Here is a 55664-nt window from a genome sequence, read left to right as displayed (position 1 = left end):
GGGCGGGAAAGTCATTTCCGCCTGCATCCGGCACCGCTTGTCGATGCCCGCGCCTATCTCGCCGCCGTTTCAACCCAGTGGGATGATGCCTTGCAGCGCCTGCGCCACTTCGTGGAAGATTGAGCTATGGCTTCCGTCTATACTGCGCGGCGAAACACCTCACCGTCCCGTCTCTCATCGGAGCGAGCTAGCTCAACATGACAATCCAGTTTGAACAAACATGCCCCATCTTCAGGATTTTCGACATCGATAAAGCCAGGGAGTTCTATATCGGTTTTCTGGGCTTCACCGTGGACTGGGAGCACCGATTTGCGGAGGATATGCCGCTTTATATGCAGGTGTCGCGCGAAGGCTTGATCCTGCATTTGAGCGAGCATCACGGCGATGGCAGCCCCGGCGCTAACATTTTTGTGCGCATGCAAGGCATCGATGCCTTGCATAAGGAAATCACTTCGCGCGGCTATCGCTTCATGCGTCCCGGAATTGAAACCCAATCCTGGGGGCGCGTGATGAGCGTGATTGATCCTTTCGGCAACCGCATCCAGTTTTGCGAAGGACCACACGCAGAGTAAGCGGCGGCTTGGTCGAAACGACCCGACCAATAAAAACACCCGCCAGCGTGACTGGCGGGTGTTTTCAATTCAAGGCACTCAACCGGATCAGTGCAAGATCTGGCTGAGGAACAGCTTGGTGCGTTCGTGCTGCGGATTGTCGAAGAACTCGTTTGGCGAATTCTGTTCAACGATCTGGCCCTGATCCATGAAGATCACACGATTAGCGACCTGACGGGCAAAGCCCATTTCGTGCGTCACGCAGATCATGGTCATGCCTTCCGCAGCAAGGCTCACCATCGTATCGAGCACTTCCTTGACCATTTCTGGATCCAGCGCCGAGGTCGGTTCGTCGAACAGCATGACCTTCGGGTTCATGCACAGTGCACGGGCAATCGCCACGCGCTGCTGCTGACCGCCGGAAAGCTGGCCCGGATATTTATTGGCCTGTTCCGGAATTTTCACGCGGGCCAGATAATGCATGGCGATTTCTTCCGCCTGCTTCTTTGGCATCTTGCGCACCCAGATCGGTGCCAGCGTGCAGTTTTCCAGAATGGTCAGATGCGGGAAGAGGTTGAAGTGCTGGAACACCATGCCGACTTCGCGGCGCACTTCATCGATCTTCTTCAGATCGTTGGTCAGCTCGATGCCGTCAACGACGATCTTGCCCTTCTGATGTTCCTCCAGACGGTTGATGCAGCGGATCATCGTCGATTTGCCCGAGCCCGACGGACCGGCAACGACGATGCGCTCACCGCGCATCACCTTCAGATTGAGGTCGCGCAGAACATGAAACTCACCATACCACTTGTGCATGTTGGTGATTTCGATGGCGACATCGGTTTTGGATACCTGCATCTTCGAGCCGTCGACCTCGACACCGAGCTCTGATTGCGGGAGGGCGCTTTGTGCACTCATTCCATTATTCCCTTTTGTTCTTTTTATCGTTTGTGACCCGTGTCGAGCCGTCGTTCCATGAATATAGAGTATCGCGACATAGCGAAACAGAAAATCCAGAAAACGAAGCCCGCAAAGATGAGGCCGGTCGCAGGCGTCTGTGGAGAAGCCCAATTGGCATCGGAGAAACTCTGGCGCACGATGCCCAGAAGATCAAACATGCCGATGATGTAGACGAGGCTCGTATCCTTGAAGAGCCCGATGAAGGTATTCACGATACCCGGAATCACCAGTTTGAGCGCTTGCGGGAGGATGATGAGACCTGTCTTCTGCCAGTAGCTGAGGCCGAGCGCATCCGCGCCTTCATATTGCCCGCGTGAGATCGCCTGAAGTCCGCCGCGCACCACTTCCGCCATATAGGCCGATGCGAACAGCGCCACGCCGATCAGGGCGCGCAGCAATTTGTCGAAGGTTACGCCCGGCGGCAGGAACAGCGGCAGCATGACGCTCGCCATGAACAGCACCGTTACCAGCGGAACACCGCGCACCATTTCGATGAAAATGATGCTGAATGTCTTGATGACGGGCAGATGCGAACGACGCCCAAGCGCCAGCAGAATGCCAAGCGGCAAAGAGACTGCAATACCCACGAAGGACAGAACCAGCGTTACCAGAAGGCCGCCCCAGAGTGGCGTTTCCACGAAGGGCAGACCGAACCAGCCGCCAACCAGCAGGAAGAATGCCACAAATGGGAAGACGAAGAAGAACAGAATGGCGTTGAGCGCCTTCTGCGGCACCTTCGGTATCATAAGCGGCACAAGAAGGACGACGAAGAGCAGAGCCGTCAGATTGACCCGCCAGCGCTGATCGATCGGATAGCGTCCATAGATGAACTGCTCATACTTGGCCTGAACGAAAGCCCAGCAAGCGCCGGACCAGCCATCCGGCTGTGCGCCACCCTGTGCGACGGTCAGACAGGCCGTGCGGTCGGTTCCACTCCAAACCGCATTGATGAAGAGCCACTGAATGGCTGACGGCAGAAACCAGACCAGCACAAACAGGGCGAAGATTGTCAGAGCCGCATCGGTTGGAGACGCGAAGAGATTGACGCGCAGCCAGTGCGAAAAGCCCTGTACGGAACGCGGCGGCTTTTCGCCATCGACCATTTCCGTGCGGATATATTGGAGATCGGCTTTTTCCATGGTCATCTCTCCACCAGCGCCATTTTGGCATTGAACCAGTTCATGATGGCGGACGTGACCAGGCTGATGCCCAGATAGATCACCATCCAGATTGCCACGACTTCAACCGACTGTCCGGTCTGATTGAGAACCGTGCCGCCAACGGCGACGAGATCCGGATAGCCGATGGCGATTGCCAGCGAGGAGTTCTTGATGAGGTTCAGATACTGGCTCGACAGAGGCGGGATGATAATGCGTAGCGCCTGCGGCACGATGATCAGGCGCATGGTCGGACCAGGCCGCATGCCAACCGCATAGGCCGCTTCCGTCTGCCCCTTGTTGACGCCGAGAATGCCCGCGCGAACCGTTTCAGCGATGAACGAGGCTGTATAGAAGGACAAGGCCAGGAAAAGCGCCAGAAATTCGGGCTTGATCTGGGCACCGCCCGTCAGATTGAAGGTACCGAGTTTCGGAACATCGAAGGAAACCGGAAAGCCGGTCACGATGAAGGCAAGCAGCGGCAGACCGATGATCAATGCTATCGCCGCACGGAGCGTATGGAAGGGCTGGCCGGTCGCCATCTGCCGGCGTCTGGCCCAGCGCGCCACCACGAAAGACGCAACGATGCCGAGCACCAGCGCCACCGAAATGAGCCACGCCTTCTCACCCCACACGGGTGCGGGCATGAAGAAACCGCGTGTATTAATATAGGTGTGCAACGGTCCGCTGATGCTTTCGCGCACATTCGGCAAAGTGGACAAAATGCCGAAATACCAGAAGAAAATGACCAGCAGCGGCGGAATGTTGCGAAACACTTCAACATAGACTGTGCAGAGCTTGCGGATCAGCCAGTTACGGGACAGACGACCGATACCGACAAGAAAGCCGATGATCGAGGCTGTGATAACGCCCAGACCTGCAACATAGAGCGTGTTGACGAGCCCCACCAGAAAGGCTCTGGCATAAGTCGAATCGCTGTTATACGAAATCAGTGTCTGACTGACATCGAAGCCTGCGCGGCCTTTCAAAAAGCCGAAGCCCGAAGCGATATTTGCGCGCTGCAGGTTGGTGACCGTATTTCCGACGATCCAGTAGATCGCGCCCACGACCGCGACGAACACTAAAATCTGGTAGAAGATGCCGCGAACGCGCGGATCGTACAGAAGTGAGGTTCCACCGCCATCATGGCGTTCGGTTGCAGAATAGGAAGCCATATGTTTCCTGTACCTTTGGTCAGGCGCAAAATTTTCGGAACGGAAACGACGCCCCAAAAACCGGAGCGTAATTCTCGAAACGACAATGCAGCCGAACCATTATTTTTGCGACGGGCCGGTTCAAATGTCTGGCCAGCGAAATGCTATGAGCTCTTGTGGGCAATCGCCCCAATTTCAAATGCTTGTGCTGCTGTCAGATCCCGATGATCTTTGCGGGAAACTGCTTCAACGAAATAGAGAGCCGATAAATCCGGCATGAGGCGGATGCCAGTGCCCCCACCTCATGTCAGATGCAAAAGCTGTCGCCTTTAGCGGATCGGCATGCCGTATTGCAAGCCACCCTTCGACCACTGGGCATTGAGACCGCGTGCGATCTTGAGCGGGCTACCGCTACCCAGGTTACGGTCGAACAATTCGCCGTAATTACCGACACCCTTGATGATCTTGACCACCCAGTCGTTATCGAGGCCCAGATCGGTACCAATCTTGGTATCGGTCTCCGTGCCAAGCAAACGCTTGATTTCCGGATTGTCGGAGTTCTTCATCTCGTCGACATTCGCCTTGGTAATACCGAATTCCTCAGCATTCAACAGCGCGAAATGCGTCCAGCGGATGACGTCAGCCCACTTCGAATCGCCCTGACGGACAGCGGGACCCAGCGGTTCCTTGGAAATGATTTCCGGCAGGATGACGTGATCATCCGGATTGGCGAGCGTCAGGCGAATTGCATAGAGGCCGGACTGGTCGGTGGTGTAAGCATCGCAACGGCCGGAATCATAGGCAGCGTTGGCTTCGTCGACCTTTTCGAAGACGACCGGATTATATTCCATTTTATTGGAACGGAAATAATCGGCCATGTTCAGCTCGGTCGTCGTGCCGGCCTGAACGCAGATGGAAGCGCCCGAAAGCTGAAGCGCCGAGTTGATGCCGGAGAGCTTCTTCGAGTTGATCATGAAGCCCTGACCGTCAAAATAGTTGACGCCCGGAAAATCCAGGCCGAGCGAAGTATCACGGCTAATGGTCCAGGTCGTGTTGCGGATCAGAACGTCCACTTCACCCGATTGCAGCGCCGTGAAGCGCTCCTTCGCATTCAGCGGCGTAAACTTCACCTTGGTCGGATCGCCGAAGATCGCCGATGCAACGGCGCGGCAATAATCGACGTCAAAGCCTGACCATTCGCCTTTATCGTTCGGCGAAGCGAAACCGAGAAGACCGGTGTTCACGCCACATTTCACGGAGCCATTTGCCTTAACATCGGAAAGTGTGTCGGCGGATGCCCCCGAAGCCGCGCCAAAAAGCGCTGCTGCACCCAGTACCCCCATCAAAATTGTATTTTTCATCTGGCCTGCAACCTTTTTGTTCCCTGGAAACGATGGGCGTAAACACACCACGCGTTTCTCTCGTTGTTTGTTGCACAGGTTTTCCGGAAAAGCCGTACGCTCCTCCCCAACCCATACTGCATTAGCAGACCGCCCCTCGCCCCCGACCGGTTATCCGGCCTTCTATTTATGTCTGAGCATAGCGGCGCCTGTCGCCTTCACCGCCTTATCGAAGGCGATAATTGGGCAATGGTCAAGTTAATATCAGCAGCAAAATCAGCGTTTCGTGGAAAAGTTCGAACGCGAGCCTAAATTTTTTACACGGTTTCCCAATTTCTGGGTAGTGCGCTCACCAAAGCACGCCATTTGGCACCCGCCAGAATTCCTTCAAGGAAAACATAGCAATAACAAATGTTTAAATTGATTACATTTTCTCGCCACTGTCCAGAGACCGGGTAAAACCGGGCAAAATCAGACCGTTGGGAGCGCTCTATTAGCGTCCAATGAAAAAATAATATTTCGCGTCGCCATGTAGCGCGCCACCCATAGGGTTGCGAGAGAGCCAATGGTACAACCTGCCACAATGTCGGTCGGAAAATGCGCTCCGGCTGCAAGTCTGCTGATGCAGAACAACAGACTAACGACAATGATCGGCAGGCGCCAGCGCGGCAGAAAAATGCTCAGCGATACCATCATGATACCAGCCATCATCGAATGGCCGGATGGAAAGCTTTCATAAAGAAACTCGCCCTTGAACGGCGAGAAATAGGCAGCGCCATATTGATCAAGCAAATACGGGCGCGCGCGACCGATCGCCAGCTTGCCAATTTCAGACGGAATGCTGCCCACCACGATGGATGCCAGAACCAGCGTTGCCCAGCCATGCCACCGCGTGAGCGCGTGACGCATCTGGCCCCGATAGGTCGGCGACAGAATAAAGGCCGTGACCACCCAGACAACCAGCGCGACAGCCAGCCAGACAACGGTGCGAATGGCATCAGTGACCGTTCGCAGAACTTCCATGATGATATTGCTGCTTCCAGCCGCCGCACGAACGATATCGGCATCCCACAGATGCAGAATCAGGATGATAAACGGCAGCAGCACGACGATTGCAGTCATCTGCATCGTCCAGGAAGACGGCGCGCCCTTGTAGGCCGGTCTCAGACAAGCGCGAATAAGTTCAATGGCCGCATATACCGGATTGAGAAGCGTATTTTTCAAATCCGGTGATGACATTCCATTATTCCCTTTTCGCATCGCGTCTTGCGCTTCAAGCACTGAACGCGGGGTTGCATCCAGCCCTGACGCGGCTTATCGAATGAACTTCTAAATATTCCGCAACAGACGGAATCGATGATCTTTCTGCCAACCGCATCTGGCCGCATCCGGTAGTCGGTACGACCATGCAGCACTCTCCAAAAGAGAACCGGCGGAACGCATGCAACATGGTCTGGAGGCAATTTCGTGGCTAAGCAGCAAGATAAGACGGCGAAACTGGGGATAAACACACGATTGGCGCATGATGGCTATCAGCCACGCGACTATCACGGCTTCGTCAACCCGCCCGTCGTCCGCGCCTCGACCGTGCTTTTCCCGGATGCCCAAACCATGTCCACCGGCGACCAGAAATACACTTATGGTACGCGCGGAACGCCGACCAGCGATGCGCTTTGCGATGCAATCAACGCGTTGGAAGGCTCTGCCGGAACGATCTGTGTGCCATCCGGTCTGGCGGCCGTCACCGTGCCGCTGCTGGCATTTCTGTCTCCTGGCGATCACGCTTTGCTGGTCGATTCGATCTATAATCCGACCCGCCACTTTGCCGATACGATCCTGAAGCGCATGGCCGTGGATGTCGAATATTATGATCCGGAAATCGGAGCGGGCATCGCAGCGCTGATGCGGCCCAACACCAAGGTCGTCTTCACGGAATCCCCCGGCTCCAACACTTTCGAGATGCAGGATATTCCGGCCATCGTGGAAGCCGCGCACAAGGGCGGCGCCATCGTGATGATGGACAATACATGGGCAACGGCGGTTTATTTCAAGGCGCTCGACTTCGGCGTGGACGTTACCATTCACGCCTCCACCAAATATCCGTCCGGCCATTCCGACATTCTGTTCGGCACCGTGTCCGCCAATGAAAAGTGCTGGCCGCAGCTTCTGGAAACCCATGGAACGCTTGGACTTTGCGCCAGTCCTGACGACACCTATCAGATCCTGCGCGGCATGCGCACCATGGGCGTCCGTCTGGAACATCACCGCAAGAGCGCTCTGGAAGTCGCCCATTGGCTGGAAAGCCATCCTGCGGTGGCGCAGGTTCTGCACCCGGCGCTCGAAAGCCATCCCGGCCATGATATCTGGAAGCGCGACTTCACAGGCTCGTCCGGCATCTTTTCGTTTGTGTTGAAAGACGGCGGACAGGCGGAAGCCCATGCCTTCCTCAATGCGCTGGAGATTTTCGGCCTCGGCTATTCATGGGGTGGTTATGAGAGCCTTGCGTTGCAGGTGCGCGTTGCCGACCGCCTGATTGCCAAGGGCAATTATCCGGGTCCGGTCATCCGCCTCCAGATCGGTCTGGAAGATGTGGCGGATATTATCGCCGATCTTGAAAAGGGCTTTGCAGCCATCTGAACGATTGGTAGCGCTTCGCACTTTGCTGAAAGCGCTGTGAGTGGCAAACTATGCGCGGTGGCCTGACGAAGAACGCCACCGGCGCTGAAGGACGACATCATGATGAATGCGGTTTTCATTATTCAGGGTTTCATCGCCATCGGGCTTGCCGTTCTGGCGATTGCGGTCATTCTGCGCTATCGCCGCTAGTGACTGTTTTCCCTGCAAATTCTCCTTTAATTTCAAGCAACCGATTTCAATGCGAATCGTTCTTATTGCATCGTTGCACTCATGGAGGAGACAGAAATGCGGAAAGTAGCACTTGGACTGGTGGCGCTAATGGCAATTTCGGGCTGCACCACCACTGAAAAAGACCTGACGATAGGCACCGGCGCAGGCGCCATCATCGGTGGCATTGCCGGTGGCGGACGTGGCGCCCTGATCGGTGCGGGTGCTGGTGCCCTTGGCGGCCTGCTGGTGCGCGAACTGCGCAATGGCAATTGCCAATATCGCAACCGTCATGGTCAGATTTACGTTGCGCGCTGCAAGCGTTAAGCCGAGACGAACGAAGAATTCGCATTCAGAAGCGCCGGATAATCCGGCGCTTTTTATTTGCATTGCGGTTTGGTTCTCCGATTCAGCCCCCTGAGCTTATGTCGTTTACCAAGATCAAAAGAGGAACTTTCGTCCATCACCTTCGTTTTATAAAAGATATCATTATTCATCGTGGTCATTCAGGGAGATGTTCGATGAAACTCGCTTGGAAAGCTGCTCTCGTTGTAGTCGGAGTCTTGTCGGCAGGTGCGGCGCAGGCCGCAAATGCAATCTCCACTGCCAATCTCAATATCCGGACCGGACCCAGCACCAATTATCCTTCCATGGGCGCTATTCCGGGCGGAGCGCCCGTGACGGTGCATGGCTGCACTTCGGGTTATGGCTGGTGTCAGGTGAGCTATGGCGCAACCCACGGCTGGTCCTCTTCACGCTATATCGCGTTTCAGGAAGGAACGGTGGGCAGCGGTTATTCCAATGATTTCGGGCGCAATGCAGCCCTCATCGGTATTCCGCTGATCGCGGGCGTGGCAATCGGCTCTGCGCTCAACGACCGCGATGATTACTATTATCGTCGCGGCTACTGGGGAGGGCGTCCGGATTACCGCTATCGTAACCGAAACTGGGATCGCCCCGGCTGGCACGGCGGTCGTCCCGGCGGCTATGGCGGCCCACGTGCCTATATACGTCCGCGCGGTAACGAACCGCGATAATGTGACGAACAGGTCAAGAAAATGGCGGGGCAAAACCCCGCCATTTTTAGTTTATTCCGATACCGTCTGCGGCGTAAGATTCAGCATCGGGATCGAGCTGTTCGGCAACATGGTCGAAGGCAGTTGCCCATTCCAGCGTTCGGCCTGGGTCAGCGACACCAGACCGGGATTGTCACGCAATGCATCGCCGCGTGCCTTGATGGCGGTTGCTTCAGCCTCGCCGCGCAGGCGAATGGCTTCAGATTCAGCTTCAGCCTGAAGACGCACAGCATCGGCCTGAGCTTCAGCTTCCGCACGGCGCGCATCGGCTTGCGCCTTGGCCTGCGTCACAGTAATTTCCGCCTGCACCTTTTCGCGCTCGGCGTTCTGGCGCAAGCGCTGCACTTCCACCTCGGCCAGCATGCGCTGCTCGATGGACTGTTCATAGGCGTCCGAGAAATCGATATTTTCAATCTGGACACTATCGACGACAACCGGCCCGCGCACACTGTTCTGGATGGCTTCTGCAATCTCCTGATTGAGACGGCTGCGCTCCTGAATAGCGGTCACGGCATTGAACTTGCCGAACACCGTCTTGCTTTCCTCGAAGACGCGACGCTCCACAAGACGCGAAAGCAGACCATCTTCACCGCCATAATTGGCGTAGACTTCCTCGACGCGATCCGGCGGAATGCGATAATTGACCGACAGGTTCATGGTCGCCGGTTGCTGGTCGCGGCTATAGGCTTCCATCTGATTATAGATCGCCGCTTTCGACTGGACAGAAACACGAACGATGGAATCAATCATGGGGATCTTGAACCCCAGCCCAGGCTGCGCGACACCGGCCACCGCGCCATATCGCAGAATAACGCCGCGCTCACCTTCGTCGATCGTGTACCACGAGCCCAGAATAATGCTGAGCAAGGCCAGACCGACTAACCCGGCCACCGCCGTTGGAATATAACGCATGCCCTCTCCTCTTTCATTTGTTTAAGCTTTGCTGAAATACGCGTAAAAGCTGCAAACAAGAAAGACAATCGGGCTATATCCACGGATATCGGCAGTATTACTAAAAACTGTGATGGAATTTGGGAAAGAATGGCGATCCCGGCAGGACTGCAATTTATTGATATTTATATAATTAAAACAATGGTTTACGCAAAAGGTGTGGCGACATTAGTGAGCATTGATTTCATTATGGAATTTTAAACGACCCTCACACCGTTTTGCATAGTAGACGAAACATTGGAGCGCCCTACCTTTTTGCAAACGAGGAGGCGCGCATGTGCGGACGGTTTACCCAGACCTATACGTGGGCTGAAATCCACGCGATGTACAATCTGACGGCTGTAACGCCTCGGAATATCCAGCCTCGCTACAATATCGCGCCCACAACGCAGGTTGGCGTCATTACGCAGAACGGCGGCACACTCGACTATTCCGAAATGCGTTGGTGGCTCATTCCGAGTTCATGGAAGCAGTCATTGAGCGAATTCAAGTACACCACTTTTAATGCCAAGGCCGAGGAGTTGAAGCAAAAGCGGACTTTCGCAGGACCGTTTAATCGCTCGCGCTGTCTAATCCCTGCGACTGGCTTCTTCGAATGGTCAGGCCCGAAAGAGGCGCGTCAGCCTTGGTTCATATCCGCCAAGAACGGCAAGCCTCTCACCTTTGCTGGCCTGTACGATACGTGGCACGACAAAGCTACAGGCGAAAACGTAAAAAGCTGCACCATAATTACCTGTGCTGCTAACGACTTGATGGCGAAAATTCACAACCGCATGCCGGTCATTCTGGAGGAGAAGAACTGGCATCTCTGGCTATCAGAGCCACGTGAAGACCTACTCAACCCCACCGAAATCTTTGACGGTGACGCCCGTGCGCGCGCCATTTGCGTTGTTCGATGCCTTGATGATTTCGGAAGCAGCGACGAACAATGCGTCAACCCTGCTGCTGAGCCGTCTTCTCGCTGTATCCTGCCCGGATCGCTGCCTGCGTGGCGTTCAGATAAATCAGGTATTCAGCGACAAACCGCTCTTGCTTTGGCGTAAGTGTCACAGGATACTCCGAGATGGGGAAATTAACGGTTGGGGCGGGTATGGCATTCAGACCAGAGGAACATTCGATTGTAGTTCAGGCTGCGTTCTGGATGGCATCGACAGTGCTACTCGTTGGGTTTGCCACGTTTCTAATCTCGCTAGCCGCCGTATTGGTGAAAACGGGAAGTCTCGTTGAGCGCGTGGAAGATCGAGAACTGGGCACCGGTCATCGTATGGGGAAAAGGTTCAGTCGACTAACGCCATTCTTTACGGAACCCAGCTTTCGGGCACTCCGAGCCGCTGTGTTCGGCGGCCTCACTGCTGTTCTTCTATCGTTCATCATTCTATTTGCGACGATCGCTTCGTTGGGTAGCTGATCTCACTTGTTCCCCGACGAGACTCACGGTTGTATCTTTTGGGCTTGCCCAATTACGCCGTATAATGAGGTATGATCATGCAACATCTCGCCGCCGCGATAGCAATCGCTATTACATACATCGAAGACCACGAGAATGATGCTGACGCTGACATGAGAGCCTTGGGAAGCCATTGCTGCGGAGCTTCAACAGGGATCGTTAGATGAGCGACGAGCGGTCGTGGAAGCGCTTAACGCGGTCAGTCGACCAGAGCTAATCGATAGCCTCGGCATTACTTTATAAAGCCCCCGCACGATGGCGGGGCTGAAACCTTGTAAGCAACCTTGTAAGCTGCTCCTGATATTTGACCAGAACGGGTCTGGCGCTACCCAGACAGTGGGAGTAAATCGTAGCGTGCGTTGCACCAACGCTGTCTATACTCAGGCTGCTTGCTCACGGTGCACCGTTACCGCATCTGACCTTGCGCTTCCCTGCTTTCAGCGCCGCCGTTCTGATTATTGTCCGAGTGGCAGGCTCGCAGCAGGATTTGAACCTGCGACCTGTCGTCCCGCGTCGGGCTGCGACTGCTCTATCCAGCTGAGCTATGCGAGCCTGTTTATCCACTCGAATTGTATGCGATGCGGTCGGCTTTTCATGCCTAAGCTGCGCAGCCTACCGGTAAATCCCGTGATCCGTACCGCCTCGCATTCCGTTGAGGCATTGCCTCGGAATCAAAAAGCGGCCCGAAGACCGCCTTGCAAATCAGACCGCGCCTTAAGCGCAAATCACCACAATACAAAATATAGTGTAATTCGCTTAAGCGGGCAACTACCTATCGCGTTTTATACCCCCAATGCACAGACAATTCTTCAAGGCCATCTTTGATGTAATCGCTGAATGTTGTCTTCTCGCGCTGGGTCTTGGCGAGGTCCGCTATTTCCATGCCCTGCCCAACGACTTTGATCATCATGTCAAAGGTGCGCTTGCCGAGAACCGGAAGGCAGCTATTCAGATGATGGGTAGCTTCGACCACGCGATCTGGTAGCGGATCAAGTGCTTTGCCACCGTCAACCTGAACCCGGCCATAGTCGATTGCGATAGCACCCTTTGCGCCGGATTGTTCCCAGTACATGCGGAATCGTCCAGCTGCCGCCCACTGCGCATCATTGATATGTCCGCGCGCGTAGGGCGTGCCCACGGCGCTTTCCTTGATATTTATCAAGGCGTCAACCTTGATCGGGTTCGACCGTGAAGGCTGATGCGCCGGATTGAAATGTGGATTGGCGGAACAAGTTGCGGCGTGTTTTGATCCCGAATGCGAAATGTGCCGTCGCCATGAGCGCCTGCTCGCAAAAGCTCGCGGAGACACCCACGGGCGCGTTGTCTGGTACTTCCGTATTGGCGAAGGGCCTCGCACTCGAATGATTGGCGAGTACGGCTCGCCAGAGTTCGTTTCTCAGTGGCGCGGGCTGATTGCAGGGCAAGAGGTCGGAACGGCTAGCGCACCATCGAAATTCACGCTTCAATGGCTTGTGACCAAGTACGAGGCTTCGGCAGCGTTTAAGGCACTAGCGCCAAGCACTCAGCGCATGCGGTCCAATATCCTGAAGGCAGTTTGTGAAACGGGCGGCAAAATGCTGGTTTCTCAGGTAACCCGCAATACCATCGCTGCCGGGCGCGACAGGCGCGCCGACACCCCGTTTGCCGCAATAAATTTCATGAAAGTGATGGGGTATCTTTTTGAATGGGCTGTAGATGCTGGCTATGCCCGTACCAATCCCGTCAAGGACGTAAGGCGACCGAAGGCAAAAGTTATTGGCCACACCCCTTGGAATTACGATGATGTGGCGAAATTCTATGAAAAGCATAAGCTCGGCTCCTTGGCGCGTCTTGCCATGGACCTACTTCTGTTTACAGGCCTGCGTCGATCAGACGTTTATCGCCTTGGCCCGCAACACATCCGTAATGCTGTGATCGAGTTTAGGGCCCAGAAAAACGATGAGCCTCTTTTCATCCCCGTCCATCCGAGCTTACAGAAATCTATCGACGCTTGCACCATAAGCCAATTGGCGTTTCTGACCACACCGATACAGGGCCGACCATTCAAGAGTGAAGCATCATTCGGGAACTGGTTTGCTGAAGTTTGCGACGAAGCGAACGTAACCGGTCGGGCGCACGGGCTGCGTAAATTGCTGGCACAGATTGTTGCAGAGAGCGGAGGAAGCAATGCAGAACTGAAGGCGCTTTTCGGTTGGACAACCGACGCCATGGCTGCTCATTACATCAAGCAGGCCAATGCCAAAAAGCTGGCTCAATCCGGCGCGAAGAAACTAAAGAAGAACATGCCATCCCCTCACCTAGAAACCAAAGCCCCACACCTTAAAAAAGGTTGAGCTTTTTCAGTTGGTTACAAGGGGGAAAAGAAAGAATGGCGATCCCGGCAGGATTCGAACCTGCGACCTACGGCTTAGAAGGCCGGTGCTCTATCCAGCTGAGCTACGGGACCTCGTCTTTTAAAAGTCGAAGACATTTGCAGCGCTCCGGGCTTGGTAGAAGCCCGGGCGTCATATCCCGGCCTTAGCGTGAACTGCCAGGCCGGGGAAACTGTCAATGCGTCCAGGGCATCGTGCGGTCGAAGCGGAAATTGTCCGAATAGGACACTTTGCGGCGCTTCGGTTCATTCGGCTCGGAAACGCGATAGGCAATGCCGTAGCGCTTTGCATAGGCAATAGCGTCTTCCTGACTATCGAAAGCGAGACGGATCTGGCTTCTCATATCGCCTGACGACGTGTAGCCCATCAATGGCTCGACCTTGCGCGGGGTTTCCGGCTCGTATTCGAGGATCCATTGATCTGTCTTGGCCTGACCGGACTGCATGGCAGTCTTAGCTGGACGGAAAATGCGTGCAACCATTTGAAGAACCTTGGACTATGCTCTTGTCGCCCCCGTAAGGGCTCTGAATTTCAACAAGGCAATAGTAGACCCACCAATCCATGTCAACGCGATAAAGACGCGCGGTTCAAGCCAAGCACAGGATAGCTTGGTTTTTCAGGTCAATCATGGTGGGGAAAAAATGGTCGGAGCGGCAGGATTCGAACCTGCGACCCCCTGATCCCAAATCAGGTGCGCTACCAGACTGCGCTACGCTCCGTGGCCCTTTCGGACGTTGAGTTCCCTAGAGAATTCGCTTTCCTAAGGCAAGAGCTATTTTCAAACTTTCATAAAAAAAACGACGGGTTGACACATTACTGGACCGGACACCCCGAAAAGTCCCCGTAACGCCGCGATCAGTGCGCGCAACTACTCCACAGCCATAAATGTCAAAGGGAGGTTCGCGGGTGCAAACCTCCCTTTGAACGCACCGGCTTGCGACTCGCAAAGCCGGTGCAGATTCGTGGATAAAATCAGTCTTCGGAGCCGTAGGCGTCGAAGTCGAAATATTTGTCGTTGATTTCCTTGTATTTTCCGTTCGCACGGATAGCCTTGATGGCAGCGTTGAACTTTTCAACCAGTTCCGGCCGCCCCTTCTTCAAGGCAACGCCCACGCCCACACCATGAATTTCCGGGTCCGGCGGATAAGTGCCCACCATCTTGCAGCATGCGCCATCCGGCGTCTTCAACCATTCGGCCAGCGTGACGCTGTCGTCATTGGCGGCATCCAGACGACCATTGGCAAGATCGAGGCGATATTCTTCCGCCGTCGGGTAAGCCTTGATCGTGCTGTCGGCAAAGGCATGCTCGGCATAATTGGCATGCGTGGTGGAAACCTGAACGCCGACCGTCTTGCCTGCCAGGTCCGCCTTGGTCACGCCCTTGATGTCGCTATCCTTTGGAACGGCAATGCCTGGAGGCGTGTTGTAATATTTGTTGGAGAAGTCGACCTGCTTCTTGCGTTCTTCCGTGATCGACATGGACGAAACATAGGCATCGAATTTATCGGCCTGCAACGCGGGGATCGTCCCGTCCCATTCCTGCGTGATGAAAGTGCATTCAGCCTTCATCTCATCGCAAAGCGCTTTCGCGATGTCCACGTCGAAGCCAGACAGGGTGCCATCCGGGTTGATGAAATTGAACGGAGGATAGGCGCCCTCGGTGCCGATGATGAGTTTCAGTGGCGCTTCGGCATTTGCGGCAGTCATTGCCAGTCCGCCAATCGCGGTTGCCATGGTCGCAATTGATGCAGCCAAAACGATACGCTTCAAGACACGCATAAAAGTTCTCCCAATTTACTTTGACTGGTTCCCTTATTGATGTGCCGACCCAGCCGCCGGCAGGGTGTTCACAACAGTCAACGCAAATTGACGACTCGCAGTGCCTTCCCCCGCTCTATCAATAGATGTTTCTTTGAAATCTGGACAATGTCTTTTCGTGCGAAGGCTTCAACGTCAACCCGATTGAAGCTTCGCTCACGATTCGCGTCAGAAACAAATCCCGTCTCGCCGCTTCATCGGCGACTAGCGCGAAAGGACTATATGCTCTATCTGCCCGGTTCTATCCAAACAGCCCGACAAACATCCACACGACGATGGATGCCATCAGACTGGCAATCAACACGGTAAGAACCTGGGTTCCCTGCCTGCCCTGACGAACATTCTGTGCCTCGAATTCCTTCGGCGGCAATGCGCGCGTGACCATGACAGCCTCCTCTCAAAGAGGCCTTGTATTATGCGCTGGAATAACGACGAAAAAGCGGCTGCTAACAGCCTGTAACGCCCCGACAAAACACAGTCCTGACGTTACGTCAGCACATGAAACACAGTCTTGTTCGTGGCTTGAATAGCATCTCCATGCCTAAAGTAGCAGACACCATAGAATTGACAGTCCTGGTAAAGTAAGTTTACCAATCAATCGTCAACATAAGTCAACGATCGGTAATAGGCACCTCCTGGGAGAGGATGGCTGTCCATTGCCTATTCATCGGCACGCAGACCGATGAAGCATTTTGCATTGAAGAGAGGAACATTTTCAGTCCAGGAAGGGAGGAACCATGCCCTGGAATCAAGTATATGACCCTTTGGGCAGCATGTTTTGGTCAACATTGCTCGCCGCTTTGCCAATTGTCGTCCTGCTGGGCGGCATCGGCTTTCTCCATATGAAAGCCCATACTGCAGCAATACTCGGTCTTCTGACCGCTCTCATCATCGCCGTCATTGGATTTGGAATGCCCGCCGACAAGGCAGGCGCAACAGCCCTCTATGGCGCAGCCTATGGCCTGCTGCCCATCGGCTGGATCATTCTCAACGTCATTTTTCTCTATCGCCTCACCGAACAGACCGGGCAATTCAACATTCTGCGCGATTCAATCGCCGGGATCACGCCGGATCGTCGGCTCCAGCTTTTGTTCATCGCCTTTTCCTTCGGTGCATTCTTCGAAGGTGCGGCGGGTTTCGGCACGCCAGTGGCCGTGACAGCCGCCATGCTCATGGGGCTGGGCTTTGCACCTCTCCCGGCGGCAGGCCTGTCGCTGATTGCGAACACCGCCCCCGTCGCCTATGGCGCACTTGGAACACCGGTCATTGCGCTTTCCGCCGTGACCGGCATCGACCTCCTGCAGCTATCCGGCATGATCGGGCGGCAATTGCCATTTTTCTCGGTTATCGTACCCTTCTGGCTGATATGGGCCTTTGCCGGGCGTAAAGGCATGCTGGAAGTCTGGCCTGCCTTGCTGGTTGCCGGTGTCGCCTTTGCGGTTCCGCAATATCTGGTTTCAAACTTCCATGGTCCGTGGCTGGTCGATGTGATTGCCGCCGTCTGTTCCATGGCAGCGCTCGCCGGATTTCTGCGGATATGGCAGCCGAAACGCATCTGGACGTCCACCAGTCTCGATGCGGATGAAGTCGCCGCGCCCTATACACCGCCCCAGCAACATGCGAGCGGCACCGTCTTCCGCGCATGGCTGCCATGGTTGATCCTGTCGGTCTTCGTATTTCTATGGGGAACGCCGCAGTTCCGCACATGGCTCGACTCGCTCTGGGTGCTGAAGGTTCAGGTGCCTTATCTGCATAATCTGGTGTTCAAGGTGCCGCCCGTCGTCGCCGAAGCCCATGCAGAGGCGGCGGTCTATACGCTCAACCTGCTATCGGCCACCGGATCTGGCATTCTGCTCTCTGCCATCGTGGCGGGACTGGTTCTCGGCTTCAATCCGTTCAAGCTTCTCAGGGAATATGGCAAGACCGCCTATGTGGTGCGCTTCTCGCTCATCACCATCGCGGCCATGCTGGCGCTTGGCTATGTCACGCGCTATTCCGGCACAGACGCCACGCTTGGCCTTGCTTTCGCGCAGACCGGCTGGGTCTATCCGTTCTTCGGCGCAATGCTTGGTTGGCTCGGTGTTGCGCTCACCGGTTCGGACACGGCATCCAACGTGCTTTTCGGCGGATTGCAGAAGATTACCGCCGAGCAACTTGGGCTGTCGCCGGTGCTGATGGCTGCGTCCAACTCGTCGGGCGGCGTCATGGGTAAGATGATCGATGCGCAGTCTATCGTCGTCGCCTCCACGGCAACCCAGTGGTACGGCCATGAGTCGAAAATCCTGCGCTATGTGTTTTTCCATTCGGTTGCGCTGGCGTCACTCATTGGCCTTCTGGTGATGGCACAGGCCTATCTGCCGCCATTTACCCATATGGTTCCGGCGGAAACCCTGCCCGCCATAACCCACTGATCGTACGGTCAGACCAACAGCAGCCCACGCAGACATCAGTTTGCGTGGGCTTTCTTTATCGGAACCGATGCCGCGCTCAAGCGTTCCAACCTTATCGATCATAATGAGGAGTTACACGTGAACAGAAACGGGCTTTATCTGATTATCGGCGCGTTGATCGTCGTTGCGGCTGGTCTGGCTTTTTACGTCTATCGCGAAGAGACAAAACCCGCCGGGATTGAGTTGAAAATCGGAGAAGGTGGTGTTTCCGTTCAGGAAAATTGAGGTCTGAAAAGGTTATAAACATATAAACCGATTTAGATTTCAAGCGCTTACGCTTTGTGATGCAACGTTCTGGACAGCTCCGTGTTATTTGCTTCGCCAGATGAACGGAGGATCGAAATGAGTATCCAGACTGTTTCCGATGAACTTTATCGTCGTCACGAACGCGAATGGGCCCAGTGGCGCGACGCAGTTGAAGAGCAGGAATCGAACCAGAAACAACAGGATAAGGTTTCCGGCGAAACTTCCTGTGACGGCAAGACGTCCGGACACTGATTAGCTTCTTCACAATGAATTAGAGACGCCGCGAAAGCGGCGTTTTCTATTTGGCGGGCCAGCCATCGCCCGATCATCCTCAGGTAACGAAATGCGAAGGAAGACTTGTTAGCGTCTAGCCATCGCGATTCGAACAGGGGTCAGACATATGGCTGCACGGAAGCCTGCCCGAAAGGCTGCACCGAAAAAGAGGGCCCGCACCACCAAGGGCGGATCTGGTTCGTCTGCGCCCGTTCTGGCGCTGGCAGCTATCCTCGGTCTCGGCGCTTTCAGCCTGTGGGCCACATCGCAGCATAAAAGCCCGCAGGACGCGCTGGTCTCCCTGTTCCAGCGTTCCGCGACCAATCCATTCGCATCGACGGCGCCCCGCACGGAGAGCAAGCCGACCGTTACCGCCAAAGCTCCAGAGCCGACCGCGCCGTCGAAGGACAAGGATTACGGTGCTGCCGTTGGCCCTGTGCCGCGTCCGTCTGCACCTGTTGCGCCTGTTGTACAGAAGCCCGTTCAGCAGGCAGCAGTGCAAGCGCCCACTCAAGTCACCGTTCAGGCGCCAAAGCCGCCGCGTCCGACCAATCAGGTCGTCACGTCAGCGCCTACCGGCCCACATATGATGCCGCCGCGCGGCGTCAACACGCCTGCGCATTCACCTTCGGTGGTCTATGCCCGAACGCAGCTTACCATTCACAAGAATGCCTGGGATAAATCGGCAGCCATCGGCACCGTGGAAAAAGGGCGCGAGATGCGCTCCTACGGTAAAACTGGTCGCTGGCATCGCATTATCGTTCCGAAGACCAATATGATCGGTTGGGTGCATGAGGATCAGCTTGTCGGCGGTCGTAACAAACCGGATAGCGCAACGCTGATTACCGGTTCGGTGACCAAAAAGCCGGAAGTGGCAAAAAGCGCGCCAGTGCAGACGCAGTCCCGCATCGTCCCGCCCAAAGCGGTTGGGGACAAGAACTAGGCTTTTCGGGATCCCAAAGCCATGGCTTCAATCTGCGGGTCACCGGGGAGATATTCAAACCCGGCTGCGATCAGCGACGACGTATCCGCCACTAGATCACCGAACAACTGCTCAAAAAGCCCCTTTTTGCCGAGACCCGTCAGCAGCAAGCGCATCAGCACTGGCGGCAAGGGGAGAAGCCGCGTCGGACGCCCCATGGCACGGCGGGCGATGGATACCAGCTCGCGTGTTGAACGTGGCTTGGGTTCGGCCAGATGGAACACTCGCCCGGCGACTTTCTCGGCAGAAGCCTGCGACAGGAATACAAGTGCGCGGGCGGCATTTTGCAACGACACGAAGCTGCGCTGATTGTTCGCCATGCCGAAAGGCAGCGGAAATGCGCTATCGCAGAGTTTCATCAAGGCCCGGAGATTGGCGCGCGCGCTGGGACCGTAGACGAGTACGGGACGTGCAATGACGATCTCGATGCCGGTCATCGCCAGCAGTGCCGCTTCCGCCTTTGCCTTGGCGCGTCCATAGTCATCATCTGCCCTTGGCGACAGCGGCATGTCGGGCGTGAGCGGCGACGGGTTTCCGGCAATGGTGTAGATGGTCGAAACGAAGATGAAGCGTTTTACGCCCGCCAGTTTCGCCTTTGCGGCGAGTTCGACGGTCAGCCGATGATTGACGGCGTCGAAGGCATCGGCATCGGGTCGTTCCGCGCCCGTGCGATGCGCAAGGGCTGCGCAATGCACGACGGTCTCAATGCCTGAAAAATCCGCATCTGCCAGATCGTTGCGAGAGAGGGGCGTGACCTGATGCCCTTCGTCATGCAACTGCCGCGCAACCGCGCTGCCAATATATCCGCCTGCCCCCGTGACGACTATTTTCACCGTCAGCCTGCCTTGTCGCCTGTTTGGCCGCCCGCTTGGGCGTCAGTATCGGCCAGCACCTGTGCCGCCAGCGCCCGCGTGATGCGGGTCTTCTGCTCCAGTGCCGCCCGGTCCAGCTTATCGACGATCTGGATCGCAGACAGAAGCGAGCGTTCAATCCGGCTGACCAGATAGGTCACGACATGCGGCTCAACGCTCACCTGACGGTCTGCAAACAACTTGTGAATAACACCCGACAGCAGCAAATCGTCCGGCTCGGCGATTTCAACCACGGTTGCCGCTTTCAGCCGTGATGCGAGGTCAGGCAGCTTTACGTTCCAGTTCGCGGGCCACAGGCGCGACGTCATCAAAAGCGACGGCCCGAAGCCCTGCGCCGCATGTTGGCGAACACTGTTGATCAGGTGAAACAGCCCTGTTTCATCGAAGGCCGCGCCACCAATATCGTCGATCAGCACCGCACGCTCTGCCGCAGCCTGTACAATTTCATCCGTAATGCGCGCTGGATCAACCAGAAGCGCATCCGTGCCCGCGCGCCAGACTTCTGCGAGATGCGTCTTGCCCGCGCCGGTAGGCCCAGCCAGAATCGTCACCGGCGACACCCAGTTCGGCCAGCGGTCGATAAGGTCGATCGCCGCACGGTTTGAGCCCGTAACGATCAGGTCCTCGCGATGATAACCGGGCTGGTGTTCAAGATTCAGCGGAATCTGACGCGGGGCGTCACGCATCGCTGCCTCCCGCACACCCGTCCAGATTGCGGTTCAGTCTCATTTGTCCCTGCCTGCATTCGGGCCTGCATTCTCGCCTGCCTCGATCAGCGGTCCCGCATCAGGGTCGCGACGACGAAAGGCAGGATCGTACATCGGTGAATTGAGATAGCGATTCAAGGCAAAACGCACAAGCACCCCGACTGCCGCCGCAGCGGGCACCGCAACCAGCATTCCGGTGAAGCCGAACAGTGAACCGAACGCGAACAGAGCGAACATGAGCCACACCGGATGGAGGCCGACCGACGAGCCGACCAGCTTGGGCTGGAGAATATTTCCTTCCACGAATTGGCCGATGAAAAACACCGCCGCAACGGCACAGATCATGATCCAGTCAGGCCAGAATTGCACCAGCGCCACACCAATAGCGAGTGCCAGACCGACAAACGAACCGATATAGGGAATGAAGGAGATCAAACCGGCAAAAAAGCCGATCAACAGGCCGAAATTGAGTCCGGTGAGGGTAAGGCCGAGGGCATAATAAGTACCCAGAATGAGGCAGAGCGTGCCCTGCCCGCGAATGAAGCCTGCAACCGCTGCATTCATTTCGCGCGCGATCTGGCGCACCGTATGAAGTTGCGCGCGCGGCACCCAGGAATCGATGCGGTTGACCATGCGGTCCCAGTCGAGAAGCATGTAGAAGGCAACCACCGGCGTGACCACGAAAAGCCCTGCAATATCGATCAGCGATTTCCCCGAATTCCACAGGGACTGGAGCAGCGTGGTCATGAAACCAGCACCCTGCTGAAGCAGCGCGCTCAGATTTTGCTGAATGACCGAGCTGTCGATGCCGATATATTTCTTCAGCCATTGCGAATTTTCATTGGCGAGCAACGACTGCAACTGGGTGATATAGCCCGGCACTTTGGAAATGAAATCGGCAAGCTGTGTTGCCAGAATTGGCACGATGATCATCAGGCCAACGACGAGTGCAATCAGGAAAACCAGCAGGATGACGACGGTTGCCGTCATACGGGACAGGCCGAAGCGCTGAAGCCGGTCAGCCACCGGGTCGAGGAAGTAAGCCAGAGCCATGCCCGCCACAAAGGGCAGCAGAACCGAGCTGAAAACCACCAGAAACAGCACGAACACGGCCATTGTCGCGACCCAGAACATCGCCTGACGCCGTACCGTCGTGCCCGTGAAACCGCCCACCTCGACATTAACATGGATATTGCCGTCCGAGGCGATGGCATCCTTTTGACGAATGACTTTGCTGCCGCTCTCAGCCGAAACAGCGGCGCCAGTTCTGTTCGTATCCGTCTTGGTGCCCGTCTGGCGTGTCGGCGTCGGTTTCTTGACCATATGGTTCCGTTCTCTGCAAAGACCTGCTGGCAAAACAATATCAGAATTGCATTACCGTCACCTTATCGCTGATGCACGGCTCATTCTTTAGATAAGAGTAGACCGGGCTGTGCGAAATGCAAAGCCAGTGCAACAGCCGTCTATATTGACACAGACATGACCGGTCCTGCGAAAAACTGGGCAGAATCCGGCAGAGTTTTGCGCTTTTCCCGCTTGATGACCTTGCGGGCAAAGCCATCTCGTGTCATTGCGCGCAGGTGGATAGCACCCAGTTTCAGGAGCAGGCCATGACCTCGGAAAACAAGCTCGCCGGCCACAATGGCCTGACCTATGCGCAGGCAGGTGTCGATATCGATGCCGGAAACCTGATGGTTGAAAAGATCAAGCCGCTCGTCCGTTCGACGCGCCGCCCCGGTGCGGATGGCGAAATCGGCGGTTTTGGCGGCCTCTTCGATCTGAAAGCGGCTGGCTTCAAGGATCCCGTTCTGGTTGCCGCCAATGATGGCGTGGGCACCAAGCTGAAGATCGCCATTGATGCCGACAAGCACGACACAGTGGGCATCGACCTCGTCGCCATGTGCGTGAACGATCTGGTCGTGCAGGGGGCAGAGCCGCTCTTCTTCCTCGATTATTACGCAACCGGCAAGCTGTCGCCCGATCAGGGCGTCGACATCGTTGCAGGCATTGCCGAAGGCTGCCGTCAGGCAGGCTCTGCGCTGATCGGTGGCGAAACCGCTGAAATGCCGGGCATGTATCGCGATGGCGATTATGATCTGGCCGGTTTCGCCGTGGGTGCGGCAGAGCGCGACCGGCTGTTGCCGCGCGGCGATATTGCCGAAGGCGATATCATTCTCGGCCTCGCCTCTTCCGGCGTTCATTCCAATGGCTTCTCGCTGGTGCGCCGCATCGTTGAACTGTCCGGCCTTGGCTGGAAGTCCGATGCGCCATTCCAGCCGGGTTCGACGCTGGGCGAAGCGCTTCTCACTCCGACCCGCATCTATGTGAAGCCGCTGCTTGCAGCCATCCGCGCTTCCGATGGCATCAAGGCGCTGGCGCATATCACCGGCGGCGGTTTCCCCGACAATATTCCGCGCGTTCTGCCGGAAGGTCTGGCGGCCGAAGTCAATCTGACGGCAATTGCCGTACCGCCGGTCTTCTCCTGGCTTGCCAAAACTGGCGGCGTGGAGCCTGTCGAAATGCTGCGCACCTTCAATTGCGGCATCGGCATGATCGCCGTCGTCACGCCTGAAAAGGTTGACGAAGTGGTCGCAGCCCTCGTCGCCGAAGGTGAACAGGTCGTCACGCTCGGTCGCATGATCGCGCGCGAAAAGGACGGCGTCGTCTACAAGGGCACGCTGGCGCTATGAGCCGTAAACGGGTCGTCATCTTCATCTCCGGCGGCGGCTCCAATATGGAGGCGCTGATCCGGGCTGCACAGACACCCGATTTTCCGGCGGAAATCGTCGCGGTCTTTTCCGACAAGGCAGAAGCAGGCGGCCTTGCCAAGGCGCAAGCCGCTGGCATTGTCACGCAGGTTTTCAAACGCAAGGATTTTGCGTCGAAGGACGAGCATGAAGATGCCATCCTCGCCGCATTGGCCGCATTGAAGCCGGACCTTCTCTGCCTCGCTGGCTATATGCGGCTTCTGTCCGGGCGTTTTATCGCGCCTTATGAAGGACGCATCCTCAACATCCACCCTTCCCTGCTGCCATTGTTCCCCGGCTTGCACACGCATCAGCGCGCCATCGACGCCGGTGTGAAGCTTGCGGGCTGCACCGTGCATCTGGTGACGGAAGGCATGGATGAAGGCCCCATTCTGGCCCAGGCCGCCGTACCTGTCATCGAAGGCGACACCGCCGACGCCCTGGCCGCACGCGTTTTGAAAGCCGAACACCGCATTTATCCGCTTGTTCTGCGGCAGTTTGCCAGCGGCCGGAAGGACGACGATGCGCCTCTTCCCGATGCGAGGCCCGACGCCATGATTGTGAGCGCCTGAGGGCGCTTACCGGCGCTTATGCGCGACAAATTCATCACACCCCAAGTTTTTTGTTAATAAAACTTTAATTTCCCGCAAAAAGCTCTAATTCTTGATTGTAAGGGAACTTGCTTCGGCAATCCCCGTTATTGAGACGAGCCCATTCAGACCCGTCTCTTTCAATATGTGTTCAAGAAGAGGACAAGATCATGTCTCTCCGTTTTTCGACTTCCTTCCTGTCCGCAATGGCCGTCATTTCCGGCATTGCTGTCACCGCTCCCGCCATCGCGGCAGACTTCGTAGCTCCTCCCGCTTCGGGTCGCACGCAGCCGCGTTCGGAAGTCGGCACCCTGACCTGCGACATTTCCCCGGCGATCGGTGTAATCATCGGCAGCCAGCAGGATGTTGATTGTGTGTTCCGCCCTGTGCGCGGTCGTGGTCCTTTGGAACGTTACACCGGCACCATCACCAAGCTCGGCGTTGACGTCGGCTTCATCAATGGCGGCACTGTTGCCTGGGCCGTTTGGGCTCCGACCGTTCGTCCGGAAGGCGCGCTCAAGGGCCGTTATGTCGGCGCTTCGGCCAATGCAGCCATCGGCATCGGCTTCGGCACGAACATCCTGACTGGCGGTTCGTGGAAGACCATCTCGCTGCAGCCGATTTCGGTTCAGGGCCAGCGCGGCCTCAATGCAGCAGTCGGCGTTTCCCGCCTGCGCCTGAACTACGCCGGTTAAGCATTAGCCTGCTTTATTGAAAAAGCCGCGCCGAAGATATTCGGCGCGGCTTTTTATTATGCCAGTTTTCTGATCCAGATCTTGGTATCATGGACAGCCAGACCGCCATAGGGAGCGGCGGGTTCGGCGCCGATCAGCGTATTGATCCCCTCACCGCGCTCGAATGACGCATTGGGGAAAATGCCTTCCGACACCGCCACGCCACGCTTCTGACCAGCGCGCAGCACGGCATGCAACACCACTTCACCGCGATGATTGCCGATCTCGATCCGCTCGCCATCCGCAATGCCCAATTCCGCCGCATCATCCGGATGGATCAGCAATTCAGGCCGAATTTCCTTGGCAAGCGAGGTTGGCGTTTCGGCAAAGGTCGAGTTCAGGAAATTATGCGCCGGTGATGTCGCGAGCCTGTACGGATGCTCGGCATCTGCCTTTTCGATGACTTCCCAGTAATCCGGGAATTCCGGGATCGACTCGAACGGCCCTTGCAGGCCCATGACTTCCGGCGGACGGTCCGGCGCAGGGCTTCCGGTCCAATCAGGACGGAAGCGGAATTTGCCATCGGGCCATTTGAAACCCTTGATGTAATGCGCTTCCTCAAAAGGCGGCTGCTTGTCGATAAAGCGTCGCTCTTTCAGTTCATCGAAATGCGGCAAATCGCTATTGGCATTCATATTGTCGATCAGCGTGCGTTCATCGACTGAAAAGCCCGGCAGATGACCAACGCCCAGCCGGTTGGCCAGCTCGTTGATGACGAAAATATTCGGTCGCGCCTCGGCATAAGGTTCGATCAGCTTTGGCCCGAGCACGACATGCTGCTGGCCGCCGCCGCGATAAATATCGTCGTGTTCGAGGAATGTGGTGGCGGGCAGCACGACATCAGCCATCTTGGCCGTATCGGTCATGAACTGCTCATGCACGGTGACGAACAGATCTTCGCGCGCAAAACCTTTGCGGACGAGACGTTGTTCAGGCGTCACATTCATCGGATTGGTGTTCTGGATCAGCATCGCCATGACGGGCGGGCCGTCATAAAGCGCTTCACGGTCACCGGTGAGAATGCGCCCGATCTTCGACTGATCGAGGAAACGGATGGTCTTGTCCTGCATCGCCCGGCCTTCAATTTCGCGCTTGTCGAATTTGAAGATGTTGGCGTTCGAGTGAAACGCGCCGCCGCCTTCATGGAGAAAAGCGCCGGTGACGCAGGCAATCGACGCCGCGGCATGCATGTTCACTGCGCCATTGCGCTGCCGGGTGAAGCCGTAGCCAAGGCGGAAATAGGTCCGCTTGGTCTTGCCGACCAGATGCGCGAAGGCTTCGATTTCCTCAACGCTCAGCCCTGTAATCGCCGACGCCCATTCCGGCGTGCGCGAGCCGAGATGCGCTTCCAGCCCCTTCGGGTCGTCGGTATAGCGTTCCAGATAATCCCAGTCCGCAAGGCCGTCGCGGAACAGAACATGCATCACCGCACAGGCGAAAGCGCCGTCGGTGCCGGGCTTGAGTACAATGCCCATATCAGCCTGCCGCACGGTCGCATTGGCATAGATGTCGATGACGACGATCTTCGCACCGCGCTCTTTGCGCGCACGCACGGCGTGGGTCATGACATTGACCTGCGTGGCGGCGGCATTGGTGCCCCAGATCACCACCACATCGGCCTTGCTCATTTCGCGCGGGTCCGGGCCGATCAGGCTTCCCGTTCCGGCAAAATAGCCCGTCCAGGCCATATTGGTGCAGAAGCTGTCGAACTGATTGGAGTAACGCTTGGCAAAGCGAAGGCGATTGATGGAATCGCGCTGAACAAGCCCCATCGTGCCCGCATAATAATAGGGCCAGACGCTTTCACTGCCATATTCGGCTTCGGCTTTCAAAAACCGTTCGGCAATCAAATCGAGTGCGGCTTCCCAGGAAGCCTGTTTCCATTCGCCAGCGCCCTTAGCGCCAGAGCGCACCAGCGGGTGCTTCAGACGGTCAGGATGATGAACGCGTTCGGCATAGCGCGCGACCTTGGCGCAGATCACGCCAGCCGTATAGCTATTGTCCTTCGCGCCGCGCACACGACCGATGGTACGCTCGTCCAGAAGCTCGATATCGAGCGCACAGGTGGACGGGCAGTCATGCGGGCACGCCGAATGGCCGATCTTGATATTGGATTTGGAAACTTGCTCGTTCATATTTCTTTATTACCGCAAGCGCTCACACGGCGAAATATGTTTTCTACAGAGAGTTGCTAAGAGCCTGAATCAAAAAGCGGCATGTGTGCGCGAAAATGGTGATTTTCGAGTACCGGAGCGGAGCGTACTTTTGGGTACGTGAGCACCGGAATGAAGGAAATTGCCATTTGCAGCCACACAGGGCGACTTTTGGAACAGGCTCTAAGACAGGCGAAGCGTGATGGCACCCAGCACAATAAGCGCCGCTGCCGCAAAACGCGGTAGCCCCACTTTTTCCTTCAGCACGACCGCAGAAATGATCATGCCGAAAAGAATGGCGGTTTCGCGCAAGGCAGCCACCACCGCAATCGGGGCCATGGTCATCGCCCAGAGCGCCAGCCCGTAGGAACCGAGTGTTCCGACACCGCCGATCAATGCCGGACGCCAGCGATTGCGCATATAGCTGATGAACCGGTCCGGTTCGCGATAGAGCGCCCAACCGGCAAGCGGCACAGCATTGATGACAAACAACCACAATGTATAGGAAAGCGGTGCACCGGACGCCCGCACGCCAAGACCATCGATGATCGTGTAACCGGCAATAAAGCCAGCATTGGTCAATGCCAGAATGGCCGTGCGGCTGGAGGTACCGCGATTGCGCCGCCTTGCTTCCAGCGCCATGGCCAACACGCCCGAGCAGATGAACACAATGCCGAGCCAGCTTTTCCAGCCCATGACTTCGCCCACCAGCGGCGCACTGACCAGCGCGACGAGCAAGGGCGGTGTGCCACGCATGATCGGATAGGCCTCGCTCATATCGCCGGATTTATAGGCCGCCGCCACCAGTGACATATAGAAAGTCTGGGTGACGGTGGACATCAGGATATAGACCCAGCTCACCGAGTTCGGCATCGGCAGAAATGGCACGATGAACAGAGCGATGAAACCGGCAGCCCCGGTCACGCTGGCGGCTGCGAAAAACTTGTCGCCGCTGCTTTTGACGATAGCGTTCCAACTCGCGTGAAGAAACGCGCCAAAGAGGACGATCAGAAGGACGCCACCGGACATTGCAAGCTCGACTCAGGTGAAGATGCGGTTGGTGAACGCTGTATGTCACATTTATGACAGCCAAGGCGAATCGGAAATTCGCATCGCTCTTGCCGAAAACCACAAGCCGTGAAACAAGCGCGATCATGAACTATCGTCACGCCTATCACGCCGGAAATTTCGCGGATGTCGTCAAGCACGTCATCCTCGCCCGTATCATCGATTATCTGAAGCGCAAGGATCAGGCCTTTCGCGTCATCGATACCCATGCGGGCATCGGGCTTTACGACCTGAAAGGTGTGGAAGCGGGCAAGACCGGCGAATGGACCGGCGGCATTCACCGCCTTGTCGATGCGGTCGACAAGGGCCAGATCGAACCGGCAGCGCTGGAACTGCTCGCACCTTATCTCGATGCGGTGCGTGCGGTAAATGCGAACGGAAAGCTCCGTCATTATCCCGGTTCGCCCTATGTGACACGACATCTGTTGCGTAAGCAGGACCGTCTGTCGACGCTGGAACTGCATCCGCAGGATGCGGCCAAACTGGCAAAGCGTTTCGACGGCGATTATCAGGTGCGCGTCATTGAACTCGACGGCTGGCTGGCAATGGGGGCGCATCTCCCGCCCAAGGAAAAGCGCGGCCTCGTGCTGGTCGATCCGCCTTTCGAAATTGAAGGCGAATTTGACCGTATGGTGGATGGGCTCGCCAAGGCGCACAAGCGCTTCGGCGGCGGCACTTACGCGCTGTGGTATCCGGTGAAAGATCGCAAGGAAACCGAGCGTTTCGCCAAACGGCTTTATGAAACCGGCATTCCGAAAATCATGCAGATTGAGCTGGCGATTCGCCCGCCCTCATCCGAACCGCGCCTTGATGGCACCGGTATGATCGTTGTGAATCCGCCCTATACACTCGAAAGTGAGATGCAAACGCTGCTTCCCACCCTTACGAAACTGCTGACTGAGGAAAAGGGAAGCGATTTCAGTGTTCGGTGGATACGCGGCGAGACGGATCGCACTTGACCGTTGCGGCCTGCTGAAAGAAACTGCGCGAAGCAAAGCTTCGGCTATCACAGACATAAGCGCACGCTTCGCGTTCGCATTTTGGGACAGGATAGAGACATGCAACTTACCTCGGGCAAACTGGATCGCTTCGGACGCTTTTCGCGGGCCGCCCTCTTCGCCGCCTCCGTCCTGCCGCTCACCTTTGCAGCCCTGCCCGCCAGCGCTGCCGATTACCTTCAGTCCGCCCCAGCTGTGGTCGACAACACCGTCTGCAACCAGCAGAGCGTGCTGCGCTCGGTGGTCTCGCGTTTCGGCTATCAGGTGCGTCATGTGCCCGAACTGCCGCAAGTTGGCATTTCCGCGATGAGCGATGTGCGCCTGACCCGTTTTGAGCCGAAGACAAACCCGGCTGAGATCGAACGTACCTATTGCAAGGCCACCGCCGTATTGAGCGACGGCCAGTACCGTTCGGTCTGGTATCTGATCGAAGACGGTCAGGGTTTTGCCTCTGTCGGCCGCAACGTGGAATTCTGCGTTGAAGGCTTCGACCGCTGGTATGTCTACGACGCGCCAAGCTGCCGCGTCCTCCGCTGACCTGACCGGAGGTCCCATGCTGCGAAGACTGGCGGCTGTCCCAAGCGCTTTGCTTTCGGTTGCCCTGATGGCAACGACACTCTTGTCGGGTGCGGCCTTCGCTGACGACCGCGACAACGGCGATGTGCCCGGCGATTTCGACTTCTATGTGCTGTCGCTTTCGTGGTCGCCGAGCTATTGCGCGTCGGAGGGCCGCCGCGCCAACAAGCAGCAGTGCAACACGCAGCGGCCTTTTGGCTTTGTGGCGCACGGTCTGTGGCCGCAGAATGAATGGGGCTATCCGGCCAATTGCCAGCTCGACAATGACCGCAGCCGCGGCGGTTATGTTCCGCGCCAGATCATTTCCAGCCTTTCCGACATCATGCCTGCTGCCGGATTGATCGGGCATGAATGGCGCAAGCACGGAAGCTGTTCCGGCCTGTCGCAGACCGACTATTTCGGCACGCTTCGCAAAGCCTATGATCAGGTCAATATCCCACCGAGCCTGCGCAGCGTGAGCGGCAACCGCCGTGTTGACCCGATGCTCGTCGAAAACGCCTTCATCGCTGCCAATCCGGGCATGAAGGCAAATGGCATTTCCGTCACGTGCCAGCGCAACTATCTTCAGGAAGTGCGCATCTGCATGACGAAGGATCTCCAGTTTCGCGCCTGCCAGGAGGTCAACAACAACTCCTGCCGCAGCCGTTCGGTCATGATGCCGGCAACCCAATAATCTTCATTCTCAGGAATCAAACATGACGCAGATTCTCTATTCACCCGCCTCGCCTTATAGCGCGAAGGTGCGTATGGCCGCGCATTATGCAGGCGTCCCTTTTGAAAGCGTGGTTGTGAACACGTCGGCAGAGCCGGAGAACCTCATCACCGCCAATCCGCTTGGCAAGATTCCAACCCTCGTCACGGATGACGGCAAGGCGGTTTTCGACAGCCGCGCCATCACGCAATATCTGAACCGCGTTTCTGGCAACAAGCTTTTCCCGCGCAATGCGGAAAAGCGCACCGATGCCGAGCGTTATGAGGCCATTGCTGATGGTCTGGCTGACGTTCTCCTCGCGCATGTCTACGAACGCCGCATGCGCCCGGAAGAGAAAATCCATCAGCCTTGGCTGGATCTGCAATGGCGCAAGGCAGAGCGCGCGCTCGACCTGCTCAATGAAGCCCCGCCCCGTCTGGCGGGCAAACTCCATGCGGGCCATATCGCCGTTGCTGCAACGCTTGGCTATCTCGCGCTGCGCTTTGACGGCAAATGGGAGCGCGGACGTCCGAAGCTCAAGCGCTGGGTCAAGCGTTTTCAGGAACTGCATCCGGAACTCACGGCCCTGCTGCCGCAAGGCTGAGTTCACGGCTAAACCTTCTTGATGAAGACAAGAACGCCCCGGATGGCAGCCGCTATCCGGGGCTTTTGCGTTTTTGGCGATTAGAGCATTTCCAGCAAAAGTGCGTAGCGGTTTTGCGTAGAATACTGCGTAGAAACAAATAGATAGAGCGGTTCCACGATTCCGTTTTAAACGGAACCGCTCTAGTGGTTGCCGTCCAGGGCCTTCAGGATGCGGTAACCGGCCTTGATCCGTTCTTCATTCGGATAGTTGCGGTTCGCAAGCATCACTATGCCGATCTTCTTAGCCGGCACGAAGGCCACATAGGCACCAAAGCCGCCGGTCGAACCGGTCTTATTGAGCAGCATGTCGTCTGACGGCTGCATGGGCGGATCGAGCCTTTCGATTTTGTGCGATTTCATCGCCATGTCGGAGGTGTTGCCACCAAGTAGCGTTTTCAGGCTCAGCGGATAGGTGTACCGCTCCCAGCCGAGGCTCTGTGTCATGTCTCCGACCTTGTAATAGCCGGTATGCGTGGCCGCTACGGCCTTCTGCATCGGCTGATCGAGCGATGCGCTGTCCATATTCAATTGCACAAAACGAATCAAATCCGGTGCAGTGGTTTTGATTCCATAGGCCTGCGCGTCGAATGCACCGGGAGACACGCGGATCGGCTTGTTGGCTTTCGAATAGCCATAAGCGTAATTCTTCATCTGGCTTTCAGGCACACGAATGAATGTGTGCTTCAGGCCGAATGCCGGAATAAGCTTGTTTTCCATCACCTTGTCGAAGGGCTCGCCCATGCTTTGGGCAGCGAGATAACCGAACAGACCGATACTCGGATTCGAATAACGCCGTTGTGTTCCCGCCGGATAATCCGGCTTCCAGTTCTTGAAATAGTCGATCATCGTCTGGTGATCGGTGACACTGTCTGGAAACTGCAAGGGCAAACCGCCCGCCGTATAAGTGCCAAGATCGAGCATCGAGACCTTGTCAAAGCCGCTGCTTGCCAGTTCAGGAGCGAATTTCGTCGCGGGATCGCCCAGTTTGAACGCGCCTTCCGCAAGCCCCAATCCGCCAAGCGTGGCGGTAAAGGTCTTGGAGACGGAACCGATCTCGAAGATCGTGTCTTCGGTCACCTTCTGTCCACTTTCTTTCGAGGCAACACCATAGCCGAAAAAGTAGGTCTCACCGCCAGCCGTCACGGCCACGGCCATGCCGGGGATCTTGTGCTCAGTCATGACAGGCTTGATCGTTTCATCGACCAGATGTCTGATTTCTTTCTCGCTCAATGCGCCCGCAGCCTGTGCAGATACGCTGGACAACAGGCTGGCGATGGTGACCATACTCAAAGTGGAAACGGTAATTTTTCTCATGACTTATACGCAATCCTCATCGTGAAGCGATTTTTCCACTGCTCTGGGGGCATGCGGTGGAAATCATTGTTTTCTCATGTGAAATAACGCGCGTTAGCCCTGATGCGGGTGAATTGAAATCAAAACCCGTCTATCCGGCACTCTCGATATAAGCGAGCTGTACGTCCGAAACAAACGACGTTATCTTGGCTCTGGCATTAGAAAAATTTGGGTATAGCGATGGTACGGCCTCATCTTCCGCTCAATGCACTGCGCGCCTTCGAGGCTTCTGCGCGCCATCTGAGTTTCACCAAGGCGGCAATCGAATTGTGTGTGACACAGGCCGCCGTCAGCCATCAGGTGAAAAGCCTCGAGCACCGCCTCAATGTCACCCTGTTCGAGCGCCTGCCGCGTGGATTGTTGCTGACCCATGAAGGTGAAACGTTGTTGCCCACCCTGCGCGAAGCATTTGACAGCATCGCCGGGACACTGGAACGTTTCGAGGGCGGACATTATCGCGAGGTGCTGCGCGTCGGCGTTGTGGGAACGCTGGCGGTCGGCTGGCTCATCCCTCGCCTGCGCGACTTTCAGACCACGCATCCGTTCATCGATTTGCGGCTTTCAACCAACAATAATCGCGTCGACATCGCGGCTGAAGGACTGGATTTTGCGATTCGCTTCGGGTCTGGCGCCTGGCACGGTGTCGATGCGACCCGGCTGCTGGAAGCACCGCTTTCGCCCTTGTGCATTTCAGACATAGCAAACCAGTTGAAAACACCATCGGATCTGACACGACAAACGCTGCTCAGATCCTACCGGGCCGATGAATGGTCGCAATGGTTTGCTGCTGCCGGCGTCACCGGAGACATGCCGCTGCCCAAAAGCATCATGTTCGACTCCTCGCTGGCGATGATGGAGGCCGCGATACAGGGCGCGGGCGTAGCACTTGCACCGCCGTCAATGTTCACCCGGCAGCTTCATGCCGAAACAATCGTTCAGCCTTTCCGGCAGACAGTAACGATGGGCAGCTACTGGCTGGCGCGACTTCAATCTCGCCCGGAAACAGACGCTATGGCCTCTTTCCGCAACTGGCTGGTCGATACGGCAGAGCAGGAAGGGCGCTGAACGGACGAACTTCCGGCGAAGAGAACTTCGAACAACAAAAAACCGGGCAGTTGCCTGCCCGGTTTTCCGTGTTCAATTATCAGATAATTAGAACTTGTAGCCGAGACCGACGCGGATGTCGTGGGTGTCGAGCTTGTTGCTGACGGAAGCGCCGCCAAGGTCGTAGTCCTTGTTACCGAACTGGGTGTAGCGATATTCAACGCGGCCCAGGATGTTTTCGGTCAGCTTGGCTTCCATACCGGCACCAGCAGTCCAACCAACGCGGAACTTGCTTTCGTCGTCGCCATTGCCGCTGAGCTTAACCTGCGAACCAGCAACACCACCGGTGATGTATGGCATGATCGGGTTCAGGTCGTAGCCGAGACGTGCACGCAGCGAGCCTTCGAAGCCCTGCTTGACTTCCAGACCGTCCTTGGACTTCTTGGCCCAGGAGTAACCGGCGTCACCTTCAACACCGTATACGAACTGGTCCTGCTGGAAGTTCCAGCCAGCGTATGCGCCAGCTTTCCAGTCGTCAGGCTTTACGGTGCCAACAGCGTCGGTCTTGGCCTTGTTCCAGCCGTAGCCGAGGTACAGACCGGTGTAGCCGCCAGCCCAGGTGTTCTGAGGAGCCATTTCGACCGGAGCCGGAACAGGAGGCTGTTCCTGAATGGCGTCAGCAGCAAAGGCAGTCGCAGAGAACGGCAGCAGCGCAGCCGAGGCGATTACGAGAGACTTAAGAGTGCGCATAGCATTCTCCTTACACAAATTACGTTTGACACGGTCCCTTATCGGGCAGGCAGCGTTTTGGGAGTGAACTGCCCATGCCGTGCTGATGGGGAGGAGGTATCGTCGGTAATTGCGGCACGAAATGCCCGCTTCTGTGAAGAAAACCCGACGAGAAAATGGCAAAAATGCGATGTTGCATTCTCGCAACGCCAACCTTTTGTGACTATATGAGCAGGTGCGGATTGTTGCGGGGCAATCAACTCACCCCTTCGCCGCGAGAAGCACCTGAAATTGCTACTGTTTTGTCAGCAGCCGACCCGCTTGGCGCTATTAATGGATGCAATTTCCTGAGCAAAATGGCATGAAATTCACGAGAGAATCTCGATAAGAAAGTATTTACCGTGTTGAATGATCAGGAAGTCAGCCAGCTTGCAAAATGTCCGGTTCTTGTGACGGGCGGCGCACGGCGCATCGGAAAGGCGATTGTTGAAGACCTCGCTGCCCATGGCTTTCCTGTTGCGATCCACTGCAATCGTTCGGTTGACGAAGGGCAGGCTCTGGCCGACGCCATCATTGCGCGCGGCGGCAACGCCTGTGTCGTTCAGGCTGACCTGACATCCGAACAGGATGTGCGCGGTCTTCTTGCGAAAGCCGAGTGCCAGCTTGGGCCGATCCGCCTGCTGGTTAACAATGCATCCTTGTTTGAGGATGACCGGGTTGGTGATCTCGACATGGCGTTGTGGGACAGGCATTTCGCGATTCATCTCAAAGCGCCGGTCATTCTTTCGGAAGCCATGGCCAAGGCCTTGCCGGAAGCGACCGATGGGTTGATCGTCAATGTGATCGACCAGCGCGTCTGGAAGCTCAATCCGAACTTCTTCTCTTACACACTGTCCAAGACAGCTCTCTGGAATGCGACCCGCACGCTCGCGCAGGCACTGGCGCCGCGCATTCGCGTGAATGCGATTGCACCGGGGCCGACCTTGCCAAGCGAACGGCAGCGTCCGGGTGATTTTGAACGGCAAGTCAGCAAGGTGGCCTTGCAGCGTGCGCCAGAATTGCCGGAATTTGGTCGTACAGTGCGTTACTTCTGGGAGAATCGTTCCATTACCGGCCAGATGATTGCGCTCGATGGCGGGCAGCATCTGGCATGGGAAACCCCCGACATCGCAGGAATCACGGAATGAGCGGCAACCGCAAAAACCATGACGATACCAGTGCGAACTTGCCGTCCGACGACGAGCAGGACGTGGCCGGTATTATCATTGGCGATGCGGTAGCCGATGATGATGAAGACAGCGACGACGTGGGTTCCGAAATTGTTGCTGCGCCTTCCATGGCCGACCAGATCCAGTGGGATTCGTCGGACGGGCTGCCGGATACGGCAGGTCTTAGCGGTCAGGATATCATCAACGCCTTCGTCAAACGCCTGCCGAACAATCCCGGCGTCTATCGCATGTTCAACAGCGATGGCGACGTTCTTTATGTCGGCAAGGCGCGGAACCTCAAAAAGCGCGTTTCCAATTATGCACGCGGAATAGCCCATTCGAATCGCATCGTACGGATGATCCGCGAGACTGCGATGATGGAATTCGTCGTGACGCGCACGGAAACCGAAGCGCTGCTGCTCGAAGCGAATCTGATCAAAAGATTGCGCCCGCGCTTCAACGTGCTGATGCGCGACGACAAGTCGTTTCCCTATATCCTGCTGACCGGCGACCATCGTGCGCCCGGCATTTTCAAGCATCGCGGTGCACGCTCGCGCAAGGGCGACTATTTCGGCCCCTTTGCTTCGGCGGGCGCTGTGGGACGCACGATCAACGCGCTGCAACGCGCCTTCCTGTTGCGCACCTGTACAGATTCGGTGTTCGAAAGCCGCACCCGCCCCTGCCTGCTCTATCAGATCAAGCGCTGCTCCGGTCCCTGCACGCACGAAATCAGCGATGCGGATTATGGAGAGCTGGTCTCCGAAGCCAAGGCATTCCTGTCCGGCAAGAGCCAGTCGGTGAAAGACCATCTGGCCACCGCCATGCAGGCGGCATCCGCCGATCTCGATTTCGAACATGCTGCGGTCTATCGCGACCGTCTGGCAGCACTTTCGCATGTCCAGTCGCATCAGGGCATCAATCCGCAGACGGTTGAAGAAGCCGATGTTTTCGCCATCCATCAGGAAGGCGGCATGACCTGTATTCAGGTCTTCTTCTTCCGCACCGGCCAGAACTGGGGCAACCGCGCTTATTATCCGAAGGCCGACAGCTCGCTTGGCCCGGCGGAAGTTCTGGGCGCTTTCCTGTCGCAGTTCTACGATGACAAACCCTGCCCGCGCCTTGTGCTTTTGTCCGAAGCCGTGGAAGAACAGGCGCTCATCGCCGAGGCGCTTTCCACCCGCGCCGGTCATAAGGTGCAGGTCAATGTGCCCCAACGCGGCGAGAAAAAGGATCTTGTCGATCACGCGCTGACCAATGCGCGTGAAGCACTGGGCCGCAGGCTTGCCGAAACCTCATCGCAGGCGCGTCTGTTGCAAGGCATGGCGGAGACGTTCGGTCTTGCACGCACGCCGCGCCGCATCGAGGTCTACGATAACTCCCATATTATGGGCACGAATGCTGTCGGCGGCATGATCGTCGCCGGACCGGAAGGCTTCGTCAAAAACCAGTATCGCAAGTTCAATATCCGCTCGACCGATATCACGCCGGGCGACGATTTTGGCATGATGCGCGAAGTGATCGAACGTCGCTTCTCAAGACTGGTGAAGGAGCACGGCGCACCGGATGAAGCGCCCGATCCGGAAAACCTTGAAACGCCTGAAGTGAATGACAGTTTCCCGGCCTGGCCCGATGTGATTCTCATTGATGGTGGACAGGGGCAAGTGGGGGCTGTGCGTCAGATTCTCAATGAAATGGGTATCGCCAATCTGGTCAATGCAATCGGCATCGCCAAGGGCGTGGACCGTGAAGCGGGACGCGAGCGGTTTTTCGTTGAAGGCAAGCAGCCTTTCACCCTGCCCCCGCGCGATCCTGTTCTCTATTTCATCCAGCGGATGCGCGACGAAGCGCACCGCTTTGCCATCGGCACGCACCGCGCGCGACGCAAGAAGGAGATGGTCAGGAACCCGCTCGATGAAATTGCGGGAATCGGCCCGTCGCGCAAACGCGCTTTGCTGCATCATTTCGGAACGGCAAAAGCGGTTTCCCGTGCGGCGGTGGAAGACCTGATGCAGATCGACGGCATATCGGAGGCAATGGCACGCACCATTCACGACCATTTTCGTGACCGGTGACGCAATTTTGATGCGCTTTTGCGCAACAGCGTCATAAGGTCCGAGCAGAACCCCTGCACAAGTGTTGATTTTATTGGTCATCCCTGTTGATGTGCACAAAATAACGGTTACGGCGGAACAATGCAGAACAAACATACCCTCTCCTTGCCCAACATTCTCACTTACGGACGGATTGTCGCCGTGCCGCTTGTGGTGTTGTGCTTCTTTGTGGAGGGGCGCCTCGAATCCAGCGACTTTGCCCGCTGGACCGCTCTCGGCCTGTTTATCGTGGCCAGCATCACCGATTTCTTCGACGGCTATCTTGCGCGCATCTGGAAGCAGACCTCTACGATCGGGCGCATGCTTGACCCGATCGCAGACAAGCTTCTCGTATCTGCGATACTGCTGCTTCTGGCTGCCGATGGCACCATTGCGGGCTGGACCCTGTGGGCGGCAATCATCATCCTCTGCCGCGAAATTCTGGTTTCAGGCCTGCGCGAATATCTTGCGGAACTCAAAGTCAGCGTGCCCGTTTCACGTCTGGCGAAGTGGAAGACCACAGCGCAGATGGTTGCACTGGCCTTTTTGCTGGCTGGCCCCGCCGGTGATAAAATCATGCCCTATGTAACAGAACTGGGCATTCTCCTGCTCTGGATATCGGCAATCCTCACGCTTTATACGGGCTGGGATTACTTCAAGGCAGGCCTCAAGCATGTGATGGATTAAGCTCGTGAGCGTCAAAGTCGTCTATTTCGCCTGGGTGCGGGAGAAAATCGGCAAGGGTGAAGACCTCATCGTCCTCCCTGCCCCGAAAGTGACGGTCGGCGAACTCATTAGCCAGCTGAAAACCCGTGGCGAAGAATATGAAGCCGCTTTCGAGCATGGCGACGTTATCCGCGCAGCAATCAATCAGGAACATGCCGAACATGATGAACTCATCCAGGATGGGGACGAGGTTGCCCTTTTCCCGCCCATGACGGGTGGCTGAGATGGGCGGGCAGCCGATTTGCCCGCTGTTCGTCAGCGTTCGCGAAGAAGATTTCGACGCAACGGCGGAGGTGGAAAAACTTCGCGCTGGACGCATGGATATTGGCGCCATAGTCACCTTTTCCGGGCTTTGCCGGGATGAAAATGGTCGCCTCTCCGCGCTTGAACTCGAACATTATCCCGGAATGGCGGAAGCCGAGATCAGGCGCATTGCCGAACAGGCGATGGCGCGCTGGCCGCTTCTGGGCATATCCGTCATCCACCGTTACGGGCTGATCAAGCCCGGCGACAATATTGTGCTCGTTGCGACCGCATCGGCGCACCGCCTTGCCGCTTTCGAAGCAGCCTCTTTTCTGATGGACTTCATGAAGACCGGCGCTCCATTCTGGAAGCGCGAACATCTCGCTGACGGCACTGCAGATGGTTGGGTCGCAGCCAAGGATGACGACGAATTAAGTCGAAAGCGATGGGACAAATCGCAAAATACTTGATCCGCCCGATCAGCGCCTTGATCTATTTGCAGAAAACTCTGTTTCTCTTTAAGCACGAATTAACTATTTAAACCCCTAAAATAAAGGGTAATTTGGGTGGCACTTACTTGTGCTGCCACAATTTTCACATGAAGATTTCATTATTGTCTGCGGAGTGAATCAAGCTCCTGTCAGACGCGGATCGCGGACGGAGCGACGGGCACGGCAACACTGCCACATTGGGAGAATATTCCCGACTGCGCAGGAACGAGGTTTCGGACTTTAAGAATGCGAAAACTACTGAAGAGCACTCTTTCAATTGCCGCGGCGCTCGCGGTCGGCCTTGGCGCGCTTGGTGGCGCAGCCTTGTTCCTGACCACGTCCATGCCGACGAGCAGCATTGCTGCGGAGAAAACAGTCAGTGGCAAGGTCATGTATCGCGAACGCATCGCTCTGCCGCCGGAAGCCAAGCTGACGGTGCAGCTTGCAGATATCTCGCTTGCCGATGCGCCGTCCAAGACGATTGCCGAAACCCGCATCGAATCCGCACAAGGATCTCCGATCCCCTTCGCGATCAATTTCGACACAGACAAGATTCAGCCGGGCCATACCTATGCCCTGCAAGCCCGCATCACCGCTGGCGACACGCTCTGGTTCGTCAACGATCAGAATTACACCATCGATCCTGCCAATCCCGGCGCTCCGATTGAGATGCGCGTCGTCATGGTGCGCAAGAGCGCAGACGAGACCGTATCCATCGGTATCGAAGGCAAGGACTGGCTGGCGGAAGACATTCAGGGCGGTGGCGTCATCGACAATGCCCAGACCACGCTGACAGTCACCCCCGACGGCTCTGTCAGCGGTTCCGGCGGCTGCAATCGCTATTTCAGTAAAGCGACGGTGACGGGCGAAACGATTTCCTTCGCCGATGTCGGTTCGACTTACATGCAATGCCCGCCAGCGCTCATGAATCAGGAACGTAAATTTCTCGATACATTGACGAAAACGCGGTCCTACAAGATCGATACCGTGGGTAAACTCGTCCTTCTTGATCAGGACGGCAAAGAGATCGCGACACTGGCGCAAAATCTCTGATTTAATTTACGAGAAGATACAAAAAAGCCGGGCTCGCGCCCGGCTTTTTTCATGCATGCGGATCGGATTAGCCGACGATTTCGGTGCCCGAGAACCAGTAAGCGATTTCTTCGGCAGCGGTTTCCGGAGCGTCCGAACCGTGAACCGAGTTTTCGCCGATCGACAGAGCGAATTCCTTGCGGATCGTACCAGCGTCTGCGTTTGCAGGGTTGGTTGCGCCCATGACTTCACGGTTCTTGGCGATTGCGTTTTCACCTTCGAGAACCTGAACGATCGTCGGGCCCGACGACATGAATTCAGTCAGTTCGCCGAAGAAAGGACGGTCCTTGTGAACAGCGTAAAAGCCCTGTGCTTCACGCAGGCTCATCCAGACGCGCTTCGAAGCGACAACACGCAGACCAGCTTCTTCAAGCTTGGCGGTGATTGCGCCGGTCAGGTTGCGGCGGGTCGCGTCGGGCTTGATCATGGAGAAGGTACGTTCGATTGCCATTATGACACCTTGTTTGCTGGGAAATTTTAGAAAAGTGAGGCTCTATACCGTCGATAGGCCTGATTGCCAAGAGGCCGCGCCGTTTAGCGCATAATCTTATCGATCCTCGTTTCACTCCGGTCGGATTATGCTTCAGAACCACCCGGCACCGCCTAGCAGCTTGAGACGGCAGAAATTTGAAGGCATAGATAATGCCATTCTGATTCAGGCTGTCGGTTAGCGGGGGAATTATATGGAACAGCATTTTCAAATGTTTGCGTGGTATAATCGCTGGGCCAATGAACTGCTCTATGCCGCCGCTGCCGATTTGAGTGACGAGGAATACCGGCTCGATCTCGGCCTGTTTTTCGGCTCGATCCATCGCACGCTCAACCATCTTTTGGTTACGGACCGCATCTGGATGAAGCGGTTTACCGGCGAAGGCGACCATCCAAAGCAGCTCGACGCCATCATTACCGACAATTTCATCACGCTGCGCGATCTGCGCCACGCAGAGGATGAACGTATCTGCCGCTATACCGACGGATTGGACGCGGACAAGCTCGCGGGGCGTTTTACCTATACCACGGTGTCAGACATGCGCACGATGAGCCAGCGGCTTGCACCGTCGCTGGCGCATCTGTTCAATCACCAGACCCACCATCGCGGCCAGATCCATGCGGCTCTGACACGGCTCGGCACAGACGCCCCTTCGCTCGACCTTGCGCAATTCCAGCGCACGGAAGGCGGCCGCCGCTTCGCCTGATTGATGTTGATACTTGCGGAAATGCGCAGAGCCGTGCAAAAGCCAGTCCATGCTTATTCTCGATGACATTTCCGTCCGCATCGCCGGACGCCTTCTGATCGATCATGCCAGCGTGACGCTGCCTGCCGGGTCGAAGACCGGTTTCGTCGGTCGCAACGGCACGGGAAAGTCCACCCTGTTCCGGGTGATCACCGGCGATCTCGCGCCTGAAACGGGCAGCGTATCCGTGCCGAAGAACACCCGCATCGGTCAGGTGGCACAGGAAGCGCCCGGCACGGAAGAACCGCTGATCGAAATCGTCATGAAGGCGGATAAGGAGCGTGCAGCGCTTCTCGACGAAGCTGAAACGGCGACCGATCCGCATCGCATTGCGGAAATCCACACAAGACTGGCCGATATCGACGCCCATTCGGCGGAAGCGCGCGCAGGCGCGATCCTGTCCGGTCTCGGTTTCAGTGCCGAAGCGCAACGGCGTCCGGCCTCGGCCTTCTCCGGCGGCTGGCGCATGCGCGTGGCGCTTGCTGCGGTTCTGTTTTCCGAGCCAGACCTGCTGCTGCTCGACGAACCGACCAACTATCTCGATCTTGAAGGTGTGCTGTGGCTGGTCGACTATGTGAAGCGTTATCCGCACACCGTCATCATCATCAGCCATGATCGCGACCTCCTGAATTCGGCCACGTCGTCGATCATGCATCTCGACCAGAAGAAAATCAGCTTCTGGCGCGGCAATTATGATCAGTTCGAACGTCAGCGGCACGAAATGCTGGAATTGCAGCAGAAGGCGCATGCCAAGCAGGAAGCGCACCGCAAGCATATGGAATCCTTTGTCGAGCGGTTCCGCGCCAAGGCCACCAAGGCCCGGCAGGCGCAGTCCCGCCTCAAGGCCTTGCAGAAGCTGAAGCCCATCGAGCTTTATGTCGACAGCCATGTGCAGCCCTTCAGTTTTCCGGATGCGGAAAAGAAGGCCGCCTCGCCCATCATCGCGCTGGACCACGCCGATGTCGGCTATGTGCCGGGCAAGCCGGTGCTGCGCAATGTGACGCTGCGCATCGACAATGATGACCGCATCGCGCTGCTCGGTTCGAACGGCAATGGTAAGTCCACACTGGCCAAGCTGATTGCGGGACGGTTGAAGCCGGAAAACGGTACGCTGACCATCTCGCCCAATCTGAAAGTGGCGTTTTTCGCACAGCATCAGATGGATGATCTGGTGCCGGAAGACAACGCCATCGAGCATGTGCGCAAGCTGATGCCGACCGAGCCGGAGGCCAAAGTTCGCTCTCGCGTGGCGCGGATGGGGCTTTCGACCGAAAAGATGCTGACGCCTGCGAAGGACCTTTCCGGCGGTGAGAAAGCGCGTCTGCTGATGGGACTTGCGACCTTCCACGGCCCGAACCTTCTAATCCTCGACGAACCGACCAACCATCTCGACATCGATAGTCGTGAAGAGCTGGTCCACGCGCTCAATGCCTTCAACGGTGCTGTCATCCTGATCGCGCACGACCGCCATCTGATCGAAGCCACGATGGAGCGGCTTTGGCTGGTGCGCGAAGGCGGTGTGAAGGCGTTTGAAGGCGATCTCGACGAATATCGCCAGATCGTTCTGGCCGATGCAAAGGGCGACACGGCTTCCGAACGCGACGAAGGTCCGAAGGTCAACAAGGCGGAGCAGCGCAAGCTTGCCGCGCAGAAGCGTGAAGCCATGGCGCCCTTGCAGAAAAAGATTAAGGAAACCGAGAGCTTGATGCAGAAACTGCAGAAACAGATTCAAGCTTTCGCCAATCAGTTGGAAGACCCGGCGCTTTATGAGAAAGAGCCTCAGAAAGCCATTCGCATCAATAAGGATATGAGTGATGCGAAATCCGCGCTCGCGAGTGCGGAAGAAAAGTGGCTGGAGCTTTCATCGGAATATGAAGAGGCGATGGCGGATTAAAGCGCATCCCGAAAAGTGTGAAACGGTTTTCGGAAAAGATGCGCGTCAAACAGAGAATTAGAGCGCCGATCTGATGCAATCAGATCGAAACGCGCTCTAAATCCGCCATCGTCTAAAACAGAAATCCAAACACAAATAAAAGCGCCAGCAGCACCCATCCGACGATGCGCGCCCAGAGCGGCAACGGCCTTGGCGCGAACCGAACCGCCAGAACCGCGACAATAACGGTCAGGATCGGGAACCCGAAATAGATTGCGGCGTAACCGCTCGACCCTTCAAAAGACGAACCGAAAATGCCCAGCCGCTCAAGCGGAAACAAGGCAATAAATGCCAGCACAGCCGACAGAAGAAGCAGAAGCAAGCGGTCTGTAACGGTGCGAACGAACTGCATGGCTCAGCTCTGTCGGCGCAGTCGGGTGCGCATCAGGCCGTAAACGCCCAGCACGCCCAGAACCAGACCGATGGTCGTAAAGGTTTCGTCCGGCGTTTCCGCCCCACGGCGCAGAACCAGATCGGCCTTCGATATCTGCAGGCCGTCCGTATTGCCCTGAACGAGACGAAACGCATATTGGCCCGGAATGACCGGATCGATATCGCCTGCACTCTGGCGCAGCGGCGTTCCATCCTGCGGGCGGTCCGTATTGATCGAGCTGCTGTTGGACACAAAATCGAGCCCCTGCGACAGAACCGGCTGGCCATCGCGGCTGACGGCAAGCGTCAACGCGGACCGACGTTCCACCGGGACATAGCCGGGCAGAGGCGTGGCATCAATGAAAACGCGCACCGGCGCATCGCCCGCCTCAAGACGCACTTGCTGCACCTTGAAGCCGCTCTGGCGATTTTCCAGCATATTCCAGCGACCGATCTCGCTGCCGGTGAAATGGCGCATATACCAGGGATAGCCAAGGCCAAGCCCGACACCCGCCACGATCATCGCAACAAAAACCGGACGCATCAGGCTTTCCGCTCCCAGCGGCGATCCGGCGTCTGCTGCCAGTAAGTCAAATCGTGATTCTCCGCCTTGAAGGCTTTCCATTGCCCGCGTGCAATATCGAGCTGGTCCTGATCGTGACCGTCGAACATCACCACAAGCCGTTCATAATTGCCAACCTGCTCCAGCCCCGCGCCTTCGACCAGAAAGCGGACGGTTGCGCCATTGGCATTGTTTTCCGTCGTCGTCAGCAGGACAGGCTGCTGGTCCGGGTGCGGTTCCGCATCAGTGCCGTGGGCAACGAAGGACGTGTCGGAAAAGGTCCACAGCAGATTATCGAGAGCATCGCGTCGCTCCTCGCTGACGGTCTGCACCGTCACGCGCCAGCCGCGCCCAAGCGACCGCTCGACGAGACCCGGCAGGGCTTCATCGAGTGTCGATTCCGTCAGATGGTAGAACAGGATTTCTGCCATTCACATTCCAGAACAGTTTTCGAAGCGGGGCGGAGAAAATGATTCACATTTCCGCCCCATCTTCTTGTTTCCAAAAGAAGTTTAGCTCTCGAAATGATCGCGGACAAGGCGGTCGAGCAAACGTACGCCATAACCGGACGCCCAGGTCTGGCTATATTCGTTTGCCGGTGATCCCATTGCCGTGCCTGCCACGTCGAGATGGGCCCAAGGCGTTTCGCCCACGAAGCGCTTCAGAAACTGCGCAGCGGTGATCGAGCCGCCGTAGCGACCGGCGCTGTTCTTCATATCGGCGAATTTCGAATCGATCATCTTGTCGTATTCGGCGCCGAGCGGCAGACGCCACAGCTTTTCGCCCGTTGCCTGACCCGCATCGTAAAGCTGGTCTGCCAGCTCGTCGTCATTCGAGAACAGGCCCGCATGATACTGACCAAGCGCCACCATGACCGCGCCGGTCAGCGTAGCCAGATTGATAATGAAGCGCGGCTTGAAGCGATCATTGGTGTAGTGCAGCGCATCAGCCAGCACCAGACGGCCTTCGGCATCAGTGTTGATAACCTCGATGGTCTGCCCAGACATGGTCGTGACGATGTCGCCCGGACGCTGTGCATTGCCATCGGGCATGTTTTCCACAAGGCCGATCACGCCAATCGCGTTGACCTTGGCCTTGCGTCCGGCGAGCGCACGCATCAGGCCCGTCACGGCAGCAGCGCCGCCCATGTCGCCCTTCATGTCTTCCATGCCGCCAGCCGGTTTGATGGAAATGCCGCCCGTATCAAACACGACGCCCTTGCCAACAAAAGCGACCGGCTTTTCTTTGCCCTTCACGCCCTGCCATTCCATGATGACGAGACGTGGCGGACGCACCGAACCCTGCGCAACACCGAGAAGCGCGCCCATGCCGAGCTTCTTCATTTCCTTTTCCCCGAGGATCTCGATTTTGACGCCGAGCTTCTCAAGCTTTTCCGCTTCTTCGGCAAATTCCACAGGTCCGAGCACATTGGCCGGTTCATTGACCAGATTGCGTGCCTGAATGACGCCGTCCGAGATGGCTTCCGCTACTTCGAAGGCCTTCTTCGCGCTGTGCGTGTCGGCAACATTGATGGTGATCTTCGCAGCGTGCTTCGGTTCGGCGTTTTCTTCGTTCTTGCGCGTCTTGTAACGGTCGAACTTGTAGGAGCGCAGGATCATGCCCAACGCCACGTCGGCTGCTTCATCTCCAGCAATCGTCGTTTCCGGCAGGGCCAGCGTGACCGTCGCGCGTTCTGATTTGCCGATTCGCGAAAATGCCGCGCCGCCAATCTTCAGCCAGTCGTCATTCCCAAGCTTGCCCGGCTCACCGACGCCGACCAGAACGATCTTGTCGATGCCGCCAGCCGTCGTTTCAATTGCTTCAGCCGTTTTGCCCAATGCGCCGGTGAAATCGGAGATTTCGAGGATGCGCGCAATCTTTTCCGCCCCGCCGACGGCCTTTGCCGCTTCTTCAGCGAAGCCTCCGCCTTTGGCAACCAGAACGATGGCTACGCCTTTTTCCGGTGCTTCAAACTCGCCGAAAGAAATCGAAGGACGTTTAGACATGATAACTCCAAACCGATGGCCGATTGATAAATGACACGATTGTGTCGCGACTTTTCCCCACTCATGTGAGACGAATATGGCGAAACAGCAAGGGTGCAAGCCCTTCCTTATCAGTTTTGCGTTAACTTGGGCGAACCGTCATCAAATGCAATCGATATCCTGGTCACACCTCGGTCTTTTCATTCAGCAGTTGCGCAGAAACATGTTGCCTCAGGCAGTTCAATCCTTTTAACAGACGGGAGCTAGCGCCAGCGCTTCGCTTTTAGTAATCTGTTAACTGCGTTTATTCGGGCAATCTTAGCCAAGCGGCATTAGATTAAGTTCATTATTGCGAGTGCCGTTCCATAATTGTGAATGGGCTCGTTCAACGGAACCGGGATGTAGACTCCACCTATGCGATTGATAGAGTTGTACATCCTGCGCCGCGTGGCGATCATGTTCCTCGCTGTGCTCGGCGCAGCGGTGGGCATTACGTGGACGGTGCAGGTGCTTCAGCGCATCGACTTTCTGACGACCAGCGGCCAGACTTTTCAGACGATCATTCAGTTCAGTTCGCTTTTGATCCCGTCTGCCATTCCGCTGGTGATGCCCTTTGCGCTGATCATCGCCATCACGCAGACGCTATCAACGATGAACCAGGATTCCGAGCTTGTCGTCATCAATGCATCTGGCGCGCCCCGCAGTGCGGTGATGCGCCCGATTCTGATGCTGGCCGCCGTGATTTCTATCGTTTCGTTTCTGGTCGCAAATTATGTCGATCCCTATGCGCGCATGAACATGCGCGCCATGATCGCCAATGCCAGCGCAGACCTCGTCAATCTGATCGTGCAGGAAGGCAGTTTCCGCAAGCTGGCCGATAATCTCTATATTCAGGTGGCTGAGCGCCGTGCCGATGGCAGCATCGGCGGTCTTTTCATCGCCGATTCCCGCGATCCGTCGCTTGATCTCATCTACTATGCAGCCGATGGCGGCATCGCCACGACGGATACCGGCGCCAATATGCTTCTGATGCAGAATGGCGAAGTGCAGCGCCGCAGCGTTTCCGATGGCACGGTTTCGATCATCAAATTCGATTCCTACGCATTCGATCTCAGCCAGTTTGCGTCCGCTGGCGACGATTTCGTGATCTATGCGAAAGACCGTCCGCTGTCCTATCTGCTCAATCCGGATCCAAACGATCCGATCCTGCAAACGCGCCCACTCCGTTACAAGGCGGAATTGCATCGACGTTTGACGCAATGGCTCTATCCGGTGGTCTTCGCCATGATCGCGCTGGCTTTTGCAGGCGATTCCCGTTCGCATCGTGAAGCGCGCGTTTCAGCATCCTTTTCGGCCATCAGTACTGCTTTGCTCGTCTATTGGGCCGGGTATTTCGCGTCTGACCGCGCAGACAAGGAAGAAGCCTATATTCTCGTCATGTATCTCGTGCCGATCGCCGTCATGCTTGTAACCGGCTTTGCGCTGGCGACCGGGCGCAGCATCGGGCTGCCCAGCAAGTGGAATGACCGGCTTCTCGACAGCTTTGACCGGCTCAAGCAGATCGTTTCCGATCTTTATGATCGCGTGATGGGCCGCTTCCGTGGCAATGCGGGAGGTCAGGCATGATCGGTTGGACGCTTGGTCGCTACTTCTTCACGCGTTACGTGCAGATCACCTTCTATTTTCTGCTGGGCATTTTCGCGCTTTCGATGCTTCTCGACTTTACCGAGAACGCCAGCAAACTTTCAAATCTGCCCGATTATACGGTTTGGGCGGCACTTGGCATTTCGGCCATGCGCGTGCCGTTCATCATGCAGCAGATGATTCCATTCGTGGCGCTGTTCTCGGCCATGGCAACACTGATTTCGCTGAACCGCAAATATGAGCTGGTCGTCGCTCGTTCGGTCGGCGTTTCAGCCTGGCAGTTTCTGCTGCCAGCCTGCCTCGGCGCGCTTCTGTTCGGTGTCGCGACGATTTTCATACTCAATCCGCTCGCCGCTTATGGCTTCTCCAAGGCTGAGGAAATTGCGGCAACGTGGAAAAACGGCAAGACTACCGATGTTGCCGCGCTGCGCGATCCATGGCTTCGCCAGAAGACCGATGAAGGTGAAACCATCATTGGCGCAAAGAGCATTCTGGATCAGGGCGCGACGCTTGCTGACGCGACTTTCATCCAGTTCGACGGCCAAAAGAATATCAGCGTGCGCTACGACGCCCGCACCGCACAGCTGATGGATGGTCATTGGCAGCTCAACGACGTGACGCGATTCGCGCGTGGCGAAGAGCCCAAGAAAATGGCCAGCTTTGCTATCCCTACGCAGCTGCGTCCGGAATATGTCGAAGAGAAGCTCGCTTCTCCCGATACGATTCCCTTCACCGAATTACGACACAAGATCGAAGTCGCGCGTTCATTCGGCTATTCGGCAAACGCATTTGACATGCAATACCAGTCACTTCTGGCTTTGCCGGCGCTTCTGATGGCGATGACTCTCATTGCTGCAACAGTGTCCCTGAAATTTGTGCGTTTCGGTCAGTCCGGTGCGATGATTCTGGGTGGCGTTGTCGCTGGCTTCATGCTTTATGTCGTTTCGGTACTGGTCAAAGCATTCGGCAATGCGGGATTCGTTCCGCCGTTTGTAGCTGCCTGGGTTCCTGTGATTATTGCGACATTCTTTGGTGTCTCCTTTTTGTTGCATAAGGAGGATGGTTAGTGGGTTTGAGTAACACCCGCATGGTATTGCCCCATCTGCTCTCGCGCTTCTCGCGTGGGACTGCTTTGGCGTGCGTCCTTGCTTTGCCTTTCATTTCTGTCGCAGTCATGCCATCGCCCGCTTTGGCGCAGGAGACTCTTGGAGCCAATTACAAGAGCGATCCGAATGCCCGGATGCTTCTGCAGGCCGATGAGCTTGTCTATGATCGTGATGTAAACACCGTTACCGCTCAAGGTCGGGTCAAGATCGAGTATGACGGCAATCGCCTTGTTGCCGATAAGGTGACCTATAATCAGCAGACCCGCCGCATGACCGCGACCGGGAATGTTGAGGTCGTCGAGCGTGACGGCAACAAGATCTATTCCGATCATATGGATGTCACCGACAGTTTCCGCGACGGCTTTGTAAACGGCCTGCGCGTCGAGACAACCGACAATACACGTTTTGCCGCTGAAAGCGCCGAGCGCAGCAACGGTGAAATCACAACATTCAATAACGGCGTCTACACGGCTTGCGAAGCGTGTAAGAAAGACCCCGACAGGCCTGTTCTGTGGCAGATCAAGGCCCGCAAGATCATCTGGAACAGCACCACCAAGACCGTGCGTTTCGAACGCGGCCAGTTCGAATTCCTGGGCATGCCGCTGGCATGGTTCCCTGCCTTCGAAATGGCTGACCCGACGGTGAAGCGCAAGAGCGGCTTCCTGTTCCCCGGCTTCGCTTACAAGGACGATCTGGGCTTTGGCATCAAGAACTCCTACTTCTGGGCTCTTGCGCCGAATTATGACGTTACCCTTTCGTCGACCTATTACACGAAGCAGGGCTTCCTGAACGAAGCCGAGTGGCGTCATCGTCTGGAGAACGGCACCTATAATCTGCGTATCGCGGGCATGCATCAGGCCAAGCCCGGCGAATTCGATGACGCAACCGTTGATCGCGATGTCGACAATCGCGGTATGATCGCTTCAAAAGGCGATTTTGAGATCAATTCGCGCTGGCGTTACGGCTGGGATGTCATGGCCCAGAGTGATCGCAATTTCAGCCGTACCTATAATCTCGAAGGATATAATGCTGGCACGCAGGTTTCGAAGATTTACCTGACCGGCATCAACAATCGTAATTACTTCGATCTGAATTTCTATCGCTTCAATGTCCAGGAGTCCCTGCTACCGAATAATCCAAGCGAGATTCACTCGAAGCAGCCTTGGGTTTTCCCGAGCCTTGATTATTCCTACACGCTGCCTGAACCTGTCTATGGCGGCGAGCTGAATATCAATACCAATCTGCAAGCGCTTTATCGCGAGAATTCGAATTTCGCGACACCTCAGGGTGATTCGCGGTTTTATCCGCGCATTCCGGGCTTTGGCGGCACGAGTGCCCGCCTCACCAGCGAAGCGGAATGGAAACGCACTTACATTACGCCGTCCGGTTTGGTTATCACGCCCTTGCTCGCGTTGCGCGCTGATGCAATTGGCACGAATACCAGTTTGGATACAAATATGAGCGAGTATACGGCCGCGGTCGTACGCTCGGAAGCGCTTCGTGCAATGGCGACTGCTGGTCTTGAATTGCGCTGGCCGATATTGTTCTCGACCACCAGTTCAACGCATATCATTGAACCGATTGCGCAGATCTATGTGCGCAACAATGAGCGTTATGCCGGTGAATTGCCGAACGAAGACGCGCAAAGCTTCGTGTTTGACGCGACGAACCTGTTCTCGCGTGACAAGTTCTCCGGCTATGACCGCGTTGAAGGCGGCACACGTGCCAATCTCGGCTTCCGCTATTCCGGAAACTTCAACAATAGCGACTGGTCGCTGTATGCCTTGGCTGGTCAGTCGTTCCAGCTTGGCGGTCTGAACTCGTATGCGACAAGCGATTTCGTGAATGTCGGTGCGGATTCGGGCCTCGACAGCGCACGTTCCGACTATGTCGCAATGATCGGCACGTCCAATTCGACTGGTCTGGCGCTTGCTGCGCGTGGCCGTTTCGACAAGGACAGCCTGTCCGTGCGTCGTGGCGAACTTGAAGTACAGCAGAGCTGGAAGAAGCTGACGTTGACGGCGCAATACGCTTACATCACGCCGCAGCCTGCCTATGGCTATAACGATCTGCGTCAGGAAGTGACGGGCACCGCTTCGGCCAAGGTAAACGCTAACTGGCGCGTGTTCGGATCTGGTACCTATGACCTTGTGTCCAGCACGCTGGTCCGTGCGTCATCTGGCCTTGCCTATGACGATGAGTGCTTCACCTATATGATGGCTTACACGCAGACGCGTAATCCGGGTGAAGATAAGGCTTCGCACGGTATCGGGTTCAATATTTCGCTGCGCACGCTCGGCGACATCGGCAGCGGCAACCAGACATTCTAAGAATCGATGACCGGAAACATATTCTTGTGTTTCCGGTCATCTGTGCTTCTGGGGCATTTCGCATAGAAATCGCCTTCTCCAAGAAATTGCGGTTTCGTTCAGTAAGCAGCCCTCAATCGTCTTGTAAAATGCGCGAGGGTCATTGTTTCGCCGCACTGCCTCCTCTATACAGACAGCACTATAGTTGGTTTCCGATACTCTTGCGGCTCGATGACAAGCATATCCGAAACCGAATGAACACATCCGGTGACGGGTTTCGTTCACCGACCGCAAGGAAATCGGGAAACAAGATGATGTTTGCAAGACCTCTTTTCGCCTCCCTGTTAAGCGCGACTGTCTGCCTGACGGCGCTCGGCACGGTTGCACTTCCTTCTTCGGCAGTTGCCGCTGGGGAAGGTGAGGTCAAGGTTGTCGTATCCGGCAATGCCATCACCAATGGTGATATTCAGCGCCGGGTTGCCTTTTTGAAGCTGCAACGCAAGGGCGGCAATCTCAACCAGCTCGCCCGTCAGGAACTGACTGACGAAATGCTGAAGCGGATCGAGATGAAGAGCCGCAACATCAGTGTTTCCGATCAGGAAGTCGATCAGGCCTATGCGGGCTTTGCATCCCGCAACAAGCTGACCCTTGCCCAGATGAACCAGGTGCTCAATCAGGCAGGCGTTACGCCGGATCACTTCAAAAAATACATCATGGTCCAGATGGGCTGGGGCCGCCTCGTCAGCGCTCGCTTCCGTGCAACCGGCATGGTTAGTGAGCAGGATGCCGTGCAGCGGATGCTGAAGGATGGCGGCAAGAAGCCGGTCGCGACGGAATATCATCTCCAGCAGGTGATTTTCGTTGTCCCGACCTCGAAGCGGTCTCCCGCACTTCTCGCCAAGCGCCGTCAGGAAGCCAATGCGCTTCGTTCACGCTTCCAGAGCTGTGACGCAACGCGCCAGCAGGCAAAGGGCATCATCGATGTGACCGTCCGCGATCTTGGGCGCATTATCGAACAGCAGCTTCCGGGCGAGTGGGCCAAGGACGTGAAGGCAGCCGGCGTAGGCCGGACAACACCCCCGCACGATACCGAAAAGGGTGTCGAGTTCCTTGCAGTCTGCGCCACGCGACAGCTGTCGGACGACCGCGTCGCCCAGCTCGTTTTCTCCATGGAGGGAGCAGACTCGCCGGAAGGTCAGGAAAAGAAGGCGGACGCACTCTCCACCAAATATCTGGATGAGTTGCGCAAGAAGGCCACCGTCGTTAATCGCTAAAATTCCAGCGACAGTAAAGCTGTCGTTCAGGAAAAGGCAATGATATGAGCTGGCACGGTCCTTCCGGTTGCCAGCTTTTATTTTTGGAATCAAAGCCATGTGTGCAAAGTCTGTCCTTCCGCTCGCGGTTACTATCGGCGATCCGTCCGGTGTTGGCGCGGATATCGCGCTGGCTGTTTGGCTCAAGCGGGATGAACTGTCCCTGCCGCCCTTCGTGCTGCTGGCAGATCCCGCACAATTGGACGCGCGTGCGCGGCTTCTTAAGCTAGACGTCCAGATCGAGGCGGTTGCAGATGCTGCAGCATCGCGGAGCGTTTTTGCTCGTGCGTTGCCCGTCTTGCCGCTCGTCAACAAGCACACCGAGAGTCCCGGCAACCCGCTGGCGGAGAATGCAGCCGGTACAGTTGAAGCAATTGAACGTGCCGTCGCTCTCACGCTCGCTGGCGAGACGTCCGCTGTCGTGACCTGTCCGATTGCCAAGAAGCCGCTTTATGAAGCCGGTTTCCGGCACCCGGGCCATACGGAATTTCTGGCCGAACTTGCAAGCCGTCACGTTGGTACCGAAATCACGCCTGTGATGATGCTGGCTGGACCGCAATTGCGCGCAGTGCCGGTGACCATTCACATTCCGCTTGCCGAGGTGCCGCGACAGCTCACGACCGAGAACATTCTGGAAGTGTCGCGCATCACCGCGCGCGAACTGCGCGAACGGTTTGGCATTACCAAGCCGCGGCTGGCGCTTTCCGGCCTCAATCCCCATGCGGGCGAAGGCGGAGCACTCGGCAAGGAAGATGACGCGATCATTCGCCCCGCCGTGGAACAGCTCTTGCGCGACGGCATTGATGTGCGCGGCCCCCTGCCCGCCGATACGATGTTCCACCGCCAGGCGCGTGCGGCTTACGATGCTGCGATCTGCATGTATCACGATCAGGCACTGATTCCGGCCAAGGCGCTGGCGTTCGACGAAACCGTTAATGTGACGCTCGGCCTGCCCTTTATCCGCACCTCGCCGGACCACGGCACAGCGTTTGACATTGCAGGTCAAGGCATTGCGCGGCCCGACAGCCTGATTGCAGCGATCCGTCTTGCCCACGAGCTGGCAGAAAATACGACAGGTACCAAGGCATGAGCATCGACAATCTGCCCCCGCTCCGCGAAGTCCTCGAACGGCATGATCTGATGCCGAAGAAGTCGCTCGGGCAGAATTTTCTGTTCGATCTCAATCTGACGTCCAAGATCGCTCGTCAGGCAGGTGACCTCAAAGACCAGCCCGTCATCGAGGTTGGTCCCGGCCCCGGCGGGCTGACCCGCGCCCTTCTGGCGCAAGGCGCCTATGTAACAGCAATCGAGCGCGACGAACGCTGCCTTGAGGCACTGGCGGAGATTGAGGCGCATTATCCAGGCCGCCTGCGGATCATTTCCGGCGATGCGCTGGAGCAGGATTTCAAGACACTGTTTCCCGACGGGCCAAAGCCACGGATCGTCGCCAATCTGCCCTATAATGTCGGCACGCAATTGCTGCTGAACTGGCTTCTGTCTGAGCCATGGCCGCCCTTCTATTCTTCGATGACGCTGATGTTCCAGCGCGAAGTGGCAGAGCGCATCGTGGCAGCGCCTGACAGTGATCATTATGGCCGGCTCGGCGTGCTTGCAGGCTGGCGAACAAAATCGAAAATCGCTTTCGACGTGCCGCCGCAGGCCTTTACGCCGCCACCGAAAGTCATGTCATCGGTGGTTCACATCGTACCGTTGGAAAATCCGCTGCCCTGCAATGCTGCGGCGCTCGGTCAGGTGACCCAGGCTGCTTTCGGCCAAAGGCGGAAAATGCTGCGCCAAAGCCTGAAGCCAATCGGCGGCGCTGCCCTTCTTGAAAAGACCGGCATTGACGGAACACGCCGCGCCGAGACGCTGAGCGTCGAAGAATTTGTCGCTCTGGCGAATGCCTATCGTCCGTAATCGTCGGCTCAGTGGCGGCCGCCGTGGCCACCACCAGCCGGGCCTGCCCCCTGATGGCCACCAAGCCGATCATGCGGCTCAGCTTTATCCTTGGCGTCTGAGCCATCTTTCAGGATAGGCAGTGCCATTTCATCGACGATCTGACCGACATGGTCGATTTCCTCGCGGAAACTCGACAATGACGAACCGGAGAGCTTTTCACCGGCATTAAGGCGGGCAGTCAGCGGATCGACATACTGATCGCCGACCTTCAACTCGTAATAGAGATGCGGGCCTGTCGAATAGCCGGTTGAGCCGACATAGGCGATGACTTCGCCCTGCTTCACATGCTGGCCAATGCGCAGCCCCGCTTTGGCTGATGAAAGATGCGCATAGGTAGTGCTGTATCCGCCCTGATGGCGAATACGGACATATTTGCCATATCCCTTTTCAGACGAGATCACCTCGACCACGCCGTCGCCCGCAGCCACGATCGGTGAGCCGATCGGCGCGTCGTAATCGACACCGTTGTGGTGCTTGCGGACATGCAGAACCGGGTGGATACGCCAACCAAAGCCGTCATTGAGACGTCCATTCGGCAAAGGCTTGTGCATCAGATATTTGGTCATCGAGGAGCCATCCTCGTTGAAATAGTCCGTGGCACCGCCCTTACCTTCGTGACGGTAGAGGCGCTTGCTTTTGCCATTTGTGGTGAATTCCACGAATACCAGCTCAGGGTCCGTCTCCGAGCTTTTCCTGAAAAGCAGGTCGATCAGATCAGGAGCATTGGCGCCTTTTTCCAGCACGACGCCGTTCTGCTCGGCAAGCTTCTCGACATCGCGCACGATATCGCGCGGTGCGCCAGCCTGAACCAGCCTTGTTTCGATGCTGCCATCACTGCTGGCAGCGGGAGCCGACGGATGATAAGCGC

General features: G+C 56.6%; 56 protein-coding genes, 3 tRNA genes and 1 pseudogene (2 of these 60 cut by a window edge). 33 read left to right on the top strand and 27 right to left on the bottom strand.

The features are described from left to right. Positions 1 to 123, top strand: the end of a protein-coding gene (locus tag FGI60_RS14720) for an ArsR/SmtB family transcription factor (protein WP_171058776.1). It extends 213 nt beyond the left edge of the window; 123 of the gene's 336 nt are visible here — the last part of the coding sequence; its start codon lies off the left edge, out of view; the stop codon is at positions 121 to 123. Between the two features lie 74 nt (positions 124 to 197). Then, positions 198 to 572, top strand: coding sequence for a glyoxalase superfamily protein (locus FGI60_RS14715; protein WP_138785848.1), 375 nt, complete (start codon positions 198 to 200; stop codon positions 570 to 572). Positions 573 to 659: 87 nt separating this feature from the next. On the opposite strand, the gene FGI60_RS14710 is transcribed toward FGI60_RS14715, so the two are convergent. From FGI60_RS14710 to lpxE, 5 genes are all read right to left on the bottom strand, one after another. Next, positions 660 to 1469, bottom strand: coding sequence for an amino acid ABC transporter ATP-binding protein (locus FGI60_RS14710; RefSeq protein ID WP_138785847.1), 810 nt, complete (start codon positions 1467 to 1469; stop codon positions 660 to 662). 23 nt (positions 1470 to 1492) lie between these two features. Beyond that, positions 1493 to 2650 carry an amino acid ABC transporter permease gene (locus tag FGI60_RS14705; protein ID WP_138785846.1) on the bottom strand — a complete coding sequence of 386 codons (1158 nt, stop codon included), beginning with the start codon at positions 2648 to 2650 and terminating at the stop codon, positions 1493 to 1495. A gap of 2 nt (positions 2651 to 2652) precedes the next feature. Further along, a complete protein-coding gene (locus tag FGI60_RS14700) occupies positions 2653 to 3843 on the bottom strand; it encodes an amino acid ABC transporter permease (protein ID WP_138785845.1) in 1191 nt (396 codons plus the stop codon). Between the two features lie 308 nt (positions 3844 to 4151). Beyond that, the gene (locus tag FGI60_RS14695; protein ID WP_138785844.1) at positions 4152 to 5183 is read right to left on the bottom strand and encodes an amino acid ABC transporter substrate-binding protein; all 1032 of its coding nucleotides are present in this window, start codon (positions 5181 to 5183) and stop codon (positions 4152 to 4154) included. Between the two features lie 450 nt (positions 5184 to 5633). Beyond that, complete coding sequence (lpxE, locus tag FGI60_RS14690) at positions 5634 to 6401, bottom strand: lipid A 1-phosphatase LpxE (protein WP_138785843.1); 768 nt, start codon at positions 6399 to 6401, stop codon at positions 5634 to 5636. Between the two features lie 228 nt (positions 6402 to 6629). On the opposite strand from lpxE, the gene FGI60_RS14685 reads away from it, so the two are divergent. The 3 genes from FGI60_RS14685 (at position 6630) to FGI60_RS14675 (ending at position 9043) form a co-directional block, all read left to right on the top strand. Further along, entirely contained in the window at positions 6630 to 7799 is a 1170-nt protein-coding gene (locus tag FGI60_RS14685; RefSeq protein ID WP_138785842.1) for a cystathionine beta-lyase, read from the top strand. A gap of 285 nt (positions 7800 to 8084) precedes the next feature. Next, a complete protein-coding gene (locus tag FGI60_RS14680; protein WP_138785841.1) occupies positions 8085 to 8333 on the top strand; it encodes a YMGG-like glycine zipper-containing protein in 249 nt (82 codons plus the stop codon). A 194-nt stretch (positions 8334 to 8527) separates the two neighbouring features. Beyond that, positions 8528 to 9043 carry an SH3 domain-containing protein gene (locus FGI60_RS14675; protein ID WP_138785840.1) on the top strand — a complete coding sequence of 172 codons (516 nt, stop codon included), beginning with the start codon at positions 8528 to 8530 and terminating at the stop codon, positions 9041 to 9043. Between the two features lie 51 nt (positions 9044 to 9094). Here the strand turns inward: FGI60_RS14675 and FGI60_RS14670 are convergent, their stop codons facing one another. Then, positions 9095 to 9994: a prohibitin family protein gene (locus FGI60_RS14670; protein WP_138785839.1), complete on the bottom strand. Its 900-nt coding sequence runs from the start codon at positions 9992 to 9994 to the stop codon at positions 9095 to 9097. A 314-nt stretch (positions 9995 to 10308) separates the two neighbouring features. Here FGI60_RS14670 and FGI60_RS14665 point away from each other — a divergent pair. After that, positions 10309 to 10851: pseudogene (locus FGI60_RS14665) on the top strand (SOS response-associated peptidase); the annotation flags it as partial. Between the two features lie 115 nt (positions 10852 to 10966). On the opposite strand, the gene FGI60_RS14660 reads toward FGI60_RS14665, so the two are convergent. The 3 genes from FGI60_RS14660 to FGI60_RS14650 all read right to left on the bottom strand — a co-directional run bounded on the left by FGI60_RS14660 (position 10967) and on the right by FGI60_RS14650 (position 12618). After that, the gene (locus FGI60_RS14660) at positions 10967 to 11083 is read right to left on the bottom strand and encodes a terminase small subunit (RefSeq protein WP_235889822.1); all 117 of its coding nucleotides are present in this window, start codon (positions 11081 to 11083) and stop codon (positions 10967 to 10969) included. A gap of 869 nt (positions 11084 to 11952) precedes the next feature. Further along, positions 11953 to 12032: transfer RNA gene (locus tag FGI60_RS14655), tRNA-OTHER, on the bottom strand. 220 nt (positions 12033 to 12252) lie between these two features. Continuing rightward, positions 12253 to 12618: a hypothetical protein gene (locus tag FGI60_RS14650; protein WP_138785838.1), complete on the bottom strand. Its 366-nt coding sequence runs from the start codon at positions 12616 to 12618 to the stop codon at positions 12253 to 12255. An 82-nt stretch (positions 12619 to 12700) separates the two neighbouring features. Here FGI60_RS14650 and FGI60_RS14645 point away from each other — a divergent pair, with 82 nt between their 5' ends. Next, positions 12701 to 13813, top strand: a complete 1113-nt coding sequence (locus FGI60_RS14645) for a tyrosine-type recombinase/integrase (RefSeq protein WP_235889821.1) — start codon at positions 12701 to 12703, stop codon at positions 13811 to 13813. A gap of 36 nt (positions 13814 to 13849) precedes the next feature. Here the strand turns inward: FGI60_RS14645 and FGI60_RS14640 are convergent. The 5 genes from FGI60_RS14640 to FGI60_RS26290 all read right to left on the bottom strand — a co-directional run bounded on the left by FGI60_RS14640 (position 13850) and on the right by FGI60_RS26290 (position 16055). Further along, positions 13850 to 13926: transfer RNA gene (locus tag FGI60_RS14640), tRNA-Arg, on the bottom strand. 101 nt (positions 13927 to 14027) lie between these two features. Continuing rightward, the gene (locus FGI60_RS14635) at positions 14028 to 14333 is read right to left on the bottom strand and encodes an ETC complex I subunit (protein ID WP_138785837.1); all 306 of its coding nucleotides are present in this window, start codon (positions 14331 to 14333) and stop codon (positions 14028 to 14030) included. Between the two features lie 161 nt (positions 14334 to 14494). Next, positions 14495 to 14571: transfer RNA gene (locus FGI60_RS14630), tRNA-Pro, on the bottom strand. A 253-nt stretch (positions 14572 to 14824) separates the two neighbouring features. Further along, entirely contained in the window at positions 14825 to 15631 is an 807-nt protein-coding gene (locus tag FGI60_RS14625; protein ID WP_138785836.1) for an ABC transporter substrate-binding protein, read from the bottom strand. 280 nt (positions 15632 to 15911) lie between these two features. Further along, positions 15912 to 16055: a hypothetical protein gene (locus tag FGI60_RS26290; protein WP_162762641.1), complete on the bottom strand. Its 144-nt coding sequence runs from the start codon at positions 16053 to 16055 to the stop codon at positions 15912 to 15914. Positions 16056 to 16407: 352 nt separating this feature from the next. On the opposite strand from FGI60_RS26290, the gene FGI60_RS14620 reads away from it, so the two are divergent. From FGI60_RS14620 to FGI60_RS14610, 4 genes are all read left to right on the top strand, one after another. Further along, positions 16408 to 18081 carry an L-lactate permease gene (locus tag FGI60_RS14620; RefSeq protein WP_138785835.1) on the top strand — a complete coding sequence of 558 codons (1674 nt, stop codon included), beginning with the start codon at positions 16408 to 16410 and terminating at the stop codon, positions 18079 to 18081. Between the two features lie 117 nt (positions 18082 to 18198). After that, positions 18199 to 18345, top strand: coding sequence for a hypothetical protein (locus tag FGI60_RS14615; RefSeq protein WP_113533966.1), 147 nt, complete (start codon positions 18199 to 18201; stop codon positions 18343 to 18345). A gap of 117 nt (positions 18346 to 18462) precedes the next feature. Then, positions 18463 to 18618: a hypothetical protein gene (locus FGI60_RS26285; RefSeq protein WP_167836021.1), complete on the top strand. Its 156-nt coding sequence runs from the start codon at positions 18463 to 18465 to the stop codon at positions 18616 to 18618. A gap of 148 nt (positions 18619 to 18766) precedes the next feature. After that, positions 18767 to 19582: a hypothetical protein gene (locus FGI60_RS14610; protein ID WP_138785834.1), complete on the top strand. Its 816-nt coding sequence runs from the start codon at positions 18767 to 18769 to the stop codon at positions 19580 to 19582. On the opposite strand, the gene FGI60_RS14605 is transcribed toward FGI60_RS14610, so the two are convergent. The 3 genes from FGI60_RS14605 to FGI60_RS14595 are packed head-to-tail and all read right to left on the bottom strand — an operon-like array spanning position 19579 to position 22523. After that, positions 19579 to 20454, bottom strand: coding sequence for an NAD-dependent epimerase/dehydratase family protein (locus tag FGI60_RS14605; RefSeq protein ID WP_138785833.1), 876 nt, complete (start codon positions 20452 to 20454; stop codon positions 19579 to 19581). The genes FGI60_RS14610 and FGI60_RS14605 overlap by 4 nt on opposite strands. Positions 20455 to 20456: 2 nt before the next feature. Next, complete coding sequence (gene hdaA / locus FGI60_RS14600) at positions 20457 to 21179, bottom strand: DnaA regulatory inactivator HdaA (RefSeq protein WP_138785832.1); 723 nt, start codon at positions 21177 to 21179, stop codon at positions 20457 to 20459. Positions 21180 to 21218: 39 nt separating this feature from the next. Then, positions 21219 to 22523, bottom strand: coding sequence for an AI-2E family transporter (locus tag FGI60_RS14595; protein WP_138785831.1), 1305 nt, complete (start codon positions 22521 to 22523; stop codon positions 21219 to 21221). A 287-nt stretch (positions 22524 to 22810) separates the two neighbouring features. Here FGI60_RS14595 and purM point away from each other — a divergent pair, with 287 nt between their 5' ends. The 3 genes from purM (at position 22811) to FGI60_RS14580 (ending at position 25232) form a co-directional block, all read left to right on the top strand. Then, entirely contained in the window at positions 22811 to 23890 is a 1080-nt protein-coding gene (gene purM, locus FGI60_RS14590) for a phosphoribosylformylglycinamidine cyclo-ligase (protein ID WP_078340758.1), read from the top strand. Beyond that, the gene (gene purN / locus FGI60_RS14585; protein WP_138785830.1) at positions 23887 to 24519 is read left to right on the top strand and encodes a phosphoribosylglycinamide formyltransferase; all 633 of its coding nucleotides are present in this window, start codon (positions 23887 to 23889) and stop codon (positions 24517 to 24519) included. Before purM ends, purN begins: the two co-directional genes overlap by 4 nt. A 188-nt stretch (positions 24520 to 24707) precedes the next feature. Then, entirely contained in the window at positions 24708 to 25232 is a 525-nt protein-coding gene (locus FGI60_RS14580) for a DUF992 domain-containing protein (protein WP_138785829.1), read from the top strand. 56 nt (positions 25233 to 25288) lie between these two features. Here the strand turns inward: FGI60_RS14580 and FGI60_RS14575 are convergent, their stop codons facing one another. Beyond that, positions 25289 to 27406: a molybdopterin oxidoreductase family protein gene (locus tag FGI60_RS14575; RefSeq protein ID WP_138785828.1), complete on the bottom strand. Its 2118-nt coding sequence runs from the start codon at positions 27404 to 27406 to the stop codon at positions 25289 to 25291. Positions 27407 to 27607: 201 nt separating this feature from the next. Then, on the bottom strand, positions 27608 to 28453 hold the full coding sequence (locus FGI60_RS14570; protein WP_078340754.1) for a DMT family transporter: 846 nt from the start codon (positions 28451 to 28453) through the stop codon (positions 27608 to 27610). Between the two features lie 125 nt (positions 28454 to 28578). On the opposite strand from FGI60_RS14570, the gene FGI60_RS14565 reads away from it, so the two are divergent. The 4 genes from FGI60_RS14565 (at position 28579) to FGI60_RS14550 (ending at position 31361) form a co-directional block, all read left to right on the top strand. Then, positions 28579 to 29451 (top strand): 23S rRNA (adenine(2030)-N(6))-methyltransferase RlmJ, encoded by an 873-nt coding sequence (locus tag FGI60_RS14565; RefSeq protein WP_138785827.1) that lies wholly within the window; start codon positions 28579 to 28581, stop codon positions 29449 to 29451. A gap of 99 nt (positions 29452 to 29550) precedes the next feature. Further along, a complete protein-coding gene (locus FGI60_RS14560) occupies positions 29551 to 30027 on the top strand; it encodes a phage portal protein (protein WP_138785826.1) in 477 nt (158 codons plus the stop codon). Between the two features lie 16 nt (positions 30028 to 30043). After that, complete coding sequence (locus tag FGI60_RS14555; protein WP_138785825.1) at positions 30044 to 30739, top strand: ribonuclease T2 family protein; 696 nt, start codon at positions 30044 to 30046, stop codon at positions 30737 to 30739. A gap of 22 nt (positions 30740 to 30761) precedes the next feature. Next, positions 30762 to 31361, top strand: a complete 600-nt coding sequence (locus FGI60_RS14550; protein WP_138785824.1) for a glutathione S-transferase — start codon at positions 30762 to 30764, stop codon at positions 31359 to 31361. Positions 31362 to 31543: 182 nt separating this feature from the next. On the opposite strand, the gene ampC is transcribed toward FGI60_RS14550, so the two are convergent. Then, positions 31544 to 32716 carry a class C beta-lactamase gene (ampC, locus tag FGI60_RS14545; protein ID WP_138785823.1) on the bottom strand — a complete coding sequence of 391 codons (1173 nt, stop codon included), beginning with the start codon at positions 32714 to 32716 and terminating at the stop codon, positions 31544 to 31546. Between the two features lie 219 nt (positions 32717 to 32935). On the opposite strand from ampC, the gene FGI60_RS14540 reads away from it, so the two are divergent. Next, positions 32936 to 33820, top strand: coding sequence for a LysR substrate-binding domain-containing protein (locus tag FGI60_RS14540; RefSeq protein WP_138785822.1), 885 nt, complete (start codon positions 32936 to 32938; stop codon positions 33818 to 33820). A gap of 87 nt (positions 33821 to 33907) precedes the next feature. Here FGI60_RS14540 and omp25 read toward each other — a convergent pair whose 3' ends face one another. After that, a complete protein-coding gene (omp25, locus tag FGI60_RS14535) occupies positions 33908 to 34549 on the bottom strand; it encodes an outer membrane protein Omp25 (protein WP_138785821.1) in 642 nt (213 codons plus the stop codon). A gap of 380 nt (positions 34550 to 34929) precedes the next feature. Between omp25 and FGI60_RS14530 the strand changes: the two genes are divergently transcribed. The 6 genes from FGI60_RS14530 to FGI60_RS14505 all read left to right on the top strand — a co-directional run bounded on the left by FGI60_RS14530 (position 34930) and on the right by FGI60_RS14505 (position 40339). After that, entirely contained in the window at positions 34930 to 35715 is a 786-nt protein-coding gene (locus FGI60_RS14530; protein WP_138785820.1) for an SDR family oxidoreductase, read from the top strand. Then, on the top strand, positions 35712 to 37808 hold the full coding sequence (gene uvrC, locus FGI60_RS14525) for an excinuclease ABC subunit UvrC (RefSeq protein ID WP_138785819.1): 2097 nt from the start codon (positions 35712 to 35714) through the stop codon (positions 37806 to 37808). Before FGI60_RS14530 ends, uvrC begins: the two co-directional genes overlap by 4 nt. A gap of 120 nt (positions 37809 to 37928) precedes the next feature. Next, on the top strand, positions 37929 to 38513 hold the full coding sequence (pgsA, locus tag FGI60_RS14520; protein WP_138785818.1) for a CDP-diacylglycerol--glycerol-3-phosphate 3-phosphatidyltransferase: 585 nt from the start codon (positions 37929 to 37931) through the stop codon (positions 38511 to 38513). Positions 38514 to 38517: 4 nt separating this feature from the next. Continuing rightward, positions 38518 to 38775, top strand: a complete 258-nt coding sequence (gene moaD, locus FGI60_RS14515; protein WP_138785817.1) for a molybdopterin converting factor subunit 1 — start codon at positions 38518 to 38520, stop codon at positions 38773 to 38775. A gap of 1 nt (position 38776) precedes the next feature. Beyond that, positions 38777 to 39265 carry a molybdenum cofactor biosynthesis protein MoaE gene (locus FGI60_RS14510; RefSeq protein ID WP_138785816.1) on the top strand — a complete coding sequence of 163 codons (489 nt, stop codon included), beginning with the start codon at positions 38777 to 38779 and terminating at the stop codon, positions 39263 to 39265. Positions 39266 to 39532: 267 nt separating this feature from the next. Continuing rightward, on the top strand, positions 39533 to 40339 hold the full coding sequence (locus FGI60_RS14505) for a YbaY family lipoprotein (RefSeq protein WP_138785815.1): 807 nt from the start codon (positions 39533 to 39535) through the stop codon (positions 40337 to 40339). A 67-nt stretch (positions 40340 to 40406) separates the two neighbouring features. Here FGI60_RS14505 and ndk read toward each other — a convergent pair whose 3' ends face one another. Beyond that, the gene (gene ndk / locus FGI60_RS14500) at positions 40407 to 40829 is read right to left on the bottom strand and encodes a nucleoside-diphosphate kinase (RefSeq protein ID WP_109368676.1); all 423 of its coding nucleotides are present in this window, start codon (positions 40827 to 40829) and stop codon (positions 40407 to 40409) included. 232 nt (positions 40830 to 41061) lie between these two features. On the opposite strand from ndk, the gene FGI60_RS14495 reads away from it, so the two are divergent. Both FGI60_RS14495 and FGI60_RS14490 read left to right on the top strand, forming a co-directional pair. Continuing rightward, a complete protein-coding gene (locus tag FGI60_RS14495; protein WP_138785814.1) occupies positions 41062 to 41574 on the top strand; it encodes a DinB family protein in 513 nt (170 codons plus the stop codon). Between the two features lie 49 nt (positions 41575 to 41623). Continuing rightward, positions 41624 to 43507 (top strand): ABC-F family ATP-binding cassette domain-containing protein, encoded by a 1884-nt coding sequence (locus tag FGI60_RS14490; RefSeq protein ID WP_138785813.1) that lies wholly within the window; start codon positions 41624 to 41626, stop codon positions 43505 to 43507. A gap of 112 nt (positions 43508 to 43619) precedes the next feature. On the opposite strand, the gene FGI60_RS14485 is transcribed toward FGI60_RS14490, so the two are convergent. From FGI60_RS14485 to FGI60_RS14470, 4 genes are all read right to left on the bottom strand, one after another. Continuing rightward, complete coding sequence (locus FGI60_RS14485) at positions 43620 to 43898, bottom strand: DUF4175 domain-containing protein (protein WP_138785812.1); 279 nt, start codon at positions 43896 to 43898, stop codon at positions 43620 to 43622. Between the two features lie 3 nt (positions 43899 to 43901). Then, positions 43902 to 44462, bottom strand: a complete 561-nt coding sequence (gene bspB / locus FGI60_RS14480) for a type IV secretion system effector BspB (RefSeq protein ID WP_138785811.1) — start codon at positions 44460 to 44462, stop codon at positions 43902 to 43904. Next, positions 44462 to 44911, bottom strand: coding sequence for a DNA polymerase III subunit chi (locus tag FGI60_RS14475; RefSeq protein ID WP_078340737.1), 450 nt, complete (start codon positions 44909 to 44911; stop codon positions 44462 to 44464). The genes bspB and FGI60_RS14475 overlap by 1 nt, the downstream gene beginning before the upstream one ends. Positions 44912 to 44992: 81 nt before the next feature. After that, on the bottom strand, positions 44993 to 46486 hold the full coding sequence (locus tag FGI60_RS14470) for a leucyl aminopeptidase (RefSeq protein ID WP_138785810.1): 1494 nt from the start codon (positions 46484 to 46486) through the stop codon (positions 44993 to 44995). Between the two features lie 393 nt (positions 46487 to 46879). Here FGI60_RS14470 and lptF point away from each other — a divergent pair, with 393 nt between their 5' ends. From lptF to rsmA, 6 genes are all read left to right on the top strand, one after another. Then, positions 46880 to 48091: an LPS export ABC transporter permease LptF gene (lptF, locus tag FGI60_RS14465; protein WP_138785809.1), complete on the top strand. Its 1212-nt coding sequence runs from the start codon at positions 46880 to 46882 to the stop codon at positions 48089 to 48091. After that, complete coding sequence (gene lptG / locus FGI60_RS14460) at positions 48088 to 49176, top strand: LPS export ABC transporter permease LptG (protein ID WP_138785808.1); 1089 nt, start codon at positions 48088 to 48090, stop codon at positions 49174 to 49176. Before lptF ends, lptG begins: the two co-directional genes overlap by 4 nt. 20 nt (positions 49177 to 49196) lie before the next feature. Further along, positions 49197 to 51545 carry an LPS-assembly protein LptD gene (locus tag FGI60_RS14455; protein ID WP_138785919.1) on the top strand — a complete coding sequence of 783 codons (2349 nt, stop codon included), beginning with the start codon at positions 49197 to 49199 and terminating at the stop codon, positions 51543 to 51545. Positions 51546 to 51835: 290 nt separating this feature from the next. Then, the gene (locus FGI60_RS14450; protein WP_138785807.1) at positions 51836 to 52798 is read left to right on the top strand and encodes a SurA N-terminal domain-containing protein; all 963 of its coding nucleotides are present in this window, start codon (positions 51836 to 51838) and stop codon (positions 52796 to 52798) included. A 97-nt stretch (positions 52799 to 52895) separates the two neighbouring features. Continuing rightward, positions 52896 to 53927, top strand: a complete 1032-nt coding sequence (gene pdxA, locus FGI60_RS14445) for a 4-hydroxythreonine-4-phosphate dehydrogenase PdxA (RefSeq protein ID WP_138785806.1) — start codon at positions 52896 to 52898, stop codon at positions 53925 to 53927. Beyond that, the gene (rsmA, locus tag FGI60_RS14440) at positions 53924 to 54754 is read left to right on the top strand and encodes a 16S rRNA (adenine(1518)-N(6)/adenine(1519)-N(6))-dimethyltransferase RsmA (RefSeq protein WP_138785805.1); all 831 of its coding nucleotides are present in this window, start codon (positions 53924 to 53926) and stop codon (positions 54752 to 54754) included. Before pdxA ends, rsmA begins: the two co-directional genes overlap by 4 nt. 8 nt (positions 54755 to 54762) lie before the next feature. Here the strand turns inward: rsmA and FGI60_RS14435 are convergent, their stop codons facing one another. Then, positions 54763 to 55664 carry the 3' end of a M23 family metallopeptidase gene (locus FGI60_RS14435; protein ID WP_138785804.1) on the bottom strand. Its footprint extends 922 nt past the window's final position, so the window shows 902 of its 1824 coding nt (coding positions 923-1824); the start codon falls outside the window, past its right edge — the gene reads right to left on this strand; it ends in the stop codon at positions 54763 to 54765.

The organism is Brucella haematophila, assembly GCF_005938105.1.
GTDB lineage: Bacteria > Pseudomonadota > Alphaproteobacteria > Rhizobiales > Rhizobiaceae > Brucella > Brucella haematophila.
Note: the sequence above shows the minus strand (reverse complement) of the source record. Positions and strands in the feature narration are given on the sequence as shown.

What these genes read in the sequence shown, in the direction of transcription:
- FGI60_RS14475 (WP_078340737.1), bottom strand. Translation starts at nt 44,911, where the DNA reads ATGGCAGAAATCCTGTTCTACCATCTGACGGAATCGACACTCGATGAA.
- FGI60_RS14450 (WP_138785807.1), top strand. Translation starts at nt 51,836, where the DNA reads ATGATGTTTGCAAGACCTCTTTTCGCCTCCCTGTTAAGCGCGACTGTC.
- FGI60_RS14635 (WP_138785837.1), bottom strand. Translation starts at nt 14,333, where the DNA reads ATGGTTGCACGCATTTTCCGTCCAGCTAAGACTGCCATGCAGTCCGGT.
- FGI60_RS14625 (WP_138785836.1), bottom strand. Translation starts at nt 15,631, where the DNA reads ATGCGTGTCTTGAAGCGTATCGTTTTGGCTGCATCAATTGCGACCATG.
- pdxA (WP_138785806.1), top strand. Translation starts at nt 52,896, where the DNA reads ATGTGTGCAAAGTCTGTCCTTCCGCTCGCGGTTACTATCGGCGATCCG.
- FGI60_RS14560 (WP_138785826.1), top strand. Translation starts at nt 29,551, where the DNA reads ATGCAACTTACCTCGGGCAAACTGGATCGCTTCGGACGCTTTTCGCGG.
- FGI60_RS14555 (WP_138785825.1), top strand. Translation starts at nt 30,044, where the DNA reads ATGCTGCGAAGACTGGCGGCTGTCCCAAGCGCTTTGCTTTCGGTTGCC.
- FGI60_RS14715 (WP_138785848.1), top strand. Translation starts at nt 198, where the DNA reads ATGACAATCCAGTTTGAACAAACATGCCCCATCTTCAGGATTTTCGAC.
- FGI60_RS14470 (WP_138785810.1), bottom strand. Translation starts at nt 46,486, where the DNA reads ATGTCTAAACGTCCTTCGATTTCTTTCGGCGAGTTTGAAGCACCGGAA.
- purM (WP_078340758.1), top strand. Translation starts at nt 22,811, where the DNA reads ATGACCTCGGAAAACAAGCTCGCCGGCCACAATGGCCTGACCTATGCG.
- FGI60_RS14455 (WP_138785919.1), top strand. Translation starts at nt 49,197, where the DNA reads ATGGTATTGCCCCATCTGCTCTCGCGCTTCTCGCGTGGGACTGCTTTG.
- FGI60_RS26285 (WP_167836021.1), top strand. Translation starts at nt 18,463, where the DNA reads ATGAGTATCCAGACTGTTTCCGATGAACTTTATCGTCGTCACGAACGC.
- hdaA (WP_138785832.1), bottom strand. Translation starts at nt 21,179, where the DNA reads ATGCGTGACGCCCCGCGTCAGATTCCGCTGAATCTTGAACACCAGCCC.
- FGI60_RS14505 (WP_138785815.1), top strand. Translation starts at nt 39,533, where the DNA reads ATGCGAAAACTACTGAAGAGCACTCTTTCAATTGCCGCGGCGCTCGCG.
- FGI60_RS14710 (WP_138785847.1), bottom strand. Translation starts at nt 1,469, where the DNA reads ATGAGTGCACAAAGCGCCCTCCCGCAATCAGAGCTCGGTGTCGAGGTC.
- FGI60_RS14495 (WP_138785814.1), top strand. Translation starts at nt 41,062, where the DNA reads ATGGAACAGCATTTTCAAATGTTTGCGTGGTATAATCGCTGGGCCAAT.
- omp25 (WP_138785821.1), bottom strand. Translation starts at nt 34,549, where the DNA reads ATGCGCACTCTTAAGTCTCTCGTAATCGCCTCGGCTGCGCTGCTGCCG.
- FGI60_RS14570 (WP_078340754.1), bottom strand. Translation starts at nt 28,453, where the DNA reads ATGTCCGGTGGCGTCCTTCTGATCGTCCTCTTTGGCGCGTTTCTTCAC.
- pgsA (WP_138785818.1), top strand. Translation starts at nt 37,929, where the DNA reads ATGCAGAACAAACATACCCTCTCCTTGCCCAACATTCTCACTTACGGA.
- FGI60_RS14695 (WP_138785844.1), bottom strand. Translation starts at nt 5,183, where the DNA reads ATGAAAAATACAATTTTGATGGGGGTACTGGGTGCAGCAGCGCTTTTT.
- FGI60_RS14675 (WP_138785840.1), top strand. Translation starts at nt 8,528, where the DNA reads ATGAAACTCGCTTGGAAAGCTGCTCTCGTTGTAGTCGGAGTCTTGTCG.
- bspB (WP_138785811.1), bottom strand. Translation starts at nt 44,462, where the DNA reads ATGCGTCCGGTTTTTGTTGCGATGATCGTGGCGGGTGTCGGGCTTGGC.
- purN (WP_138785830.1), top strand. Translation starts at nt 23,887, where the DNA reads ATGAGCCGTAAACGGGTCGTCATCTTCATCTCCGGCGGCGGCTCCAAT.
- lpxE (WP_138785843.1), bottom strand. Translation starts at nt 6,401, where the DNA reads ATGTCATCACCGGATTTGAAAAATACGCTTCTCAATCCGGTATATGCG.
- FGI60_RS14620 (WP_138785835.1), top strand. Translation starts at nt 16,408, where the DNA reads ATGCCCTGGAATCAAGTATATGACCCTTTGGGCAGCATGTTTTGGTCA.
- FGI60_RS14510 (WP_138785816.1), top strand. Translation starts at nt 38,777, where the DNA reads ATGGGCGGGCAGCCGATTTGCCCGCTGTTCGTCAGCGTTCGCGAAGAA.
- FGI60_RS14565 (WP_138785827.1), top strand. Translation starts at nt 28,579, where the DNA reads ATGAACTATCGTCACGCCTATCACGCCGGAAATTTCGCGGATGTCGTC.
- FGI60_RS14595 (WP_138785831.1), bottom strand. Translation starts at nt 22,523, where the DNA reads ATGGTCAAGAAACCGACGCCGACACGCCAGACGGGCACCAAGACGGAT.
- FGI60_RS14575 (WP_138785828.1), bottom strand. Translation starts at nt 27,406, where the DNA reads ATGAACGAGCAAGTTTCCAAATCCAATATCAAGATCGGCCATTCGGCG.
- FGI60_RS14580 (WP_138785829.1), top strand. Translation starts at nt 24,708, where the DNA reads ATGTCTCTCCGTTTTTCGACTTCCTTCCTGTCCGCAATGGCCGTCATT.
- ampC (WP_138785823.1), bottom strand. Translation starts at nt 32,716, where the DNA reads ATGAGAAAAATTACCGTTTCCACTTTGAGTATGGTCACCATCGCCAGC.
- FGI60_RS14550 (WP_138785824.1), top strand. Translation starts at nt 30,762, where the DNA reads ATGACGCAGATTCTCTATTCACCCGCCTCGCCTTATAGCGCGAAGGTG.
- FGI60_RS14680 (WP_138785841.1), top strand. Translation starts at nt 8,085, where the DNA reads ATGCGGAAAGTAGCACTTGGACTGGTGGCGCTAATGGCAATTTCGGGC.
- FGI60_RS26290 (WP_162762641.1), bottom strand. Translation starts at nt 16,055, where the DNA reads ATGGTCACGCGCGCATTGCCGCCGAAGGAATTCGAGGCACAGAATGTT.
- rsmA (WP_138785805.1), top strand. Translation starts at nt 53,924, where the DNA reads ATGAGCATCGACAATCTGCCCCCGCTCCGCGAAGTCCTCGAACGGCAT.
- FGI60_RS14705 (WP_138785846.1), bottom strand. Translation starts at nt 2,650, where the DNA reads ATGGAAAAAGCCGATCTCCAATATATCCGCACGGAAATGGTCGATGGC.
- FGI60_RS14490 (WP_138785813.1), top strand. Translation starts at nt 41,624, where the DNA reads ATGCTTATTCTCGATGACATTTCCGTCCGCATCGCCGGACGCCTTCTG.
- FGI60_RS14540 (WP_138785822.1), top strand. Translation starts at nt 32,936, where the DNA reads ATGGTACGGCCTCATCTTCCGCTCAATGCACTGCGCGCCTTCGAGGCT.
- lptF (WP_138785809.1), top strand. Translation starts at nt 46,880, where the DNA reads ATGCGATTGATAGAGTTGTACATCCTGCGCCGCGTGGCGATCATGTTC.
- FGI60_RS14700 (WP_138785845.1), bottom strand. Translation starts at nt 3,843, where the DNA reads ATGGCTTCCTATTCTGCAACCGAACGCCATGATGGCGGTGGAACCTCA.
- lptG (WP_138785808.1), top strand. Translation starts at nt 48,088, where the DNA reads ATGATCGGTTGGACGCTTGGTCGCTACTTCTTCACGCGTTACGTGCAG.
- uvrC (WP_138785819.1), top strand. Translation starts at nt 35,712, where the DNA reads ATGAGCGGCAACCGCAAAAACCATGACGATACCAGTGCGAACTTGCCG.
- ndk (WP_109368676.1), bottom strand. Translation starts at nt 40,829, where the DNA reads ATGGCAATCGAACGTACCTTCTCCATGATCAAGCCCGACGCGACCCGC.
- FGI60_RS14485 (WP_138785812.1), bottom strand. Translation starts at nt 43,898, where the DNA reads ATGCAGTTCGTTCGCACCGTTACAGACCGCTTGCTTCTGCTTCTTCTG.
- FGI60_RS14670 (WP_138785839.1), bottom strand. Translation starts at nt 9,994, where the DNA reads ATGCGTTATATTCCAACGGCGGTGGCCGGGTTAGTCGGTCTGGCCTTG.
- FGI60_RS14610 (WP_138785834.1), top strand. Translation starts at nt 18,767, where the DNA reads ATGGCTGCACGGAAGCCTGCCCGAAAGGCTGCACCGAAAAAGAGGGCC.